This window comes from Streptomyces sp. NRRL S-37 (assembly GCF_000721605.1).
Lineage (GTDB): Bacteria > Actinomycetota > Actinomycetes > Streptomycetales > Streptomycetaceae > Streptomyces.
In genome coordinates, this window is record NZ_JOIZ01000031.1 from 1 (window position 1) to 55769 (window position 55769).

Genomic DNA, 55769 nt, shown 5'->3' on the forward strand with positions numbered 1-55769 from the left:
CGAACGCGGGCTACCAGAACGCCCAACACCGTTCGGGGCGTTCGGCCGAGCATGAGACCTGGCGACAGGACTCACTCCCGCTCAGTCTTTAGGAACGGTCCTCACGGCCACGGCCTGCCGCATCCCTTTCCACCCGGGCCCCGGACCCTGCCGGAGTGGCGGGCCCGGGCGCTCATGGATGGGATCCCGGAGGGTGCCCGGTACGACCGGGCGGCTCAGGGGAGTTCGTGCCGCGTGCCGTCGGCGACCGCGTGGAGCTTGTCGGGGTTGGCCACGTTGTGAATGGTCGAGATGCGGCCTTCCGGATCGAAGTCGAAGGTCAGCGTGGCGACCACGCGGTCCGGACCGCGGAAGACCACGCCCGGTCCGCCGTTGATCCAGGTGATCTCCGCCCGCATCTGCTGGGGTTCGATGCCCTGGTAGGTCGCGGTGCCGAGCGCGGCGAACCAGCGGGCCACGGTCTCCGGGCCGATGACCGGCTTGAGGGCCTGGCGGACCTTGCCGCCGCCGTCGGTCCACAGCGTCACGTCCGGGGAGACCAGCTCCATGAGGGTGTTGATGTCGCCGCCCGCCGCCGCCGCGAAGAAGCGCTCGGTGACGTCGCGCTGGCGGGCACGGTCCGCGGTGAAACGGGGCCGGCGGGCCCTCACGTGCTCGCGGGCGCGGTGCGCGGCCTGCCGGACCGCCGCCTCCGAGCGTTCCACCGCCTCCGCGATCTCCACATAGCTGAAGGCGAAGACCTCCTTCAGCACGAAGACCGCGCGCTCCAGGGGACTCAGCGTCTCCAGCACGACCAGCAGGGCCATGGAGACCGAGTCCGCCGTCGCGACGCCGTCGGCGGTGTCCGGGCCGGTGAGGATCGGCTCGGGGAGCCACGGCCCGACGTAGGTCTCGCGCTGGTGACGGGTCGAACGAAGCCGCTCCATCGCCAGGTTGGAGACGATCCGGGTCAGGTAGGCCTTGGGGTCGGCGACCTGGGAACGGTCGGCCGCCGACCACTTGAACCAGGCGTCCTGGACGGCGTCCTCGGCGTCGGCGGCGGTGCCGAGGATGCGGTAGGCGACGGAGAAGAGCAGGGTGCGGTACTGCTGGAAGGTGAGCTGGTCGGGGTCGGTCTGCTGGGGCTGTGTCACTTGGCGCTCCGGATCCGGGTGTAGCGGCCGCCGCGCGGCCAGAACGCGCCCGAGGCGGGCATCTTCTTCATACGGGCGAAGGTCGGCCACGGCGCGGCGGTGACCGTCTCCTTGTACTTCGCGGCCCGCTTGCCGGTCAGCACGATCCGGCGCGGGCTGTCGTCGGGGTGGGTGAACTGTACGACGGCGTCGTTCCGGCCCAGGCTGACGGGGGTGTGGTAGTAGCCGAAGCGGAAGGGCTTGGGCTCCTTGCCGGCCAGCACCCGCAGGATGGAGAGGGCCGCGTGCACGCCGGTGGGCATACCGCCCTGGCAGGTCCCGTGCATCACGCCGTAGCCCTGACGGATCGCCGCCGCGTCGCCCACGGCGTAGACGTCCGGGTGGGAGACCGAACGCAGCGCGCTGTCGGTGACCACGCGGCCGCGCTCGTCGACGGCCAGGCCCGCGGCGGCGGCCAGCGGCGGGACACGGGTGCCGCTGGTCCACAGCACCACGTCCGCCGGGATGCCGGAGCCGTCCGCGAGCTCGACGCTGTCCGGCAGCACCTTGGCCACCTCGACGCCGCTGCGCACCCGTACGCCGAGCCGGGCCAGCGCCGCGTCCAGGTGGGCCTTGGCCTTCGGGTGCATGCCCGCGCCCGGCTCCCGCCGGCCCAGCAGCACCACCTGGAGCTCCGGGTGCCGCTCGGCGATCTCCGCGGCGGCCTCGACACCGGTGAGGCCGCTGCCGCCGACCACGACGGTCCCGCCGTCGAGCCCGGCCAGCCGGCCGGCGAGGACGGCGGCGTCCTCCGGGCTGTCGAGGGTGTGGGCGTGGTCGTCCACGCCGGGGACGGCGGCGGTGTCCGCGACGCCGCCCAAGGCGTAGACCAGGGTGTCGTAGCGCAGGACCCGCTCGTCGTCGATCCGTACGGTCTTCTTCTCGGCGTCCACGGCGGTGACCCAGCCACGGACGAAGGCCGCGCCGGTGCCGTCCAGCAGCTCCGGGATGTTCATCTCGGCCGTCTCCTGACCGGTGGCGGTCATGTGCAGCCGGAGCCGCTCGGTGAAGGTGTCGTAGGCGTTGACCAGCGTCACTCGCGGGTTCCCGCGCTTCCTGGTGCGGGCCGCGAGCTGGATCGCGGCGGAGAGTCCGGCATAGCCGGCACCCAGGACCAGGACCTCGTGCTGCTGCGCTGTCGTCGCGTTCATCGCTCTGCCGCCTCTTTCGTTCCGGTCGTTCCCGCTGTACGGACGACCACCAGACGCAAGCAGGCCTTCCGATCGTGACGTCACTTCGGCGTGACCCGCGTCACACCGAAGCGGAGAGAGAAGGCGCACGGCATCGGCACTCCGACCACCGCGACACACCGCACCCGATCATGATCGACTGATTCCGCACGGGAACCGACGGAGCAACAGGAGCCGCGGGTCGGCGGCGGGGCCTGGCGCTTCCACGCCGCCCGCGGGCACGAGCGCCATCGCGTCGGCGCCTGAGCGGCGCCCGCGCCCTGCTCCCGAAGGGCATCTGGAACGTGACAGTGAGGAACGTGATGCCGGACATCGTTCAATGCCTCGTGGACTGGCACGCCGCACAAGAGCACGGACTCCGCTCTCGCGGGATCAGCTCCACGGTGAGGCAGCCGGCTCCCGGAGCAGCGCCCGGCGGGCGCCCGAAGGCAACAGCCGTGAGCCTCACCCTGGAGTCGGACGAGCGCCTGGGGAAGCTGTCCGTATGGGAATCGGGAAGCGCTTCACTGCTCTTCGTCGATTCCCGGACCGAGTACACCTGGCAGGACCAACAGGTGATCGTCTCGGAGGACGACCTGCCCCGGATCCTGGCTCCGCTCATCGAGCTCGTCGAAGGTTCTGCCAACTAGAGCTGACGCGTGCTCAAGCAGCGCGGCACAGGGGGTGTCCGTCGGGAAGGCGGGCTGCTCATGGCGCATGGCCAGGGCGACCGGTGCCCCGCCTGCGCGCGGATCCCGGAGCCCGCGTGGTGACGGCGCCCGCACCCGGCACAGCCCGCCGCCGGAGGGTTCCGGGGCGGGCGGGGACGCGGGGCGGGCCACAGGGTGGCCGGTTCCCGGCCGGAGATGGCGGGTTCGGTGTCCTGGAGGTCTGCGTCGGGCGCTGTCAGCCGCCACCGGAGCGGGTGCGCCGACCGCCCTGCCGTCTCACGATCGTGAGGTGGACGGAAACGCCGTCCGGGTACGCGACTCAGGACGTGCGCCGCGTACCCGGAGAGAAAACCCGGGTACTTCGCGCGCTCCAGATGCTCGCCGAGCCGACCGGCCGGCGCGGCGGGGGCGTCCGGCGGGCTCAGGGCGCGGCTGCGGCAGGACCGACGTGCGGAGCGGGGCCTTGTCCCGGACGGCCGACGGCGTCAGGCGGCCGGGCGCTTCTCAAGCCACCTTGATGACGACCTTGCCCGAGGCGTGACCGTTCTCGACGGTGGCGAGGGCAGCCGGGGCGTCGGAGAGCGATGCTGGATCCCGTCCGTTCGGGTGGGGTGCTCCTGGATGGTGGAGGGAGCGGCTACCGCTGCGCCGGGGGCTCCATGGTCATCAGCCGGGCGACGACCGCGGTGAGCCAGAGAAGTCCGAGTCCGGCTCCGGCGGTGAAGGCCAGGACAGCACTGGCCGAGGCGGCGAACCCCGCGAGGACTCCCACCGGCACGATGCGGCAGGCCACGGCCCACCCGCGTCGGTTCCGGGCGGCGAAGTGGCGGGCCAGGACGAAGAACGCGGCGCACAGCGCCAGGTAGCCCACCATTCCGCTGAACATGTGGACGGCGCCGTGCGTGCTCAGGGAGGTGGTGCCGGTCTCGGGGGTGCCGGCGGGGAACCCGGCGCCCGGGTCGGCGGTGAAGACGCCGGCGAACAGGAACGAGACGCCGAACACGCCGACCAGTCGCGGCACCCAGGTGCCGCCGGGTGCGTCGCGCAGTGCCCGGCGCATCCCGACCGCGCCGGCGACGACCAGGGCGCCCGTGAGCATGAAGGCGGTGATCTGGATCCATCCGAGGTCACCGAGGCTCAGCTGGCTGAAGGCGTTACGGGTGAAGTCGAAGCCGTCCCGGGTGAGGCCCTGTAACAGGCTCGCGCCCAGGAACAGCGGGCCCGCCGCGGTGGCGACGGCCAGCAGGGTCCGCGTCGCCGGCCGGGCCGGGGCGGACACGGTGGTGGGGGGACTGATCGTCTGGGTCATGTGATGTGTCCTCGATGGAGAAAGCCAATTATGGAACTGGACGGTGTAGTACCGCCTGGAACTGGACGGTACAGTACCCAAATAGGAACTGGACTGTCCAGTACTTGATTTGGGAGGTGGCATGGAAGCAAGTGAGCTCGGCCGGTCGGCACTCAAACGTCAGGCGATCATGGAGGCCGCGACCAGCGCGTTCATGAGCAAGGGCTACTCCGGCACCAGCATGGACGACATCGCGAAGCTGGCCGCGGTGTCCAAACAGACCGTCTACAAGCACTTCTCCGACAAGGAGAAGCTCTTCGCCGAGATCGTCCTGGCCACCACCGACCGGATCGACGGCATGATCGACCTGGTGGCCCACATCCCGGCCGACGCCGACACCCTGGAAAAGAACCTGACCCATCTCGCCCGCCAGTTCCTGGCCGCGCTCACCCAGCCCGAGGTCCTCCGGCTGCGACGCCTGGTCATCGCGAACGCGGACGCCTTCCCCGAACTGGGCGCCAGCTGGTACGAGCAGGGTTTCGAACGGGTCCTGGCCACCCTGGCGGCCACCTTCCGGCACCTTGCCGACCACGGACTGCTCCGGTGCGAGGAACCGCTCCTGGCCGCCAACCACTTCTCCGGCCTGCTGCTGTGGACCCCCGTGAACAAGGCCATGTTCCATGGCAGCTCCCAGCACACCGAGGCCGAACTCGACCACTACGCCACCGTCGGCGTCCGTACCTTCCTCGCCGCCTACCGTCGGCCACCGCGGACGCGCCGCACCCGAAACACCCTCGAAGGAGACGTATGACCTGACCCGAGCGCACCGCCGTGCGCGACGGCGTACACATCCCCTGCCGTGACCGGGGCGGAGGGGAACACCCGTCGTCCCGCCGCACGAACTCGCCGAGCCGCGGCACGGGCTGATCGTGGCGACCACCGACGACGGACGCGCTTCGGCCCGCGGCCGCGTCGTCCAGATCACCCTGGTCGGACTCACCTTTCCGGTTGCCTCTCCGGGTGACCGCGGGGGGAAGCGGCTCAGAAAGAGGTACGCCAGGATGCTCGCGACGGACAGGTGAGGGGCAAAGGCAGCCCTTTCCCTGGTCGATCGGGCCCGTTGCAAGCCGAAGTGCCGTCAGCCCAGGCTCGGCGGAGTCCAGTCGGCGTGCCGCAGGACGGCCCGGACGGTCACGCCGGACGGGGCCAGCCGGAGGCCCGTGTTGCGCAGGGCCACGGCCAGAGGGTGCGTCAGTTGCTGGCCCATCCGGCCGGCCTGTCGGGCGGCCCGGGACTGACTGCGCGGGCGGCGTTCGGCGTCGTAGGCGACGTCCGCGCGGTGCGGCTGGACGCGGTCGGCGTCCCGGGCGATGTCGAAGCGGCATAGTTCGGGGGTCTCGCAGTCGACGACGTCCGGGGTGTCGTGGAGTGTGCAGTGCCGGGCCTTCCGCCTTCCGGCCGGGCATGCTCCGGTACCCCGGCTCCGGCACCTTGCAGTACAGTGCGCACGCGTGATCGAGGGGGGCATGGAACAGGCATCGGGAAGACCTGTTGCGTCCATCGCGGTGCGGGGGCGGAACGGGAGCGTGTGGCTGGAGGGCAGGGCGGTCCGGTTGTCGCAGGACGGACTGCAACGCCGGATACCGCTCACCGCTGTCGAGGAGGTCAGGCTCGGCGCGGAAGGGTCAGTCGAGGTCGTCCTGACCGCGAGCCCCGGCGTGTCCCCAACGGTCTACCGACTGGACGGCGGTGCGCGTAGGGCGGCGGACCAGTTCGCGCGCACGGTCAACGAGGCGCTGCCGCGGCGGGTGCCCGGGACGCCCGTACGGGACGGGGAGCAGCTCGTCGAGGTGCTCGGGACGGCCTCGCCTTCGGCGAGACTCCCGGCGCCCGCCGGCAGATGGAGGAGCCGCCTCGTCATCACGGTGTCGGCGCTGCTCTACCTCGCCGGTCTGGCAGTCTTCGTGGCCGCGGGCGACACCGGGCGGGCAATGTTGTGGGGCATCGGTGTCCTGCCTCTCGGCTCCGGAGGGTTCCTGCTGTTCCTGGGCATGACCTGGTGGTACGACCGGATCGTGCTGAACCGCCGCGGCGTCTCGGTCATGGCGACACACGCCCGCGGGTTCGAGAGCAGAAGCCACTTCGCCTACGTCGATCTGCAGGGTGTGAAGCGGGAGATCTTTCCGAGCCTGCCGTCGCGCCACTACGGCGGCGACTACACCCGGCTCGCGATCGTCTTCGACCCGCTGCGCCCCACCCGGGCCGCGCCCGTGGCACCGGGCCGGCACTTCGCCGCCCAGATCTCCGGCCCCCTGGCCATCGGGCTCCCCCTTCTCGCCCTCGGCCTGTTCATGGTCCCGTACCAGATGGTCGACTTCCTCTACCAGGGAATCCACGACGCGCGCTGACACAGGCTCCGAGGGGAGGGACTGAGCCGCCTGCCCCACGGCGCAGAAGGGGCGAGCCTGTTCATGCGGTTTCGGCCTGGGAGGCTCGACGAGACGTCCGCGTCGGAAGCGTTCTCCGGCACGGACGAGGACGACGAAGCGGGATGCGTCGACAGCCCGCCACCGCTGCTGGGCGGACTCGACCGGCTGAAGGGCGGCGGCCAGGCCGTCGGCGCCCTTGGCAACCTTCGTACGCAGGCGGCCGGACAGAGCCCCGGACAGGCCCGCCGCAGCCGGCTGCCGCACGACGGTAACACTTGTTACCATGCGGGTATGGCGAAGACACAACTGGGCGCGCGTGTGGACGAGGATGTCGCGGAGCTCGCGCGGAAGCGCGCCGCCGACCTGGGGCTGAGTATCGGGGACTACCTCGCCCGGCTGGTGGAGGACGACACCAGCGGCCTGCGCGCCCGCGCGGTGGACGCCGCCACCCGCTTCCTGGCCGAGCACCAGGCGCTCTTCGACGAGGCCGAGGACGCCCAGCGGACGGAAACGGCTCGGGGAGCGCACGCCGCCTGATGGACCCGCACATCGACGTCCCCTGGATCCTGCAGGTCGCCGAGGCCGCCGGGGTGAACGACCCGGCCCCCGACGACTACGGCCTCCCCGTCTCGGCAGTCGCCCGCCACCGGGCCGAACTGTTCGAACAGCCCGTCTACGACGGCCCCTACGCCAAGGCCGCCGCCCTGGTGCACACACTGGGCCGCTGCCGCTGGCTGGAGCGCTCCAACCTGGCCGTCGCCGCCGCCACCGGCGTGATGTACCTCGAGGCCGCCGGGATCACCGTCAAACCCGCCCGCGAGGACGCCCTCGCCCTCAAGGACCTCCTTCTGGACCCGGCCTGCACCGCAGGGAGGATCGCCGCCCTGCTGCGCGGCTGGCCCACCGCCACCTGAAGGGGTCCGGCATCCCGGACATGCCCGACCGCGTGCGCGGTGGCCCGGTACCCCGGCGGTGAGCGGCGCCTGCCGGCCGGCGCCGCTCACCGCCCGCCGCCGGTCCGGCGGCCCGGCCTCACCTCAGATGGCGGGTGAAGAACCGGGCCGCGGCCTCTCCCGCGGACCGCGGGACGCCGGTGTGTCCGCCCATGTGGGCGTGCAGGGACTTCTCCCTGGAGCCGAAGGCGTCGAACAGGTCCAGGGCCGTCTGCCGGTCGTTCCCCTCGTCGTCCCACTGCAGCAGGACGTGCAGGGGAACCGTGACCCGGCGGGCCTCCTCGAACATGACGCGGGGCACGAAACTCCCGGCGAAGAGAGTGGCGGCCGCGATGCGCGGCTCGGTCACCGCCAGCCGGATGCCGATGGAGATCAGTCCCCCCGAGTACCCGACCGGGCCGCCGATCCCGGGCAGCGCCAGGAGGGCGTCCAGGGCGGCCCGCCATTCCGGGACCGCCTCGTCGACGAGCGGGAGGACGAGGGCGTCGACGGTCCCGTCGCCGACCGGCTCGCCGGCCTCCAGCGCCCGGCGCAGGTCGGCGCGGGCCTGCTCGACGGCGGGCAGGCGGGGCCGGCCGCCGCTTCCGGGAAGCTCGATGGTGGCCGTGGCGAAGCCCTCCGCCGCGGAGTGCCGGGCCCGGTCCACCAGCCGGGGGTACATCGTGCGCAGTCCGAGGGGAGGGTGGCCGAGCAGGATCAGCGGCACCGGTGCGGACGCGGAGGCGGCCCCGGGCGTCCAGAGGATGCCGGGGATCTCACCGAGGGTGAACTCGCGTTCGACGATGTCGTCGTCGAGGCGCTGTTCGGAGGTGAAGCGCATGGTCGTGCCTTTCGGGAGTGCACAGGAACGGCGCTCCCGGACGACCTATCGCCCGACCGCGACCCCCAGGGGGAGCACCCATGTCGATACTGCGTTCACGGGTACCACCTCCTCGGTCTCTCGCGCGGCCGCCGGAAATGTAGCAGCGGCCGCCTCGTCCGCCCAACAGGTTTTTTACGGGGTCCCCTCTCGTGAACCTCGTGAACGAGGCCGGGTGCGGCAACGGGCTCAGCGCCAGTCGTCGATCACGTAGGCGTCCGGGTGGCTGTAGCCGGGTTCGTTGGGCTTGTGCATGGTCACGCCCTGCAGCCAGGTGCGGAAACCGCGGTCGGCCATGCGCCGGTAGGCGTCCTGGCGGGCCAGGTTCGTTCCGGCGTCCAGGTGACCCAGCCCCTTCTCGGCGGCCAGCTGCTCGCACGCGTCCAGCAGTCGTTCGAACCGGTCCGCGGCGTCCGGACCGGGGCGTACGGCGCCGAATTTGACGAAGCACACGTCCTCACCGGCCTCCGACCCCGCTCCGCAGTGGCAGACGGCCAGACCGTCGAGGGCGGAGCCGGCGCCCTCGAGGAGGACGGTGTCGCCGAGCCCCTGCGCCTGCACGGCCGTGATCTCGCGCTCCAGGCTCAGGCCCTCGTGCACGGCCTCCGTCAGTGCGCGGCCGAGGCCCAGCGCGTCGGACCGCTCGGCGGCGGTCAGCCCGCCGTACAGCACTCGGCCGGGGACCGCGGCGCCGACGGCGACCTGTTTCCTCATGATGGCGGTGAGGAACCGGGGCCAGAAACCGTACCGGCGGTACAGCTCGAGGTGCTTGGGGCTGTGCGCGAAGGTGAACAGGCCGAGGTGGCGGTTCTCCCAGGTGCCGAAGCAGTCCATGACCGGTTCCATGAGGCGCCTGCCGATGCCCCGGTCCCACAGGTCCGGACGTACGGTCAGCGGGCCGAAGTACCCGACGCTGCCCCAGTCGGCGGCGAAGTTCGATCCGACGACCTCGCCCTCGACGGTCGCCGCGAAGGCCGCCTGCGGATCCGCCGCCCAGCGGGTGCGGACGTAGTCGGCGGTCCCGAAGAACGTCTCCGGCTCAGGGATCCCGAGGAAGGTCCCGAAGGCGACCCTGAAGATCTCGTCGGCCTGCTCCAGGTCCGGCTCGACCAGCGGGCGGACCGACACCGGGGCGGCGACACTCGTTCGCTTCGCTGCGGACATGACCGCTCTCCTTTCCGCCCCGGTTCCATCGCACCACGAACGTGCGGCGCGGGCGAAGCGGCAGGTCCGGCGGCACCTCGAGGGCCGAACGGCCGCGTTCCCCGACGACCGGGCGGCCGCTTCCCTTGAAGGCGCGGCTAGAGAAGAGGGCAGGTGAGGGGCAGGACGCGTTCGGTCAGGCGGCCGGTGAGGTGGGTGTCGGTGAGGGTGGGGTCGGTGAGCCAGTCCGCTGCCGTCAGGCGGTCGATCAGGTGCCGCAGCTCGTCGGGGTCGACCGGGACCCGGGTGATGAGGGTGTCCAGGGCGATGCCCTCGCCGCCGGGGCCGAGGCGGCCCGAGGCGTCGGCCTGGGTGGCCAGCGTCAGGGCGAGCAGCCGAAGGACGGCGGGGGCCTTGGTCTTGCGGAGCTTCTTGTCCGTCACGACCCGCTGGGCCCAGCCGGAGAGCTTGGGCCGCATCTTCCTGCCGAACGCGAACGGGCCCGTCCCGTCCTCGGGGGGCACCAGGGAGGGGACGGTGATCGGGGTGGGGTTCTCCGGCCGGGAGGCGAGCAGGTCGTCGACGGTGCCGGGGAGGGAGAGCCAGCCGCAGCCGGTCAACTGCTCGACGAGGTCCCGCGGATCGGTCAGGTTCAGCGCGTTGAGGTCCTGGCCGACGAGGTTGCCGGTGCCGGCGTGCGCGGTGCGCAGGGTCAGCATCAGCGTCAGCAGCCGTGCCTCCGGTCCGGGCAGCGGGGCGTGGCCGGCCACGTGCGCGAGGACGGAGCGCGCGTTCTCCCACTGCGTCGGCGCGGTCAGCAGCCGCGTCACGGCCGGCCCGTCGCCGTCCATGACGCCGCCGGTGCGCTGCTGGTGCTGGCGGCGGATGGTGGCGGCGGCCTGCTCGGCGCGCCGGGCCTCCTCCCGCAGGTCGTCGTCGCCGGTGACGCCGGCCCAGGTGGTGAAGGCGCGGGCCTTGCGTTCCTGGAGGTCGGCGAGGACCGCCAGGTCGGGCTGCTCGCGCCGCTGGTAGGCGCGGAAGAGGTCGCCGAGTTCGATGAGTTCGTCCCGCAGGACGTCGGGCCGCAGGTCGTGCGGGACGATCCGCTGGGCGATCCTCCCCTGCCGCGGGCGGCGTCGTGCGGGTACGGAGCGGGGGGTCGGGGCCGCCGTCCCGGCGGGGGGCTGGTGGTCGGAGAACTGGGGCGCGCCCACGCCCGTGGCCGCGGAGGGCTGGTGGTCGGAGAACTGCGGCGCTCCCACGCCCGCGGTCGCGGGGGCCGGGCGTTCGGTGGTCCGCGGGGCGGGTGTGCGGGAGGTGGCCACGGTCTTCGCCCCGGGGGTGGCGGCCGCGCACCGCGAGCAGCACTCCATCGCCTGCCACCAGCGCCCCTCCCGGTCGGCGAGGACGGCGATGACGACCGGGCCGCCGCATCGCCAGGGCTCGGTACGCGCGGGGCGGCCGGCGGTGTCGGGCAGGTGGGCGCGGCAGCTCTCGGCCCGGCACGCGCAGTACGCCTCGGCCCTGGGGGCGGGGACGGCGCGCAGATGGGCCTTGAGATGGTCGACCGCGGCCGCGCGGCCGGCCGCCGTGGACGGCAGGCGCTGTTCGGCGCAGGCGGGGCGGCTGCACGTGACGCGTACGGCCGTACTGCCCCGGCCGACGGCGTCCAGACGCACCGTCCACCAGCGCCCCGGCACCCGCTCGCCCAGCTCACCCACCACGGCCTGCGTCATCCCGCTCTCCCTCCCGATGTGTCCCCGGTATCCGCCGCCCGCCCTCCCGGGGCCCTGCGCGGTGCACGGCGAGCCCACCGTACGCGGCACGGGGGCCGGGACCGGCGGACTCGCCCTGCCCGTCGGCTCGCGACGACAGGGCGGCGTCACCCGGTCAACGCCCTGGGAGCGGAGGTGGTTTCTCTCCGAGGGGTGACAGTTCGGGTCGGCACGGCCGTCGGCCACGCCGAGGGCCGGCCGGTACACACTCACCAGGGCCCCGGCCGGTCCGTACCGGGTCCGGCCGATCCCGGCGCCCCTGCGCCCGGGCCGTTCGACGAGCTCGGCACGTACCGGCTCGAGAGGGACGCGGACAGACGCACCGTTGACGGTGGGCACGGGGAGGCGCACACCGCGGCGGCCTCCCCGTGCCCACTGACGTGCTCGTCCGCGTCCGGAGGCATCGAGTCCTCATGTACGTGAGGTCAATGAGCAACGGTTTCAGGAACGGTACTCATTGACCTCACGTACATGAGTCCCGGCCTCGGAGCTGTTCAGGTCGCGCGACGCAGAGGGACGACGACGTCCTCGCCGGTGCTCTTCGCGCTGAGCCTGTAATAGCTGATGTGCGCGAGCCGCTCGGATTCCTCGAGCCACCCGGCCTCCACGACCTGGCGCCGGGTGCGGGAGAAGACGGTCGGGGACATGCCGACGAGCTCGGCGAGTCTGGCACCGGTTTCGACGACGGCACCGGCGCGGTCGGTGGGGTGCATCGCGTAGAGCATGATGACCAGGCGTTGGTTGGCGGTCATGCCCGCTGTGCGGTGGAGGACGTCCAGGAGCTTGTGCTTGTCGTCGTTGTTCACTGGGCCTCCCACAGCGAAGGAGTCGTTTTGTTGAAACCAGGGATGTCCGGCGGGTTGCATGTCTTGATCGCTTCCCGTTGCTCGATGCCGGTCCCGTGGAAGGCGATGTACGGGCTGATCCGGTAGAGCCTGTAATTGCCGATGCGTCCGCGCTCGATCAGGATGCGCTGTTTGAGCAGCTTCCGGTTGATCCTGCCGACGGCGTCGGCGGTCATCCCCACCTTCTTGGCGATGTCCGCGCCGGTCGCTCTCAGTGGTGCCATGCCTTGAGGGGAGACCCCGATCCACCACAGCACCATGTACTTCTGGCTCGGGGTGAATTCCTTGCTCTCGGTGATCGCTTCGACTCTGGCCTTGTCCACCTGGATGTGCTCGCCCGAGAAGGCGTAGGGCGCGTAGGGGATCGCCTCGCCGGTATCGGCGTCGACCAGTCTGCGTACCGCCCCCAACAGACCCTCCCGTGGTCGGACATTGCCTCGACGTCGATGAGCGACGGCCTCCAGGCCGACCAGATGAACTTAACGTACATGAACGTGGAGTTCATGTAGTCCGCTCCCAAGGTGTGTCGCTCCACCAGGAATCGACCCGTGATCGAAGTCTCCGCAGGAAAAACAGCGCCTGCTCATGAACCTCACGTCAATCTGGTCAGTTCCTGGGATCGCGGTACCCGGGTCCCAGGAACTGGGTGCACGATCCTCAGAACTGGCTGCCAGATCGTCGGGTCTGTATGCGGAAGAGCATCTCTGCAGGTCAGAGCGCTCTCTCGTGGCGCGCCCTCTCTTACAGCAGTACAGGCTGTTCCTACGGCGGCTCCCGTCCGCACACCGTGCTCCCGCGAGTGGTCGCGCGAGGCACTGCTCAGCGCCTCTCCAGGAAGCGTTGACAGCGGAGCCCACTTCCAATCCGTCGACGGAAAACCCGGTCCCCTCCCCTGTCCTCAGCCGACGAAAGCACGCCACGACGCGGCCGCGGCCGACGAATCACCCGCCACGTATGCCTCCATCAGCCCGTGCCGGCATCAGCCACGCATTCGTTGAAATCCTCGACGAGCCGCGGTCGCCCGAGCACCCGCGGGCCCCGTCGGTGCACCGGAGGCCCCCAGGGGCCGACGGCGTACCGACCCGTAGGCGCGGAGAGCCGGCCTCGGGCCGCGACGTGGACCCGTCTGCGAGAACGCGGCCGGAACGAGGCCAGCCGGGGCTACAGCACGTCGGCGACAGGCAGCTGGGCCAGGGCTTCGGCAAGCTGGAGCACGGTGACCGAACCGGTCTCGGGCAGGCCGGCCTCCAGCCAGGCCCGGCGGGCGGACTCCTTGTCACCCTCGGCCGCCGCCAGCACGTTCTCCTTCGCGCTGTGCTCGTGCACGGGGTCGGTGTCCGGGCCGTGGTCGGCCAGGTGGACGACGGTGCGGACCTGCAGTTTGGCGTTGGAGGCCATCTGCTCGTTGAGGCGGTACACGCGCAGCCGGTGCCCGACCAGCGTCCGAGCACGCTCGATCATCGCCCGGCCCGCGTCCGTGTCCCCACGGTCGGTGCGCAGACGTTCCAGCTCGCCGGAGGTGTTGCGGACGACCAGGAGCCCGCGGGTACTCGTCGCCTCGATGCGCACGGAGAGCAGGGTCGCCGTGAACTGCTTCGCGGCGTCCAGGCGCTGAAGGTCCTGCCCGACCGTGTCGGCGAGGGTGTAGAGGTGGACGGCCCTGGCCCGGACCCGCTCGGTCCAGGCGGCCTCCTCCCCCGGCGGACAGGGGCCGACGGCGCGAGCGGCGGCGAGGGTCAGTTCGAGGTCACGAGGGTTCACCGCCTCATTCTCCTCATGCGCCCGTGGCACCGTCGTGGCCCTTGGAGACAGAGCAGCGTGGCTGGGACCGGAACGGGGTTGCTGGAGACACACGCGCGCCTGATCGTCCGGGTGCGGGCACCGTCGTGGCTGACTTTCGGTGGTGCGGGTCCAAGAGGGGCGGGGAGTGCTGGAGGTCCGGGTCAAGACGACTGCATGACTTCCAGGATCGGTCTCCCAGGATGGGCTCAAGCAGAGCAAGCAGACACGGCCCGCACTTATAGAGAAGAGAACGGATCACGTTTCCGCAGGTCAGAGGGGGTGACAGAGCCTCAGAACATGACTCCCACGTCATGTTGAGGCTTCGGAAGTTGCGCGTGGAGTCACGTTGCCCCGTATTCATTGCGACTTATCTGCGCAATTCCGCGATGGCCTCCGGAACCGTCGCGAACATGACTCCTGAGTCATGTTCGCGACGCGTAACGCGCAGATAGGTCGCGTCGTTGCTATCTATCTGCGCAATTACTACTGTGCTCCGCGTCTAGGTTTCGATCTTGAGGAGCATGGAGCGCCATGTCCGCACAGCCCCATGGAGACCCCCGCCGGGTTCCCGGCACATCCCCGCCCCGCGCGCCGAGCCCCAGCAGCCCGTACGCGGGCGCGCTCGGTCCGAGGAAGAACCTCGTCGAGCTGCCCGTCGGGCACACGGCAGAGCTCAGACCCCCGGTCACCGCGGGCGACTTCGTCGGCAAGTACTTCGCCCAGGACAGCCTGGAGTTCCTGCGCTGGGCCGCCAGGTACTTCAGGGACGACAACGTGACCCTGTGCGTGCTGCTCTACCTGATGGGAAGCCAGGAAGTAGGAGGAGCCGTCGAGCTCAAGCAGGCCGAGATCGCCGCCGAGCTGGACATGGACCCGGCCCAGGTGTCACGGGCCCAGTCCAAGCTGAAGAGACTGGGGCTGGCCTACTCTCCGAAAAAGGGGTCGATCCAGCTCCAGCCGGCGGTGACCCTGCGCGGCGGCTACCGGCTGATCGAGAAGCCCGTGCGCGGATCGGTGGCCAAGAGCGTCAAGGTCCAGGTGGAACAGCTGAGCCTGCTCAACGAGCTCGTACTCGACCCCGGCGTTCCGGAGGAGTTCAGAGACATGGCCCTTCCAGGTGCGAAACTACCCGAACCATCGTCGAGGACGCGCAAGCGCAAACGTACGGAGAAGAAGCCGGAGGCGTGAGGATGAGGACTGCAGCGTCTGCGAACCCGGAGCCGCCGGAGCTGACATACGGCACCTTCAACGGCTTCGCCTACATGCCCGCGATGCCGGGGATCGCCTACCGAGTGCTCTTCCGGCTCCTGGGAACCCAGGAGCCGGGAGGACGCTGCCTGGTCACCGAAGAGGAGCTGGCCGAAGCCCTGGACGTACACCGCTCCATGGTGGGACGGGGCCTGCAGGCCCTGATCCTCGCCAAGCTGGTGTTCCGCCAGGCCAAGGGCATCTACCTCCTCAACCCGATGATCAGTGGCGCGCGCAGCGTCACCGAGCACCTGGAGGCCATCGGCACACTCGACCCCGCGGACCGTCTCGACGTCGACGACTACCAGGAGCGTTACGAGGCCTCCGTCGCCCGGGCCGAGCAGGAGAAGAAGGAGAAGCGCCTGAGCCGCAGGAGTGCGCCCGGCTCCTTGACGCCGGCGAAGGCAGCCCCCGAGGGAACGGCGGAGGTACTGAGCCTCTCGACAGCCCGCGACCGCTCACGGCGGAGGCCATCCCGCCCGTGACACGACCGGCACACCAGTGAGGCCCCCGCCGAAGCGGGGGCCTCACTGTGTCCAGGTTTCGGAAAGCAGTCTACCGTCTCGCGCGTACTAGCAGGTCGATCACGCCCGTCAGGCCCTCCTCGCCGCTGCCTTCGGACAGACGGCGGCGCATCAACGCGAAGTAGGGGGAGAGCAGCTCCGTGCTGACGCCCTGCTGCTCGGCGGTGCTCAGAAAGGTCGGTGTGCCGGCCACCTGCATCGCGAGGTTGGAGACGACCCCCTTGGCGTAGTCGCCGCTGCGCAACTGATCAGCGGTCTGGTGAACGGACGGGGCCATCGCGGTGAGCCAGTCGGCGAGCAGCGGCGCGAACGACGCGGGGTCGATGTCCTCCTTGCGGATCAGGGCGAAGGCGTGCGCGGCCCCGGCGAACATCCCGTACATGGCGCTGAGCAGGGCCACGTCGTGGAGCGCCGCGAAGCCCGCGTCCTCACCGACGTAGGTGGTGCCGGCCGGGACACGCAGGGTCTCCGCGTACCGCTCGAACACCTCCCGCGAACCGCTGTAGAAGACGTAGCCGCCGGCCTCGGAGACGCCGATCATCGGAGGGACGGCCATGATCCCGCCGTCCAGGTAGCGGGCGCCGCGCTCGCGGGCCCACTCGGCGCGGGCACGGGCCTCGGCCGGGGTGCTGGTGGTCAGGTTGACCAGGTCCCGGCCGGCCAGGTCGGTGCCGTCCAGCGCCTCCCCGATCGAGGCGTCGTCCAGCAGACAGACGACGACCAGCGTGTTCGCCGCGACGGCGGCAGCGGCACCGTCCGCGACCCTCGCCCCCTCGGCGGCGAGCGGTGCGGAACGGGCCGGAGTGCGGTTCCAGACGGTGACCGGGTGGCCGGCGGCGAGCCAGGTACGGGCCAGCGCGGTGCCCATCGCGCCGAGGCCCAGCAGCGTGACGGATGTCTTCTCAACAGGGGTCTGTGCCATGCCGACTAGGCTGGAAGCAGACCCGGAGGTGATCAAGTACGCACTTCGGAGTGGGTGGTTACCCCGGGGTGAGCGAGCACGTCAGAGGGGTGGGCATGACGACACTGAACCGTCCGGGCACACGGGACGGACACGTCTGCGGGATCGACACCGCGATGGAGGTGATCGGCGGCAAGTGGAAGGTGCTGATCCTCTGGGCGCTCCACGAGCACCCCCACCGCCGCTTCGGCGAACTGCGCCGGCTGCTCCCGGGGATCACCGAGAAGGTGCTCGCCTCCCACCTGCGGGAGATGGAAGCGGACGGTGTCGTGCACCGCGTCTCCTACGACGAGGTGCCGCCCCGCGTCGAATACTCGCTGACCGAGGACGGCAAGCACCTCAACGACGCACTCCAGCCACTGGCCGCCTGGGGACGCGAGCGGACGACCGCCCAAGGGCTGGACGATCAGCGGGATGTCCAGGGGTGCCGAGTGCCCCTGAGTCAGAAGGGCGGGCTGTCGGAGTAGCCGCCCGTCCCGTCGGCCGCCCACCAGGATTCACGTTCCGCCTTGAGCCGGGCGTGACGCTCGCGGGCCGCGATGTCGTCCGCGTTCTCCAGGCCGCCGGTGTCGTGACCCCACGCCTTCATCGCGGCCAGGACACGGTCCCGGTGGTGGCGGTCGGTGCTGGTGGCCAGCAGACGACGGGCGTGGCCGGCCAGCTCGGCCCGGTGCGTGGCGAGCGCGGGGTGCTCCGCCAGGGGGACCGCAGCGACGAAAGCGGCTTCGCGTACCTGCGCGTCGTCGTGGTCGAGAAGAGGACGCACAGCGGAGAAGAGCGCCGGGCGCAGCTCCCGGAACGCGCGCATCGCCCTGTCCTCGGCGAGGAACCCCTCGCCGCAGTGGCGTTCGCTGATGGCGACGCACTCGTCGTCGGCGTCGTAGGCGGTGTCACCGAGCCACTCGAGCAGTCTCACGACGGCCGGGCGGTGCGGTGGCGTGCCGGCATCGGTGCCGGAGTCGCCTGACGCGACGACCGGATGGTGGAGGACGGCCGCGACGTAACACGCCACGGGCACGGTGGCTTCGTAGATGGTGTTCTGGTGGGTCACTTCCCTGAGCGCGTCGTCGACGGCGACCGTCCTGACGACCGGGTCGGGGTCGATGAAGCGTGCCAGTGCCGTCGGCAGGGACCCGCCCGTCCCGCACACGGTGGCGAGCGACGCCCAGTCCGTACCCTCCAGGATCGCTCGATGGTGGGGCAGCTCGTGGGGACGAGGACTCTCGGTCCGACTGCGGCGGTTGGTCACAGGCGGAGGCTATAGCGTCGCCGGACCGGCGTTGCTCGTGGCCTCATGTGCGGAGCAGGGCTCGCTTCCGTCCGACGGCCGTGGCCCGCACATCTTGGCCCGGCGGCCGGACAGAACTTGAGGTGGTCGAGCCTCTACGCCCCCTGCCCGGGCGCGTCCGCCGTGGTACCGGCCACCGAGGACTGGGCCTTCGACGGGCACATCACCCGGGGCGGCTCGTTCCGCCACGACCGGGACCTGGCCCGCTGCGCCCGCCGGCACGGTGCCTGCGAACCGGATCTCGAAGCGATCGGCGTGGGCTTCCGCCCGGCGGCACCGGCCGCGTGGAACCGGACATCGTGTCGGCGTCGCATGACGGACGGCGCCCCTCGAGACCGCGGATCCTCGGCCGTACCGATCTGTGCGCATTCCGGGGGACACCGACACGTGCTCCTGACGGGCAGGGAAGAGGCCACGGAGGATGTTCAGCGCTCATGCGATGTGCGGCGGGGCAGGCGGGTGATTACGACGTAATCACCCGCGCCGGGGGAGCGGCGTCAGCGCCGGGGGAGGGCGTGTGGCAAGCGCCTGGCGCCGTATCAGGCACCGTTCGCCCTGTTGGGAGCGTGACCGGGCGGCACCGTGTTGGCCAGTGAGCGCGCGATCTGATCGTAACCGCGCTTCCGACGCCGCGCCGGACTGCGCAACCTCGAATCCGGCGTCGCCGTCGGCCACAACCGGCGGATCTGGTCGGCCTGAGCGTTCGTGGTCCTGCCGTGCTCGCTCGGGCAGCCCTGGCGGGATCCGGTTCCGGTGCGCTCAGCTGCGAACAGACAGCTGCCGAGCAAAGCGGCGGACGGCGTCGGTGAAGGCATCCGGATCGTCGAGGTTCGCGAGATGTCCTGCCCGCGGGATCAGCTCGACGCGGGCGTTCGGATGCGCGCGGGCGAAGTCCATCTCGCCGGACCGGAAGAGAGTGTCCCTCTCGCCGTTCAGGATGAGCACGGGAGCGGCCACATGGCGCATCGCTTCCGCGTCGAAGCGGCCCAGCACCTCGCCCCAGGCGGCCGGCAGGGTGTGGAAGGCATAGCCGGAGCGGATGGTCGCCTCCACCACCTCGGGCGGATAGAGCCGGCGCAGCAACCGGTCGTTCCACCGGGTCAGCCGGTCCGCCGGTATACGAGGGACGAGCCCGGCGACCCACCGATACGGCGTTGCCCACGGGCCACGGGTCGAGGCGCTGGCCCCGGCAAGGACCAGCCCTCGCAGTCGCCCGGGGTGGTGCCGCGCGAACTCCAGCGAGGCGTATCCGCCGAGTGAGTGCCCGACGACCAGAGCCGGCCCGCGGTCGAGCGAGTCCACCGCGGAGGCGATGATCTCCGTCGCTGCGTTCAGGCTCCAGGGTTGAGCCGAGCGGGCGCCGTGGCCTGGTAGGTCAACGGCGGCTACCGGGAAGTCCTCTTGGAGTGCGGCCAGCTGTGGACTCCACTGTCCCGCGCTGAACCGCGTTCCGTGTACGAGGATGATGGGCGGTGCACCCGCTGCCGTCATGAGTCCCCCCAGATCAGCGCTCTCCTCGGACCGACTCTACCGGCGAGCCGTCCCGGCGCTGAGACGCGGAGATGCTGGTCGGCGGGGCTGCTCACTCCTGGAAGAGATCCGCGTGTCCCGGCAGGCCGGTGGACGACCGCGCATCCGGCCCGGCCACGTCGGCGGCGATGAGGCGTACTCGCCCCTCGGTTGTCGGCGCGCACCTACCGCTGTCGGTGATTACGCCGTAATCGCCGGTGGGTCCGTGTCTGGTTGGCGCGCTGGGTGATTACGCCGTAATCGCCGGTGGGTCCGTGTCTGGTCGGTGTGCTGGGTGATTACGCCGTAATCACCCAGGCGTCCATGTGCACACATCAACTTGGTCTAACTAACGTGTCGATGTGTTGATTGATCATGAACGTTAGTATGGTGTCTCGCATGAGTTCGCCAGCCACCTCCAGCGACCGCGAGAAGGTCGTCTCCAAACTGCCGGGATGGCTCCGGCAGAACCTCAAAGTCAGAGCCGCTCAGCGCGGCATCGAGATCCAGGCCGCCGTGGAAGAAGGCATCAGCGCCTGGTGTGATCTGGCCTCCGCCACCGCGGCGGTTGACACAGCCGGCGCCGACTCCTTCGCCACCTTCCTGCCCCCCGGCCAGTGGGAAGGGTTCCGGCGGATCGCCGCCGATCGACGCGTCTCACTCATCCAGGGCCTCGCCCAGTCCGTCCAGTTGTGGCTCGAGACCCACCCGGCCCCGGACATCGAGCGGCCCTCCATCACCCGTCGGATCGTCGTCTGCAACCAGAAAGGCGGAGTCGGCAAGACCGCGATCACCGCAGGTCTGGGCGAGGCCTTGGCAGAGGACCCCGACACCCTGCAGCCCGTCCGCGTCGCCAAAGCCCTCACCAAAGCACTGCGCGCCAGCGAAGTTCACCCCGACGAAGCCGAGCCGGACGACGATCCACTCGACATCGAGAACCTCCCCGGCCCCGGAATGCGCGTGCTCCTCGTCGACTTCGACCCGCAGTGCCACCTCACCAACCAGCTCGGTGCCGCACCCCTGCCCATGAACGGCGACAGCCTCACCAACCACATGGCAGGTGACCCCAAGGGCGACCTGGGCGACCTCATCGTCTCCATCGACGACGACACCTTCAACGGCCGACTCCACCTGCTGCCCGCCTGCAATGACGCGTTCCTGCTCGACGTGCGCCTCTCCGCCGTGCGCGCCCGGGAAGCCGCACTCGAGCGAGCCCTCGCCCCGCTCGAAGCTGATTACGACGTAATCATCGTCGACTGCCCGCCCAGCCTCGGGTTGAGCATGGACGCCGCCGCCTACTACGGCCGCCGCCGCGACGGAGAAACCCCCGGACAGTCCGGCGCCCTGATCGTCGTCCAGGCAGAAGACAGCTCAGCCGACGCGTACGAACTGCTCACCACGCAGATCGACGACCTCCGCGGCGACCTTCAGGTCGACATCGACTACCTCGGCATCGTCGTCAATCTGTACGACTCCCGCCGCGGTTACATCGCCACCTCGTCCCTCCAGGGATGGGTGGACATAAAGGATCCACGGGTCGTCGGCCTCATCGGAGACCTCAAGGAACAGAAAGAAGCCGTCCGGGTGAAGGCACCCCTGTTGTCCTACGCACCCAAATCACAGCAGGCAGTCGGCATGCGTGCGCTCGCCAGGGAGGTCTTGTGAGCAAGGCCGACCAGCTCGGTGCCGGCCGATTCGGTGGGGGAGTACGTCCCGTCAGCGCACGCCGCCAGGCTGTCGCTGCCGCGACCGGCGTGCCCACCGAAGGCGTCGCCCCACCGGCGGAACTCCCCGTCGAACGCATCAGCCCCAATCCGGACAACCCCCGCTCCACCCTCGGAGACCTCACCGACCTTGCCGGCAGCCTGAGGACCCACGGCCAGAAACAGGCGATCACGGTCATGAACCGCGACGCCTACGTCAAAGCCAACCCGGACCGTGAAGCCGACCTCGAACCGGACACCACCCACGTCGTCATCGACGGCAGCAGCCGCCTCGCCGCCGCACGCGAAGCCGGCCTCACCACCGTCAAGGTGATGGTCAGCGACGACCAGGGCACCACCTCGGAGGAACTCCTCGAGTCCGCCCTCGTCGCCAACATCCACCGGCAGGACCTCGAAGAACTCGACGAAGCCCGCGCTCTCCAACGGCTCCTGGCCATCCACGGAAGCCAGAGAGCCCTCGCCAAGCGCCTCCACCGCTCCCAGGGCTGGGTGTCACAGCGTCTCGCCCTGCTCAACCTCGTCCCCGAGCTGCAGGCACGCATCGGCGAGGAACCCATCGACCTGCTGCGAGCTGTCGGCAACAAACCGGCAGACCAACAGAAGGCGGCTCTGCAGGAGCTGAAGGCCGAAAGAGCACGAAAGGAAGAGGAGGTACGCACCTTCGCGGAGCACAGAACGCAGTTGGTACCCGGCACGCCCGCAAGCTCGGAAGGCAGCCCCTCCGGTGATTACGGCGTAATCACCGACACCGTGGGCGGTGGCGAACCACACGACCACAAAGCAGCCGAACCGTCCCCGGCACCGGAGGAACCCGTCACCACGGGGAAACCCGCGGCCTCCGTACCGACGGCCACGGAGCACGAGTCGCCCGCCAGGGAAACGGAGAAGGACACACCATCCGTTCCCGTGCAGGCCGCTGCTCCCGCGACGACGGCCAGTGCGGGAGAGCAGCCGAAGCGGTTCCCCTACCAGGACGGCGTGTACGCGGCGCAGCACCTGATCCACAAGATGCCGCCCGAGGAGTTCGACAAGATGCTGGACCTGCTCATCAGGCACAGAGAGAGCCACACCGCCCACACCAGCTGAACCCTGTCACGGCCCCTGGCCGACCTGACCGAGCAGCTACCGCACCATGGGGCCGGCCCCTCCTCCGAGGGACCGGCCCCAGCCGTCTCCCACCCCGGTCGTACGCGCTCGGAGGACAGCCGCGCCTGCACCTTCCACCGTCTACCGCCTGGACGACTGGGCCACCGTCCGCACCCGCACCGGTCCGCACGGCGGCGGCGGTGAGCGGAGCCGGAGCGATACGGGCCCTGCCGGACGCCCGGGCCCCTCGCACCAGGGGCGGCGGGCACCGCGCATGGAAGACTCGGCGGTCGATTCGCCGAGCCAGAAGGGTCATGCGCCGTGTCGGATGCCGTACCGCCGCCGGTTCACCTGGACAGGGTGCTGGAAGGACTCGCGGAGAATCCCGCGTTGCCGCCCGAGTACGTCCGTCGCCTCTTCGCCCATCGCGAGAGCCGTCGCGGTGTCGCCGGACGCCCGGATCTGACCGACGGCATGATCGCCGAGATCATCGCCCTGGACGACCACTGGCTTACGCATGCGCTCGCACTCAACCGCAGCCTGCCGGAAACCTTCCGGATGACGCTCGCCGAGCACCCGGATCCGGCGGTACGGAAGGCCGTGGTGGTCGGCGCCGACGGCGGCGCACCGCGCGAGCTGTTCGAGCGGCTGCTCGGCGACGGCGAGCCGCGGGTGCGGGAGCAACTGGCGCAGAGCGACCGGATGCCGGAGGACCTGCGCGCCCGGCTGGCCGCCGACCCGGAACCGGAGGTACGGGCGACGCTCGCCCACTGGTGGACGCAGGCCCCGGAACCGATACGCCGGACCCTGCTGACGGATCCCGAGGACGTGGTGCGGGCACGAGCCTGCGCGACCTACTACGCGCGGCTTCCTCACCCCGTACCGCCCGCCGACCTGCTCCCGGCGCTGCTGGCCGACCCGGTCACACGCGCCGGGGCGGTGCGCCACTGCACCCTCGACACCGACACGGCCCGCCGACTGGCCGACGACCCGGCCCCTGAAGTGCGGGAGGAACTCGCCGGGCACCCCGACCTCCCGCCGTCGCTGCGCGACGTCCTCGCCGAAGACCTCAACCCGCAGGTCAGACTCCGCGTCTTCGCACGCCCGGACACCCCTGAGCCGACCCGCGCCGCGATCCACGCACGGCTCCTGTCCGACGTGCCCCCGAGGAACTGGCTCACCGATCCCCACGCCGGCCTGGACGACGACGCGCTCGAACTGCAGATCTTGAGTGAGATGGCGCATGTGCAGCTACGGACACTGCGCCTGCCGTGGGTGACCGCCGATCCCCTGCCGTACGTGGACTCGCCCTACGCCTGCTTCCGCGCCTCGGCGGCGATGTCCGACGCCCTCCCCGCACCGGTCGTGGCCCGGCTGCTCGACGACGAGGACAGCGGCGTCCGTACGGCCATGGCCCTGCACGCCCGGGACCTGGTCGACGCGGCCACCGCCGAACGCATCGACCGCACCTACCGCCCGGTGAAGAGGACCCGCTGGCGTCCGGCGGACGACTTCCCCCTCCCGGCGGACGTCCTCCGGCGCCTGGCCACCGATCCCGACCCGAGGATGCGGCAACTGGCTCCACGCGACCCCGGCCTGCCGGTGGAACTCGTCCGCCGCCTGGCCGCCGACCCCGACCCCACCGTGCGCCACACGATCGCGACCCGTCCCCGGCTTCCGGTCCGCGAGCTGACGCGGTTGCTGGCCGACCCGTCGGAACGGGTCGCGACCGCCGCGGCCGGCCACCCCGGCCTGCCGCCCGACCACATGCAGCAGCTCCTCACCCTGGCAGGGTTGTGAAAGTCCTCCTGGTATCTCAGTGGCCCCCAGCGTCAACGTCTCGATGTCATATGAACGGAGTGAGCGCTCGGAGCGTTGCACCTGTATGGCTGCGCCCCCGAGCGGAGGACTCCCGGGGCGCAGCGAAGGGGCGGGTCTGGGGGCTAGTACTGCAACGGTGTTTGCCGTGACTGTTGGCCAGCTTGTTCGTTGGTGTGGTCATGGGTGGGGACCTTGCTGATGTCAGGCTGTGGGCGGGTGAACTGAGCGCTCTGCATGAGCGGTTCGTGCACCGGTTCAACCGGGAGGAGCCACGGCAATCCGCTTTGGCGTACATGCGGGGGCTGATCGCGCCGCTGGAGCGGAAGAACGGCTGGACGCTTGCGGAAGAGGCCGGGCATGCGGGTCCCGATCGCATTCAGCGGCTGCTGAACCGGATCGAGTGGGACGCCGACGAGGTCCTGGAGGACGTGCGCGACTACATCGTGGAGCACCTCGGAGACCTGGATGCCGTCCTGATCGTCGATGACACCGGGTTCCTGAAGAAGGGCATCCGCTCGGCCGGCGTCCAGCGGCAGTACTCCGGCACCACCGGACGCACCGAGAACAGCCAGATCGGCGTGTTCCTCGCCTACGCCACCAGCCGCGGACGCACCCTGATCGACCGCAGGTTGTATCTGCCCACGTCCTGGACGGACGACCGGGACCGCTGCCGTCGGGCGGGCATCGACGACACGGTCGGCTTCACCACGAAGGTGGCCATGGCCAAAGCGATGGTCCGCCGCCACCGGCCGGATCGTCGGCACTGGGTGCTGGCCCGCCGCAGTGTGAGCAGGCCCGAGGAGATCTCCTACTCCATCGCCTACTGCCCCGCCGGCACCACCCTGGATCAGCTGATCCGCATCGCGGGCAGCCGCTGGGCGGTCGAGGAATGCTTCCAGACCGCCAAGCAGGAGTGCGGCCTGGACGACTACCAGGTCCGCCGCTATCCCGGCTGGCACCGCCACATGACCCTGGCCATGGCCGCCCACGCCTGCCTGACCGTCCTGCGCGCCCGCCAGCTGGACGCGGACAAAGCAGAAACGGATCCTCCCAGCTCATCCACCTCAGCCTCGCCGAGATCAGACGCCTGATCACCCGACTCACCGACCGCCGGCCCACCCCGGTCGACCACATCCCGCACTGGTCGACCTGGCGACGACGACGCCGGCACCAAGCCCGCGTCAGTCACTACAAGCGACGCGGACACAGTCCCTGAACTGGTCAGCAATCAGCACAAGCACCGTTGCAGTACTAGTTCGAGTAGTCGATGCCGGAGACGGAGTTCTCGCCGTCGGCCTCTCCTGTGCGCTCGGCTGTCGCCGTCGCCGTGCCACGGCCCCGCCCGCCGGGCCACCGGATGCCGGTGATGCCACCGCGGCTGGCTTCCCCGGTCCGGACGGCTCTATCTGTGGGTCCGGCAGAGGACGGACGCTGGAACAGGGCCCAGACCAGGGCGGCGATGCCGACGGCGGCCTGGACCGTGGCCCCGGCCAGCTGTCCCGCCCCGGGGCTGTCCAGAAGCCAGATCAGCGGTGTGGACAGGACGCCGGCCACCGCCAGCACGATGACCGTGATCTTCCACCCCTGCGATACAGCGGCTCCCCCTCGCTCCGATACATCCGCCGCCGGACGGCTGACGGCCTGTCACTTCGCATTGTCCCGGACCGTTCTCACCTGACCCAGGAAACGCACTTCTTCGGCATCGCGGTTCCCGGCGCGGCCGTCACCTGTCATGTCGCCGAGCGCACCCCCGCCGCGCGTCACCGAACATGACGCCCCTCGTTCGCGGCTGGTGACAGCTTTCTTACCGACACCCCGAAGCCGGTACTGTGCTCACGGTGCGGACGACCTCACCCGCGTGGCGACGATCCTCGTCATGAAGGAGGCCGGCCTCGGCCTGGACACCATCAGGAGCCTGTCCGCGACCGTCGACCGCGCCACCCGGCACGAGATCCTGCGTCCCGCGGCCGAAGAGCCTCCGGTCGAGGATCGCGGCGGCCCAGGTCTCGTTGGAGCTCATCGAGGGCGGCCTGGACTGTGCGTACGAAGACGTCACCCGGTGTCCGGGCTACCGGCGGCTCGTCGCCGAGCGGGTCGGCCCCGAAGCCCGGCCGGAGGGCCGGTGACCGACGCCGTCGCGGCGGGCGGCCCAGACGGTGCGTTCGGTGCGTACCGTCAGGTCGTCGCGGCGCGCGATGCCGTGCGGACTGCCGGGGTCGAGGAGCCGGTCGAGCGCGGTGAGGTCCTCGGGGGAGAGCATGTCCGCGGTGGCGCTGCGGATGCGCCGCAGGACGCCGGTGGCGTAGCGGCCGATCGCTTCGCCGCGCGAGCCTTCGAGGTGCACGGTGATGGTGCGTTCGCCCTCGACGGTGAATCCGGCGGCGGTCAGCATCGGGCCCCAGTCGGCGCCGCGGTGGGGCATGTGTGCGGCCTGGCGGCGGTCGGCCGCGGCGTGGACGCGCTCTTCCAGACCGGGCCGGTCGTCGGGGGCGTTCTCGGGCAGGAAGCGGGGGTGGCCGGCCAGTTCGACGACGGCGAACAGGCCGCCGGGCGCGAGCACGCCGTGGACGTCGCGCAGTGTGCGGTCGGGTCGGGCCATGTGGTGCATCGAGGCCGACGCCCAGATCAGGTCCGGTGAGCCGAGATCGGGCCAGGCTGCTTCGTCGAGGTCGGCCCGTACCGTGCGCACGCGCTCCTGGACGCCGCGGGCGCGTGCCTTGGTGCGCAGACGTCGCAGATGTTCGGCGGAGGCGTCGACGGCGGTGACGTGCGCGCCGGGGAAGCGGTCGAGGAGGGCGAAGGTGCCCGCGCCCGTGCCGCAGCCCAGGTCCACGATGTGGTGGGGGGTGGTCCGCAGCGGCAGCCATGCGGTGATGGAGGCGGTGTGCTCGGCGAGGACCTCGGCGTCCAGGTCGAGGATCTCCGCCTGGCCGTCCGTCGCGTCCTCGTGGTGGTGACCGTGCGGAGCGCCGTGGTGGGGGGTGTGGGTGTGGTTCATGCTCTTCACGCTAGGGCGGGTATGCGTCCACAGCACGGAGCATCCCGGTTTGCGCAAGATGATGGCCGAGGGTGCTGCCCGGCGCGCAAGAGGTCACTGCCGGGGGAGGCCGTCGCGCGGCCTCACCGTCACTCGGGAGCGCCCTGGGCGTCGTCGCTGTCGCTCTGGTGGCCGCGGCGGGCGTCGCGGTCGAAGATGCCCAGGATCTCGCAGGGGCCGCCGTCGGCGCCGATCGCGTGCGGCATCATCGTGGGGAACTCGGCGGCCTGGTTGGTCTCGAGACGGAAGCGGCGGTGGCCGAGCATGAGGATCGCCGTGCCGGAGAGCACGACGAGCCATTCGCGCCCCGGGTGGGCGCGCATGCGCGCCGGGTTCTCGGGGGGCGGTTCGGTCATGCGCTGGCGTACCACGCTCATCCCGGGGTCGGCCTTGACGGGCCAGCGCATGCGGCCGTGGGTGCCGTCGATGACCGGGCTGGTGACGACGTCGTCGGTGGCGGTCTCCACGAGCTGATCGAGCGTGGTGTCCAGGGCGCGGGCGAGGGTGACCAACTGGTCCAGTGCGAGGCGGCGCCGGCCGTTCTCGATACGGCTCAGTGAGGACTGGCTGAGGTGGGCGCGGGAGGCCAGCTCCTCCAGGGACCAGCCCTGCGCCACTCGCAGGGCGCGGATGCGTTTGCGTACGAGGCTGTCCAGATCCCCGTCTTCTTGCGTCATGCGCAACATCGTATGCCTCGACGGCAAGAACGGCTTAGCGTCGTGTGCGGATGGTCCGCGGTGTCCGGGGCGGTGTCCCCGTCGCGGCCCTCACCGCGCCCGGGGGCGGGAACCCCCGCCCTCTGACATCCGGCGCGGTACCGGCCGCCGTACGCCCCCGACGCGGGCGGTGGCCCGGACCCCGTCCACCCCCCTTCACCCGGCGACCGGGCCTGCCCCGGCGCCGACCCGGTATGCCCTTCCGAGAGGAACCGATGAGTACGAACCAGCCCGTACCGGCCGCGCAGGCCGGTGGCCGGGGTGCCCCCGACGCGCGCCGGCTGCGCATGATCCTGATCACCGTCTCCCTCGCCCTGATGGCGGTCATCGCCTCGGTGACCGGGCTGAACGTCGCGCAGACCCACATGGCCGTGGAATTCGGCGCGTCCCAGGGCACGGTCCTGTGGATCATCAACAGCTACACCCTCGCCCTGGCCGCGCTGCTGCTGCCGCTCGGTGCCCTGGGCGACCGCCTGGGCCGCAAGCCCGTGCTCGTCGCCGGTCTGGGGATCTTCGGCGTCGCCACCGTGGTCGCCGGCCTGGCCCCGACGGCCGGAGTGATGCTCGCCGCCCGCGTGGCGAGCGGCATCGGCGCCGCCATGATCATGCCGATCACGCTCTCCGTCATCACCTCGACCTTCCCCGAGGAGCAGCGCGGCAAGGCGATCGGCGTGTGGACCGGGATCGCCGGAGGCGGCGGGATCCTGGGCATGTTCCTCTCCGCGCTCCTCGTCGACGTCGCCGACTGGCGCCGGCTGTTCGTCCTGCCGGCGGTCCTGGTCCTGGTGGCCCTGGTCATGACCTCGAAGACGGTTCCCGACTCCCGCGAGACCCCGGCCCACCGGTTCGACACCGTCGGCGCCCTGCTCTCCGTGATCGCCGTGACCGGCCTCATCTTCGTCCTGCAGGAAGGCCCCGAACGCGGCTGGACCGCGCCCGCGACGCTGACCGGCCTGACGGCCGGCCTGGTCGCCGCGGTCGGGTTCGTGGCCTGGGAGCTGCACCGCCGCGACGCCTCCCTGCTGGACGTGCGGCTGTTCCGGGAGCGCGGACTGTCGGGCGGCTCGATCACGCTGCTGGTGGTCTTCGGCGTCCAGGCGGGCATCGGCGTGGTCCTCTTCCCGTTCTTCCAGGCCGTACTCGGCTGGTCGGGGCTGCTGTCCACGGTCGCGATGATGCCCATGGCCGTCGCGATGATGGCGGCCTCCGGCCTGGCCCCCCGGCTGGCCGCGGGGATCGGTGCCCGCTCGACCATGATGGCGGGCATCGCACTGGCCGGAGCCGGCATGGCACTCATGGCGCTCCTCGTCTCCGTCGGCGGCGGCTACCCGTCCGTCCTGCCCGGCCTGCTCGCCATGGGCGTCGGCATGGGCCTGTCGATGACCCCGTCCACGGAGGCCGTCACCGCCTCCCTGCCGCGTGAGAAGCAGGGCGTCGCCTCCGCTCTCAACGACGTCACCCGCGAGTTCGGCACCGCGCTCGGCGTCGCCCTGCTCGGCGCGCTCGTGTCCGCCGGCTACCGCGACGCCGTCGACGACCGGCTGCACGGGATCCCCCGGGGTGCCGCGGGCACCGCCCGGGAAGGCGTCGCCAACGCCGTCGAGGCGGCGGGCGGCGCCGGACCGTACGCACCGGATCTGCTCCACGCGGCGCGGCAGTCCTTCGTCGACGGCTGGCAGCAGGCCATGTGGGCGGGGGCCCTCCTCATGGGCGCCCTGTTCGTCCACATCGCCCTGCGCGGCCCCGGGAACACGCCCCCTGCGGTCGCGGACGAGGCGGACCCCGCGTTCGCCGACCGCTCACCGGACAGGATGTTCGACGAGTGTTGACTAAGCGACATGTGTTGAATAACTTGAGGGCATGAGGCACATCGAAGTGTGGGCGGACGTGGTCTGCGCCTGGGCGTACATCGGCAAGCGGCGGCTGGCACGGGCGCTCGAAGGACGGGACGGCGAGCCCGTCGAGGTGGTGTGGCGGCCGTTCCGGATCGACCCGATGGCACCGGCGCGGGCGCAGCCGCTGGAGGAGGTGCTGCGGGACCCCGTGGTCGACGCGGCGCTGCAGGGGTGCGCGCCCGGGATGAGCGCGGCCGAGAACCGGGTCAGGGTCTCGGAGATCGCGGCCGCCGAGGGACTGGGCCCGCGGTGGGGAGCGGCATGGCGGGCCTCGAGCCATGACGCGCACCGGCTGGTCGCCCTGGCGTACGAGCGGGGTGGGGCCGCCCTTCAGGACGCCGTGCTGGAGGGGGTCCTGAAGGCCCACTTCGTGGAGCGGCGGGACATCAGCCGGACGGAGACGCTCCAGGAGGTCGCCTCCGCCGCCGGGTTCCCGGAGGGCGCCCGGCTGCTGGACGGGGGCGGGGCCGAGGAGTACGTACGGGAGGCCCTGCTGCGGGGCAAGGCGATCGGGGTGACGACCTCACCGACCCTGGTGATCGGCGGGGAGGCGCTGGCCGGGGCGCACGCGCCCGAAGTGATCGCGCGGTTCGTGGCGCGGGCCGTGGCCGAGCCGCGACGCGAGCTGCCGGCCGAGGTCGAGCGGCTGCGGCTGGCCGAGGCGCTGCTCGACAAGGGCGATCCGCTGGGCTGTCTGACGCTGCTGGGCGCGCTGCTGGCGGAGCACCCCGAGGAGCGGAGCGTACGGATGCTCGCCGCACGTGCCCACTACCACTCGGCGCAGTTGTCGCGGGCGCGGAGTGGACTGGAGAGGCTGGTGGCGGAGAACCCGGACGACGCGTACGCCCGGTTGCTGCTGGGCCGGACCCTGGAGCGGCGGGGGGAGGGGGAGGAGGCGGCGGCGCACCTGCGGATCGCCGCCGCGATGAACCCCGAGTACGGGAAGGCCGGATGAGCGGCGCACGTCCCCGGCGTCGTGGGTGAGCGCGCGTGTTTCATGTCAGGGGGGACGGGCGGGCCGCGGGGTGTGCGCAGGTTCTGGTGCGGCCGGCTCCTCCCCGCCTGTGCGACATGTGTCGTTTAATAGGCATGTGTTGCATTGATGTCGCGTGCTGTGGAACCGTGGCCCCATGCCGAACCCCTCGAACACCCGGGGCGCCTCACGCGACCCCCGCGCCCGGCGGACCAGGGCGCTGCTGCGCTCCGCGGTCCTGGACCTCTCGATGGAGAAGGACCTGGACGGCATCACCATGGGCGACATCGCCGAGCGCGCGGAGGTGAACCGGGCCACGGTCTACCTGCACTACAAGGACCGTGAGGACCTGCTTCTCGACGCCACCGAGTCGACGATGGACGGTGTGGTCGAGGCGGCCCGCGCCTGCCGGCTGGTGTCGGACACGCATGCGCTGCCCGACACCACCCCGATGCACCTGGTCAGCCTCTTCACGCAGGTCGACAAGCACCGCGCCGTCTACCGCCGGATGCTCGGCGAGGACGGCAGCCCGCGTTTCGCCGCCCGCCTCGAACAGCTCCTGGCGCAGGCGTGGTTCGAACAGCTGCTGACCGGGACCTCGCCGGACGCGTCCGACGAGACGGCACTGCGGGTGCGTGCGTACTTCCTCGGCGGGGCCCTGCTGGCGGTCATCGGCCGGTGGGTCCGCGGCGAGTTCGACGGCGAGGGCGGGAACGGCATGAGCGTGACCGAGGTCGCCGATCTGACCTGGGCGCTGGTACGAGGCGGGGGATGACCTCGACATCCACCACCCGGAGCCGGACCCCACCTGGAACGTCGATGTCGACGACCACAGCGGGACGACTCGCCGACCGCCCCGCTCGGCGGCTCTCCCTCTGGAGCAGGCGGAGGCTCGCGGTGGCAGGGCGCGGTCGAACGGCGGAACGGCACGGGCGCCGGCTCACTCGTCGATCGACGTACCGAAGCGTGCGTCGGTTCCGAGAGCGCTGAGTGAGCCCCCGCCGTACGACCACGATCCGGTGCTCACCGTCCCGGCCGTGGAGGCGGCGAGCCACCAGACCACCCCGTCGCCGGTGTTCTCGCCGGGTGCCGCGGCCAGCAGTTCGGAGCGGCCGTCGGCGTCCGTGTCGGCGAGCCGGACCTGTCCGCCCCAGCGGTCCCCCTTCTCCGCCGTGCCGGGCACGCCCGCCGAGCTCTGGTCGAAGGACTTCGCGCCCACCGCGGTCAGCCCGGCGGCCGAGCCGCGCAGGATCCGCACCCCGCCCGCGTCCGCCACGGTGCCGACGTCCTCACCGGGCACGCCCACGGCCAGGTCGGCGTAACCGTCGCCGTCGATGTCGGCGAGGGAGACGTCGGCGCCGAAGCCGTCGCCCAGTTCGGCGGTGCCCGGTACGCCGGCGGTGTACTGGGCCCACACCTGCGCGGGAGTGCCGAGTTCGTCCACGTTCTCCATGCCGTCCGCGGAGCCCAGGTAGACGGCGACGGTTCCGCCCGTGAGGGGTTCGTACTCGTCCTCGGGCCGGTCGGGCCTGCCGTAGACCAGGTCGTCGTATCCGTCGTCGTTGATGTCGCCGGACGCCGTGGCGGAGCCGCCGGCCAGGTCGCGGGTGTAGGCCGGCCCGTCCGCCGCGCCCATGTACAGGAAGGAGCGCGGCCGGGGGTCCTCCTCCAGGCTGGCGCCGGACACGAGCAGGTCCGCGTATCCGTCGCCGTCGTAGTTCCCGGTGGTCAGGGAGACGGGCTGGATCGAGTAACGGCCGGGAACACCGGCGGTGTCGAACCGGCCCGCTCCTTCCAGAGAGCCGGCATTGTGGGTGAACAGGGAGGCGCCCGTGCGGTCGGCCACGGCGAGGACGTCGCCCGGTGTGGTTCCGGAGAGCCGGGCGGCGGCGACGGCCAGGCCGAACCGGGCGCCTGCCGCGGGTACTTCCGAGCCCAGGCCGACACTGCGGGCGGGGGTCAGTCCGGCCGGGGACCCGTAGAGGACCGTCACCCGGCCCGCGTCACTCACGGAACCCTCGTCCTCACCCGGCGCGGCGACGATCGCGTCGTCGTAGCCGTCGGCGTCGAGGTCCCCCGTGGCCACGGCGGTGCCGAAGCCGTCACCGGACTCGGCGGAGCCCGGGACCCCCGCGGTCGCCTGGCCGAAGACGGCGGTGCGGACCCGGGGGACGCTGGTGGCGGTGCCGATGCCGCTCGCGGCGCCGTACTGGACGGTGACGTAGCCCGCCCCCTTCCTGCCGCCGTCGGTGCCGCCCGGAGCGCCGGTCAGGACGTCGTCGTAACCGTCGCCGTCGAAGTCGCTGTTGCGGTCGTCGGCGTAGGTGCCTCCGGGTGTGCCCGCGAAGGCCGCGGGCGCGGCGGTGAGGGCCGCACCGCTCAGCAGCAGCAACGATGCGGCGGCGACGGCCGTGGAACGTCTGTGGGTCATGATCTGGCTCCTGTGTGCGGGGCGACGGTGGGTCGCGGTCACAGGTTGGATCCACGGGGCGGAGGGAAAGTTGTGGCCGTCGGCCGGTCTTCCGCTGACGCGGTGTGCCGTGACGTCACTTCCGCTCGCCGCACTGGTCGACGGCGGCGGAGAAGACGTCCACGAGGTCGGCGGGCATGGAGTAGCCCTTGACCTTTCCGAAGCCGGGACCCTGCGCCTGGATCGGCGGCCGCATCCCGGCCGGCCACCAGCCCTCGCGGATGCCGCGCTCCAGGACGCGCTTGAGGGCGCCGCTGTGGCCGCGGAGGCTGCCGCCGTCGGTGCGGAGTTCGTCGTCGCCGACGAAACCACCGCGGCCGGCGGCCAGTTGGACGATGTGGCCGGCCCGTGCGGGCAGGGTCCGGTAGTACCGTACGGCGCGTTCGACGGTCCACGTGGCGTCGACGTCGACGTGGGCGGCGTGCTCCTCGAGGAGTGCGAGGAGCCGGTCCCGGAAGTCGTCGGTGGGGTCGTCGACCGTGACGGTGATACGCAAGATCTCTCCCGTGGCAATAGACGTGATCTGACGAGGACGGTAGCAGTCCCCTCCGGTCCAGCCCTCGTCTTTCCTCGTCTATTGCCACGGGGGTGACGGCCGCCGCTCCGCCGGACGTCCGGGGAGGCTCATCCTTGTCACCCCACATAGCCCTCTATAATTTCCCTTATACGAGGCTGTTCTGAGGGAGGGGCACATGGCCGACTCCGGCGCCGTGGAAGTGGTCGACGCCGAACTGGTCGACGAGGACGAGACCCGGGCACTCCCCGCCCTCGCGGACACGCCGGCGCACCGCCCCCTCATCGGCCGGCACACGCTCCTCCGCCCGGACGCCCCGGTCCCGACGGCGGCCGGTCAACCGGCTTACACCGCAGCCGACTTCCGGATCTCGCGGGAGACGGCCGATCTGATCGACGGGGCGCCGCCCGCCAACACCTCCCGCACCTACGGCTCGGCCCTCGCGCAGTTCCGCACCTGGTGTGCCGAGAACGGCCGGGTGCCGATGCCGTGCACCACGGCGACGTTCGTGGAGTACGTCGGACACCTGGTGCGACGGGACCTGGCGCCCGCGTCCGTCCAGGTCCACATGTCGGCGATCCGCTCCGCCCACCCGGACGGGCAGCAGCCCGGGACGAAGGAGGCCCGGCGGCTCCTCCGCGGGCACGCCCGGGACCGGGCCCGGCGCCGCGCCCCCAGGAAGGCACCGCCGATCCGTACCGCGGCCCTGTCCGCCATGGTGGCCACCTGCACCGCGGCCGACGGGCGCGAGCGGCCGAAGGCCCTGCGGGACGCCGCGCTGCTCACCCTCGGATGGGGGATGCTGTCCCGCCGCAGCGAACTGGCCAACCTCCTGGTCGAGCACCTGATCGTGGAGGACGACGGCGTGACCGTACGCGTGGCGTTCTCCAAGACCGACCAGGCCGCCCACGGCGAGGACACGTTCGTACCGGCCGACCCGGAGGTCCCGTCCCTCTGCCCCGTCGTCCGTGTACGCGCCTGGCTGGAGGAGTTGCGCCGCCACGGCATCACGTCCGGCCCGCTGTTCCGGCACATCACCCGCGGCGGCACCATCCGCCCCCGCTCCGGGCCGCGCGGCGACTTCCTCAGCCCCGACGCGATCGGCAGCATCGTCAAGACCCGCGCCCGGCTCGCCGGTATCCAGGCCCCCGGCGGCCGTACGGTGACCGCGCACGGCCTGCGCCGGGGCCCGGCCCAGGAGATCGCCGAAGCGGGCGGGGACCCGACCGCCCAGGGCCGGTGGAAACCCGGCTCCCCCACGGTCCTCAAGCACTACATCGAACCCGCCCGGGGCAGGACGAACAACCCCCTGCACGCCGTTCGCGCCAAGTCCCGTGCTGAGACTGCCATCTGACCGGGCATCACTGTGCGACATCCCGAGAGTTCCCCTGAGCCCCGCTGATCCTCCGGGCCCGTGGCCAGGGGGTTCTCCGTCCTTCGTGTGCTCCGCCGGCTTGTGACGTAACTTCGGGATTTTTGAAGCGTTCTCATCTCGTCCGACCGATCCGTAATCGAACCGCCTGCGGGTGAGCGAAGCGTGTGGGCTGGACCTGGACGACATCAAGTGGGACCTGGGCCGCTTCGGCAAGCTCCACATCCGCCACGGCAAGGGCGCCCGTGGCTCCGGACCGCGCGAGCGGATGGTTCCCGGGTGTGAGTAGTTGCGGTACAGGAAGTAGCGCCGGGATCGATCATGGTCGACTCCCACAGGGGCCTCCCCTGGGGGAGCTTCGGGGAAAGACCGTTGATTGGATCCGGAGTGCGGCTACGGTCCGGCCGTGCCGGTGGAATTTCTGACTGACGAGCAAGCCGCTGCATACGGGGCCTTCGGGGAGACTCCCACGCGTCCCGAGCCGGAGCGGTTTTTCTTCCTCGATGACGACGATCGCGACCTGATCGCACTGCGACGGTCCGACGGGCATCCTCTCGGCGTGGCGGTGCAGATCCGGTGTGTCAACTGCACCAGTGCCTCCGATCATGGAGCGAGATGATCTCCGCCTGCAAGGAAGAGTGTGTTGCAAGACCTGCATCGCCGGCTGATCGAGGGCCGGGCCGATGTGCCGCGCGTCGGCTCGGTTGTCGAGCTGGGATCCATCAGGACCTGGCCAGGGGACGCGCGGCTTCAGCAGTGGGTGGAGTCACGCCGGAGAACGCGCCGTCGTGGATGCGCAGCGTCACCTGGTCGCGGTGAAGGACGTCGAGCACATCGAGGATGTGTCCGGTGCCTCGTACGAGGCGGAACATCTCGGAGACGTGCACGGTGTCGCCCGGCCGGGCGTAGGTGAGCAGTTCGAAGTCACGTACCTGGCCGTCGAGTTCTGCGGATCGCAGGCGGTCCCCCGCGCCGGATCGCCGCGCTCTGCTCCGGTCTCCCGTCTCCGGTCCTCACATGTCCGGTGCCTGGTCGGTTTCCCGGTAGGAGCGGGCGAGGTGTTGCTGCAGGCGGACGTGCCGGAACTGGTAGACGGCGCCGGCCTGGCGGAGCACCCCCCGGCGGTAGGCGTCGTCCAGGAAGGCGGCGGTGTCCCACGGCAGCTTGCGGGTCAGCGGGAGCCAGAACCGGGTCACGGTGAGCCACTGTCCCCAGGCCGTGAACGCCATCGCGTAGGCCGCCGATCCTCCCAGGCCGCCGACCGCCCCCAGAACCAGGGCCTCTTCCATCGGCCACATCATCTTCCACGGCAGGATCGGCTGGAGCAGACGGACGACGACAGCACCACACAGGGCGAGTCCGACGGTGACCACGGTGGCGAGCACCAGGGACTGCCGGATCGCGGTGCCGCGGTTCACGGACAGCAGCCGCATCGGTGTGGCCGCTGCGGCGATGTCCACGGGCACCTCGAAGGCCGCGACGAGTCCGAAGGCCAGCCCGGCCGTCAGGCCGAAGATCACGGCGAAGACCAGCATGTCCCGGATCGCGGCGTCGATCACGTCGGCGTACGGCAAGGTTCCGGCCAGCACTCGCGCCAGCGCGGTCGTCCAGGTGTGCCCGACACCCAGCATCGCGCCGCCCAGGAACCCCACCCCGAAGCGGGTGAGCATCTCCCGGACCGGCCGGTGGTCGACCCGGGGATCCACGGCAGCAAGCCTGAGGCGCACCTGGGTCGGTACCGCCACGGCTCGGCGCAGCGCGGCCAGGACACAGTGCGCGACGCCGAAGGTGAATGCGGAGTAGAGCCCGAACACCGCGACGGTGAACGCCGCTGACTCGTCCACGGAGGGGAGGTACCCGGCGAGGACGGCGATGAGCAGCACGAGCCAGTTCGCCACGAACATGCACAGTCCGCCGAGCAGTGCGGTGTACAGGATGCGCGTCGGTGTCCGCACGGATGCGCCCAGCCGCCACCAGGCGAGGTCGTGCCCCTCGTGTCCTGCGGTGGTCAGGCTGTGCGCGAGGTAGCCGAGCCAGCGTTCCGCCCGGTCGGGATCGCGGTTGGGCTGCCTGGGGGCGGGGACGCTCCGTTCGGGAGTGCGACGGCGGTAGACCGTGGGCACGAAGTTCGCCAGCAGGTGCTCCTCGATGTGACGCCCGGTGGGAAAGCGCGCGGTGTCGAGCAGTTCGGCAGGGTCGTTTCCCGGTACGTCGCTGTAGATCGTCCGCGCGAGGGTGACCATCAGCGGGGTTCCCAGGACCTGTCGGAGCTGGGCGCCCGCCGTTGTGCCGGGCGACCGCAGTGCTTCCAGGACGGCCCCCCACACGCCTGCGGCGCCGGGGCTGCCGAGGGAGGCACTGAGCCGGTCGGTCCGGGGGAGGTAGGCGTCCAGGTCCTCGACGCTCAAGTCGGCGAGTTCGATGCAGGCGGCCAGCACCAGCGGGGCGTTCGAGTCGGTGACCGCCTGGGCGTACTCGTCCCCGCGGCTGGTCAGGACCAGAGGATGGGAGGTTTCGTTGAGGGCTTCCAGCGCCGGACCGCGCAGGGATTCGGCGAGTTCGTCGAAACCGTCCAGGACGGGCAGGATCAGGTCGGAGTCGACGAGTTCGGCGGCCAGGGTGGCTCCCTGGGGCGTGGTCCGGGCCAGATGAGGGTGGTCCCGCAGGAGATGGTCGACCAGCAGGTCTCGCGGTGTGACGGTGAGGGGGTCCCAGGATCCGATGCCGAGAATGACCGGCACACGGAGCGGGGGCTGCGGGGCAGCGAGGAGGTCGAGGGCGAACTTGATGGCCAGGGCGGACTTCCCGGAGCCGGCGCGGCCGAGGACGACCAGCCGCTGCGACTCGATGGTCCGGTAGGTGTCGGCAAGAGTGCGCAGATCGCCGCTCAGGTCCAGATCCCGGACGGGCGCTTCCGGGGGGAGGCGCTGGACGTTCTCCGGACGGTCCATCAGGACGGCGGGTGCCGGCTCGTATCTCACGGGCAGGGGAAAGGGGTCGTGGAGGCGGCGGTGCTTCTCCTCGCGTTGCCAGCGGCGAGCGACCTCACGGGCCAGTGACTCGGCGGCGGCGCCGACCACGCCACCCGGCGACGGCGTCGCGGGGGCGGGGACCTGGAGGGGTTCGGCCCGTGCAGGTGCGGGCGCCTCCGCCGGTGGGGTCTGCTGGACGGCGGGTGCCGACTCGCCGGCGGATGGTGGCCGGCCGACGGGGACCGGCTGTGTCCTGTCCAGGAGTGCGGTGAGACGTTGCCACTCCTCCGGTTCGACATCGAGTGCCTCCACCAACAGGCGCAACGTGCTCAACCGGTGGTCGGTGAGCTTGCCTGTCTCCAGCCGGCGGATCGTGCTCACGCTCACCGTGGTCCGCTTCGCCAGCTGCTCCTGCGTGAGGCAGGCGCGTACGCGCAACTGACGTATGCGAGTGCCTAACTCATTGGTCACCCCGGACTCTCACCTTCCATGGACGCGGGTACGACGACCACAGCGTATCCAGGCGACCGGTCACGGGTGACCGGTCACAGCTGGCCTCTCCCTGACCTGCACATGCGCTGTTCTCCGGGCGCGGTGGGTCGCATCGTGGTCGTGCCGGCCCTCGCCGGTCACCTCACACAAGGGAGACACCGGATTGAACCCTCCATCAGCCCGTCGCCGTCGCGTCACCGGCGTTCTGCTCACGGCACTTTCGCCGGCCGCCTTCCTGGGATCGGGATCGGCCGCCTGGGCGGATGACACACCCGCCGTACCCGGCTTCACGGACGGCTTCGGCCTCACACAGGTCGCCGGCGCAACCGAAGTGCGCTCCCCCACCGACTTCACGATCACCGTCACCACACCGGAGGTGTCAGGCCCGCACAAGATCCGGGTGTTCCTGCCCAGCGGGTACGCCGACGATCCGGACCGGCACTGGCCGGTGACGTACTTCCTCCACGGGGGCGGCGGCAACGTGGACGACGCCGCCGCGGCCCCGGCCCTGCACTCCGACAAGATGATCACCGTCGTACCCGACGGCGGGCTCAAGAGCTGGTACGCCGACTGGTACATGCAGAACACCGCCATGGGCGCGGCCGACTGGGAGACCTTCCACCTCGACCAGGTCGTCCCCTTCATCGACGCCAACCTGCGTACCGTCCCCGACCGCGGACACCGGGCCGTCACCGGACTGTCCATGGGCGGATCGGGCGCACTGCACTACGCCCAGGCCAGACCCGACCTCTTCGGCCACACCGCCTCCCTCTCCGGCGGAATCGACTTCTCCATGGCCACGGTCCGGGCCACCGTGCTCGCCACCGAACTCAACCTGCCCGGCGCCTGGTGCGCACTCAGCACGTCGGGCAGCCAGGGCTGCCCGACGTACGGGCCGTACGTCGACAGCGACGCCATCTTCGGATCGCCGTACGCGGTCTTCGGTGCGGACCACCTCTGGAACGCCTACGACCCCGCGGCCCCCGCCAACCTGTCCAGGCTCAAGGACACCCAGGTCACCCTCTACACCGGGAACCAGGGCCTGATCGACGGCCAGACAGCGATGGCTGCCCGCACGGTCGAGAACCGTCTGGACCAGCTCGACATCCCCAGCCGTCTCGTCGACTACGGCAACGGCGCTTCGCTGTCCCCCAAGTGCGACGGCGGCCACAACTACGGGTGTTGGGCGGCGGTCTACGCGGACTACGTCCCACGGCTGGAAGCCGCCTTCGAAGCCGCGTCGAAGAACTGACGCACCACGCCCTGACCGACCGTGAACCCATCCGAGAACGGACACCGAATGATCACCCGAAGCGGTACGAAACTGGCCTCCGTCATCGGCGCCGTGTGCGCGACGGTACTGACGCTGTCCACCCCGGCGGCGCACGCCGCCACCACCGACACCGACCACTCCGCCACCCTCGCCGCCCTCAAGGCGTTCCAGGCGGCGGCAGGTCCCGGCGCCGCCGTCCACGCCGGCAACGCCGACGAGTCGTGGACCCTGTCGGCGGGCACGGGAACCGTCAACGCGAACCGGCCCATCAAGGCCGACGAGCACATCCGGATCGGCAGCCAGACCAAGACCTTCACCGCGGTGGTGGTGCTGCAGCTGGCCGAGGAAGGCCGTGTCTCCCTCGACTTGCCGATCGACGACTACCTGCCCGGTGTCGTCACCGGCAACGGCTACGACGGCACCCGCATCACCGTGCGCCACCTGCTCCAGCACACCGGCGGCCTCGGCGCCTACACGCCCTCCCCCGGGCTGAAGACGCCCCCGTCGAACCCGGACGGCACCTTCAGCCTGTCGACGATCGTGCGATACGCGCTGGACGCCTCGCCCCCCGTCTCCGCCCCCGGTGAAGGCTTCACCTACTCCAACACCGACTACTACATCCTCGGGATGCTCATCGAGAAGCTGACGGGACAGCCGGTGCACCAGGCGGTGACCGAACGCGTCATCGAACCGATCGGCCTGCCCCGCACCACGTTCCCCGCCCCCGGCGACCGCACCCTGCCGGCACCCGCCGTCAGCGGCTACCACGGCATCCGGGTGGGCCCCCTCTACGCCTGGATACCGGCGGTCTCGTACGACCCGTCGCTGTTCAGCAGCGCGGGGGCCATGATCTCCACGCTGGAGGATCTGACCGCCTTCTACCAGGCGCTGGCCAACGGCAAGGTGCTCTCCGCGAAGAGCCTCGCCGAGATGCGCACCGCACGGCAGGTGAACCCCGGCAGGGGCTACGGCCTGGGCCTCCAGACGTACGAGCCTTCCTGCGGCGGAACCGCGCGGGGCCATTCCGGCGGCGTCCCGGGCTACCAGACCTTCACCCTGACCATGGACGACGGCCGCTACGTCTCCATCGTCACCAACCTGCTGATGCAGGTCGGCCAACCGGACGCGCAGCTGGTGAAGCTGCTGGACACCGCGCTCTGCGAGGACGCACCGCAGCGCGACTGACGCCGGCGCGACACGCGGCGTCCTGTGCGGTGTTCCTCCTTCACCGCGCGCCGTGGCGCCACCTCCTGACGTGGCCGGTGTGAGCGTCGTCGTCCCGCGTCCCCAGGACTCGGCCGACGCAACAGGGGAGCACACACCGGCCACCCGCCCGACACACCCGGCCCACCAGGGCCGCCCAGAAACGTACGGAGCTGACATGGCACACCGTTACCGGTGCGGCGAATGCGGGTTCTCCACCCGGTGGAGCACCGAATCCGAGGCTGGTGACCTCGCGGCCGCCCACTACGCAGACCGCCACCCCGGTATCCCACTCGGCGGCATCGTGCAGATCAACCAGAAGAACCCCAAGGCCCTCGGCTGCCTGCCCATGATCGGGATCACGTTCCTTCTGCTCCTGATCGTCGTCTCATGCCAGCGGTAGGCCGCCACCTGCCGAACGCGTCGGCGACCGAACACTCCTGGGCGGTACGGGCGCCCAGTGACCACTCCTCGCTCACCGATTCGGTCCGCAACCACCCATTGGCCGCCGGCGTCTCCACGGGGCGGCATTCTGAAACGATCAGTGGGCCTTGAATGGTGCGGCCGACCTGGCGGCCCGCTCGATCTTCGCGCGGTGGGCCGCACGGGCTTCCTCGTCGATCGGCTGCTCGTGTTCGGGGCGCATCCCGGTCCGGCCGTCGAGGCCCTCGCGCAGGATGTCGGCGTGCCCGGCGTGCCGGACGGTCTCGCCGAGGACGTGGACCAGGACGGCGAACAGGTTCGTGTCGGTGTAAGGCTTCGGCCACCACGGCACGTGGCCGGGGGCATCGAGGGGAAGTGCGTCGATCGTCGCGTCCGAGTGCTCCCACGTACGCCGGTAGAACCCGACGATCTGATCGCGGGTCTCGTCCTCACTCGCCCACAGATCGCTGCCGTCGGAGTGGTCCTGCCACCGGGGCAGCGGTTCCGGGGAAGGGCGGTCGAAGACCTCGCCGAAGTACCTGGCCTCGACGTTGGCCACGTGTTTGACCAGGCCGAGGAGATTGGTCCCGGTGGCTGTCAGGGGCCGGCGCGCGTCATATTCGGACAAGCCGTCGAGTTTCCAGAGCAGCGCCTCGCGGTCCCGCCGCAGTCTGCCGTGCAGGTTGTCCTTCGCGAATTCGTCGATCATGCGGCACGAGCCTGCCACGGGCTGCTCATGGCCTCAAGATCCCGTACGTGGCCCGCGACGACCGGCAGAGCCGAGGCCCGGCGATGGCCGCCGTTGTCCACCGTCGGCCGTCGCCAGGGGTGAGAAGGCCGGTGAGTTCGGCCACGGCCCCCGGGAAGGGCTTGAAGCAACGCCGGAAGCTCTCCGGCTTCTCGTGCCGGGACTTCGCCGTCGGCACCGGCAAGGACGAACGGCCTCCGCATCCGGTCCTCGATGCCCTGGTGCTCCGGACGACGCGGTACACCGACGCCGCTGTCGCCCGGGCGGCGAGGGCTGCCCCCGGGACGCCCTCGCTCCGCGCGGGGTGGGGGCGGTTTTCCCGGTGGGTGGGCCGCCTGCCCGTGCTTGATTACTCGGCAGGTGCCTGCCGGCCGTGGTCCCTGACCGACTTCTCGATGGTGCGCGCGCACGCGGTGAACATCTCGACCTGGTCAGGGGTCAGATCGCGTACGGAGATCTGCTCCAGGGTGCGCCACATGTCGGCGATGGGCTCCCGCAGGGCGCGGCCGGCGTCGGTGAGGCTGACCACCATGACCCGCCGGTCGTGGGCGGCGGGCTCCCGGGTGAGCAGTCCGGCCTCCTGCATGCGGCGCAGTGACTTGGAGACGGTGGAGTGGTCGAGGCCGACGAGCTCCAGGAGTTCCGCCTGGGTCCGGCCGTCGCGGTCGAAGAGCTGCATCAGCAGCAGCTCCTGTCCCGGGTGCAGGTTCAGGGCGCGCAGCATGGCGGCGGCGTGGCCGCGGTGTGCGCGGGCGAGCTGGAAGACGGCGTAGCTCAGCCGCCCGTCGCGCGCCGCGCCCGGTGGCTCCGGTGAGGTGGTGTCGGACATCATCGCTTCCTGGTCGTACGGGTGGGGGTGTGATCGGTCAGTCGACGGTGAGGACGATCTTGCCGCGGTTGTGGCCGCCGTCGCTGGCCTGCTGCGCCTTGGCGGCTTCCGCCAGCGGGTAGGTGGCGCTGATCGTGGTCACCAGTGTGCCGTCGGCGGCCTGCCGGGCCAGTTCGGCCAGCCGGGCGGCGGAGCGGCGCTGCGGGCCCTCGGCGAAGACGACGCCGAGTTCACGGGCGCGGAAGTCGGCGGTGGTGACGATCCGGTCGGTGCCGCCGCGCAGGGTGATGGAGTCCTCCAGTGCGCCCTTGCCTGCGGCGTCGAAGACGGCGTCCACTCCGTCGGGGGCGAGCGCGCGGACCCGCTGGACCAGGTTGTCGCCGTAGACCAGCGCGGTCGCGCCGAGCGAGGTGACGTACTCCTGGTTGGCCGGTCCGGCGGTGCCGATGACGCGGGCGCCGCGTGCGACGGCGAGCTGGACGGCGATGGTGCCGAGCGCGCCGGACGCTCCGTGGATCAGCAGCGTCTCACCCGGGGTGACGCCGAGCAGGTCCAGCACGCGTTCGGCACCGTCACTCGCCACGGGCAGGGCGGCGGCGTGTGTCCAGTCCAGGCCGGCCGGCTTGGGGGCGAGGACGGCCGCGGACGCCAGGGCGTACTGGGCGTAGGAGCCGGTGTCGGACCAGCCCAGGACCTCGTCCCCCACCTTCAGGTGGTCGACGTCCTCGCCGACGGCGTCGACCACACCGGCGATCTCCCCGCCGGGCACGGCGGGCAGCGTGGTGGGGAAGATGGCCTCCATGACGCCGGAGCGGATCTTGCCGTCCACCGGGTTGACGCCGACCGCCCGTATCCGCACGCGGACCTGGCCGGGGCCGGGCTGGGGGAGGTCGATCTCCGCCTCGTGCAGGACCTCGGTGCCGCCGAACGTGTCGAAAACAATGGCCTTCATGACGCTGGGTCTCCTCGCGTGGATGCCGCGCCGACCACTTTCTGTGGCCAGCCACATAAAAGTAGCACCGATTATGTGGCTAGCCAAGTAATTGCTTCGAGCGGGGTCCGGGAGGCGACCCGCCCGCCGACGCGGCCGGGGCCGCACCCGGCGTACCCGCCGTGCACCACAGGCTCCTTGCCTGCTGCCGGCCGCTCCACGGCGACTAAGGCACCCCGGCGGTCCCGGCCCGGCGTGAGGCCCGACGCGAGGACGAGAACCGGGTCGGCGCGCTCGCGCCGACGAAGCCCGCGAGGCACCAGGGGGCCAGGTGTGCCGGGTCGGGGCGCGGAAGGTGCGCGTCGCGCCCGAGCGGCACGCTGATGTCCGCTTCGTCGGCCGGCCGGGCCATGTCCCCGGAGCCTCCCGGGGCATGCGCACCAGGACGTCCCCCCTCGGTGAGGACCGGTGAAGACTTCAAGGGCACGCCGTCGAGGAAGGTGCCGGACGCGGGCACGCCGTCGGTGATGTCGGCACCGTGGAGGACCGGCCTTCCGGCGCTCCCGGCCGTCCATCGTGCGCCCTCGTCACTTCTCCCGGGTGGCGGTCACGGCCCGCGGGAGCTCCGGGGAGCCGCCGCGCGCGAGGCCGGCGTCCGGCAGGCCGGCCGACGCTGTCGGCTCGTGCGGGGGCCAGGGTCAGGGGGAGCGGCGGTGCGGCCGGGGCCGAGGGGTGCGGCCGCCGCGGGGTGTGCAGCTCCTCGGCGGAACGGCGGCGGAGGTCCGGCCGCGGGAGCGCGGCCAGGCCCGCACGGTTTCCAGGCCGTGGAGCGGGCCGGCCCCGGTGCCGTCGGCGGGCGCCGGGAGGTCGCCGTGCCGTGGCGCCGGTTGGCGACGGTGGCGCGTGTGACTCCCGCGACGCGGGAGATATCCGCGGCTGTCACCCGGGCTGACGGCTGGGGCATGAGCTGTTCTCACCTCTCGCCGGGAACAGGGGGCACGGCACAGCACCCGCCACACCTGTTAGCAAGTTTGACGCTGCTTTCACTTGCGTGCTTACCTATAGATGCTTCCGGTCGGCCCGTGGCCGACGGGAACTGCCGCGGCCTGCCCCGGACCGGCCGCCAGAGGAAGCCTCACGAGTGGAGGGACCTGCTTGACCGAGATGGATGATCCCGAACTGACCGTCTACCACCGCCACTTGGCGCAGTTGCCGGAGCGCGACAGTGAGGAGAGCTTCCGGGCCCTGCTGGTCCAGGCCCGCCACATCACCGGCGCCTCCTACGAGACCACCCTCTACGACCACCAGCAGACGTTCCGCCTCCTGTGGCACCACCTGGAACGCGGCGGCCACCTCAGCCGCGCCCACCGCGACGCCCGCGCCCGCCTCGCCTCCGGCCGCACCGCCCCCGGGGAACGCGCCGCCCTGGAGCTGTTCCTCACCGTCTACGCCCAGGTCCACCCGCCGAACACCGCCGGCGCCTGACCCGTACGACCACGCCCGGCGGACATCCCCCGGGCCCGCGGCCCCCCGCCCACGCCGATCACCGCCCACGCGCAACCGAAAGGCCACCGTGACGATCACCGAGCACGCGGCGCTGGTCCGCCGCTTCGCCGAGGACTTCACCGCCCTGCAGGAGGCCGTCCTCGCACGGATGAACGGGATCTGCCCCGAGGAGACTGTTGCGGCCCTGGAGCACGCCTCGCTCGCCGGTCCCATCGCCCTCGCCCTCGCCCTCGCCCACGCCGACGTCCTCGCCCGCGGGGACGTCCGGCGCGCGGAGCTCTCGGGCCGGCCCGCCGAGCGGCTGCGGCGGCTGCGCGAGCACGCGCGCAAGGTGCGCCGGGCCCGGTCGCGGGCGGACGCCGTGTGCAAGGAGCAGCGTGCCCGCCGCACGGCCGGCCTCTCCCGGCCGGTGGAGACGCTGGAGCTGCGCGTGGTGCGCGCCGCGTACCCGCAGGCCTACGCCACGGCGCTGCGGGAGGAACTCCGCGACAGGGGAGTGCCGGAGGGCACGCCGCGGGTGCCGGAGAGCGACCTCGCCCAGTGGGCGTGGGACCGGCAGTCGGCGGGCGGCGAACCGCCGGCACCGGTGCGCGCACTGCTGGACCACTCCGACGACGCCTTCGTCCAGGCCCTCCTGCGCGACGCGCGGGAGGAGGAGAATCCCCACCTGCCGCACGACGTGGTGGTCGGACGGTGGAACCGGCACGCCCGTTCCGCGCTGGCCTGGGGCCGCTACGCCATCGCCCGGGCCGAACGGGACGCCCTCGCCCGCCCCCTCACCGCACGGCACGCACAGCTCGACGCCCTGGACGACGCCTACCAGGACACCGCGGTCCTGGCCGCCCGCGCCCGCGAGGCCAGGCTCCGGGCCGCGGACCTCCACGACCGGATGCGGGCCTGCGCGGCCGCGGGGCCCGTCGCGGAGCTCGTCGCGCGGTGCCGTGCCGCGGCTCTCGTACGCTTCGCCGCCACCGAGCCCGAGGCGTGGCACGGGGTGCGCGAGCTGACCGCCGGGCACCGGGCCGGCTGCGCCGAGCGGGCCGGCGGCTGCCCGCACTGCCACCACGCCCTCGCCGCCGCCCTCACCGGCACGGGCGAGGACGGCGACGGCGAAGACCCGGCGGTGACGGACCCGGCCGACAGGGACCGTTACGCCTTGCTCGACGACCTCCCCGACACCGCCGTCGTGGCCGTCGCCGACGCCGCGGTCGGTGACGAGTCCGCGCTGTGCGGCCATGGCTGGGCCGCCGAGGACGGGACGGCCGGACACGGCGACTCGATGGCCTCGAGCAGCGGCGAAGCCGAGGTCATCGGCATCTGCGCGGCCGCCCTCAGCCTCCTCGAACGCCACGGGGAAGCGCCCGTGGTCGTCCTGTGCGACAGCGTCCAGGCGGTGAAGGTGACGAACGCGGCCCTGGAGCGCGCGGACCCGGCGGCGGCCCACCGCACCCTTCTCTTCCCGGAGGGCAGGGACCTCATGGACCGTCTGCTGCGCCACCGCGACCGCGTCCGGGTCCGCTGGCTCAAGGGGCACGTCGGACACGACCTCAACGAGACCGCCGACGCCCTCGCCGGCCTCTCCCTCCGCCGCGCCACCGGCCGCGTCTCCCCCCTCGCGGCCCGCAAGGAGGAGACCCGGATCCTGCGCTCACTCGGCCCCGGGAACCGCCCGTCCTCGGCCGCCGCCTGATGCTCCGGGAACATGGACGGAGCATCTCTGAGGACGGGTGACACGGAGCACGGTGGCGTCGGCGGAAGTGGTCGGGCCGCCTCCGTCCGGCGGCGCGGCTCTTCGGAGTCAGGCCTTTGTGTTCCCGGTCACCGTGGGGATCGCGGCGGGGCAAGAGCTCATGCCCCCGACTGCACCACTCTTGACGATGATGCCGGGTTTCGTCTCGTTGGACATGCTGCTGTAGGTGTTGTTCGTGACCGCGTTCCGGGCGCCGCAGACGAAGCTCCCGTCCGAGGCCTGCACCCAGTACGAGACCATGGCGTTCGTTCCTGACTGGCGGAACTGGTTGTGGTCGATGCGGTTGTCACTGCTGCTGCGCCGCAGGCGCACCGGATCACCGGTGATGCCCTGGAAGGTGCTGTTCTTCACGGTGTTGTGGTGGCTTCGTTCGGCCATGTAGACGCCGTGCATGCAGCCGGGGCATTCGTTGGCGACGTTCTTCAGGTAGAGGAAGGAGACGTTGTCCACGACGTTGTACGACGAGCCTGCGTTCATGTGGATCCCGGCGTACCCGTCTCCGGCGCCGGCGTAGGCGTTGCCGATGAAACTGAACTGAGTTCCGGTGAAGGTGTTCCGGTCGTTCTTCAACAGCACGCCGCCGGTCCGGTAGTACTGGATGATCAACCGCTTCATATGGATGCGCGGCCCGTCGGCTGCGACCTTGAGGAAGTAGCCGAGGTGCCTTGCCCCGTTGGTGCCCTTGATCACCGGCGCGGTGCTGCCGCCCACCCGCGTGAAGGTGATCGACTTCTGCTTGTACGCCTTGCCCAGCGAGAAGCTCGACCGGGGGCGGTAGGTGCCCCCGAAGATCCGCACCGAGGTCAGGTTCGCGTTGTTCCTGACGCGCTTCAACGCCTCCTCGATGGTGCGTACCGGCCGGCTCTTCGTGCCGGAGGCCGAATCGCTTCCCGTGGTGCTCACGTAGACGCTGGTGGGCGCCGCGTCGGCGGGAGTGGCGACGATGAGGCTTGCCGTGCTGACGGCGGCCATGAGGCCGGCGACCGCGAACTTCCGCATGCTGTCTGCTCCTTCGCGTGGATCAGTATCGGACTACGGGGCATGGCCGCCCGAGACGGGCGGGCCGATCCTGCGGGCGGCGGACTGCCCGGCAAGGAGAACGGCAGATTCCCCACCCGTTCCACAGGCTGAAGGACGGAATGCGGACACGTCGGATGTACTCCTCTGCCCCGTTCCGGGTGTTCGGCATTCCAGATGCTCTCGATGCGGCCTGCTCACCCGACGCGGCCTCAGGTCCAGCCTCCTGCATGGAAAGAGGTGTTCATCGACGCAGAGGGCCGCGCCGTGGCGGCTGCCTGGCCGGGCAGGCACCACACAGACTGCTGGCCATCGGCAGGTGAGGCAACGAGAGCCGGCTGTCCCGGACAGCCGCCGACCGTCCGGGCTGGTCCGGGCCCTGTCCGGATTGCGTCCCGGACAGGGGTGCCGCCACCGCTTCATCATGCCGGTGCCGCTATCGGGCCGCCGGGAGCGTCCGCTTCTCGGGCCGGGGGAAGGGCCGTAAGCAGGTGCGGGTGAAGGCGCGGCGGTCCGGGAAGCCGGTGTGCGCGTAAGCGATCGGCGGGAGTCGGGCACATGGGCCGCCGGTGGCGGGGACCCCGCCGGCCCGCCTCGCCCGGCCGCGCGGGACCGGGGCGTACGGGTGGTGGGCCGTGCGGCCCCCTCTTCCTTCTTCAGCACAGGGGGCCGCACGTGGTGCGGCGTCGAGTGGCGCCTTGCGAACATCCATGATGAGGGATCGCGTGCAATTGCAGAGCAGAAGTGCTGTTTTTCTCCTCAAAGGGATGAACCCCCGCGTCATGAGGCCCGCGAGGCGGGTGGCGGGGCGTAGCGGGAGGTGGCGGATCATCTTATTGTTCCGTAATCCCATGATCACATAGCGTCGGACGGCTGTGTGCGGCCATCCTGGCGGTCCCCTCCTGATGGCGCTTCAGCACCGCCCGACGGAGGGCTCGTTGGTGCCGTTCGCTCACAGAAACAGAGTGCGATGTCGAGTAAGAAGGTGGTGGCCGCTGTCGTCCTGGCGGCGGCCCTCACATGGAGCACGGTGATGACCGTGCTCGGGCACGCGGCCGCCGCGGCGGTCCTGCTGCCCTCCCTGGGCCTGCTCACGCAGCAGGTCGTCCAGGCGCTCACGCCGTCCTCCGCCGGCGTCCCGGCCGGGCGGCGGCAAGGCGGTCAGGAGGTACCGCGGTGATGCCGTCGTCCGATGCCGCCCAGCCCCCGCCCCACAGCGTCAGACGGGGCCGCCCGCCGGCCCCCATCTCCCCGGAAGTGGGCCCGCTGCACCGCGCCTGGCTCGAACCCGTCCGCAATGTGCACCGCACCAGCGGCCTGACCCTGGACGACCTCGTCGACCGGTCCGGCTACTCCAAGACCCGGATCAGCGAACTCCTGCGCGGAAACGGCTACTACCCCGCCTGGGAGATCACCTTCAGCGTGATCCGCGCCCTGGACATCCCCACGGAACCCATGCGCCGGCTGTGGACCGCCGCCGCCCGCGAAGCCCGCAAGGGCCCCGAGTGGATCCGCCAGTGCATCGAACAGGTCGCCCACGAGGCCGAAGGACCCCCGCTGCCCTACCAGGCGTTCACCGAGACCATGCGCCACCCCTATCTGGAATACGCCCGCGCCTTCCTCCTGACCGACCGGCGGGCCCAGGGCGTCGTCGCGGAGGCCAACGACATCCTGTGGCTCTCCTGGAACGAGGCCACCGCCAGCGCCAACCTCAACCGCTACGCCTGGCTCCTGCTGCGCTCCCGGGTCATGCTCCGCGCCCCCCGCCACGAAGGCCACCCCGACCTGCGCGCCGCCGTCTTCTCCACCCGCGAGATCCGCACCCGCCAGGACCCCGGACACATGATCGCCCTGTCCGAACTGGTCGACCTCTTCGACGCCATCAGCCGCCTGCCCGACGACCAGATGGACGTCGCCGTCCTGCACTACCTGTGCGGCATACCCGACCAGCGCATCCCCCACGTCCTCGGCCTGAGCCCCGCCATCGCCCACGCCGTCGACCACCACGCCCGCGCCACCGTCGAGGCCCTCCTCGGCGCCCCCGACACCCGGGAGTGACCCCGCCCGCCATGTCTGCCATCGACCAGCTCCTCGCCCGAGCCCGCCTGCACCACCACCCCGACGTCCCCGACGACACCGTCCCCCACGACGACGGCACCCGCCCCGCCGCCCCCCCGCCGGCCGCGGTTCCGTCCGCCGGCCCCGACCGCCCCGACCCGGCCGCGGCCCGGCAGCTCCACACACTGTGCGAAACCGCCGTCACCGCCCTCACCCCCGACGTCCTGGCCTTCCTCACCGACCAGGTCCCCGACCACCACAGCGCCTGGCTCCTGGGCTGCGCCCTCCACCTCGCGGGCATCGAGGACGGCGCCCGCTTCTGGTGGCAGTACGCCGCCGGCGACGGCCACCCCCCGGCCTGCTACACCCTCTCCCTGCACCACCGCGTCCGCGGCGAACAGCACGCCGCCGCCTTCTACGCCCAGCAGACCGGCCTCGACCTCACCCCCGGGACCGGGGCGTCGGAACCCCTCCCCGTCGCCGGCGCATGCCCGCCCACGGACATCCGCTTCGACGCCGGACTCCCCACCGTGCTCCGCGTCCTCAGCGAACTCGCGGCCCCGGGCCGCCGCCGGCGGCCCCACCGCATCGACGCCCTGACCAACTACGTCGCCGACGCCGTCACCCCCCACTACGACCGCCACCCGACCATCGAACTGCCCGTCCCCGAACCCCGGTTCGCCGACAGGGTCGGCTTCCTCCTCACCGCCGCCCCACCGTGGAAGACCCGCACCCGCACCCCCCGCGCCACCGCGCCCGCCCTGCCCGTCCGCACGGACCACGACCGGAACGAGGACCCCCGGGCCCGGCCGTCCCGCGCACACCGGGGAGCCGCCACGCCCTGACCCGGACACCGGCCGCGGACGACCGCGGGCTCCAGGCACGTACGCACGCCGATCCTCTACCGACAGTAGAGGATCGCGGTACGGTAGAGGCATGGCAGCAGACGAGACGAGCATCAAGGTGAGCGTGGCGGCCCGTGACCGCCTGGCCGTGCTGGCGGCCGAGCACGGCACGACCATCCGCTCCCTGGTCGAGGACCTCGCGCAGGGCACCCCGACACAGGCCGAGTACGCCGAGCGCGCCGAGCTGGCCCGGGCCGAGCTCGCCTCCGCCCTCGGCACCGCACCGGGCCCCGAGGCCGAGGCGAGGGCACGGGCACTGCTGGAGCGCCTGGGCGGGACGCGGCACACCCCGCAGGCAGCCGCGTAGTGGGGGCGATCCCGGTCGTCCTGGACCACACGACCGCCGCGGCACTGTACGACCCGAAGGACCCGTCCAACGAGGCGGTCGCGGCGTTCTACGTCCAGGCCTCCGGCGGGCTGGGAACCCTGTACGCACCCGTGCTGTCGCTGACGGCCGGCGACGCCGAGCGGCCCGGACTCCTCGGCTACATCAAGGGACTGCGGTTCATCCGCATCGAGGCCTTCGACACCGACGCCGCGGTCACGGCCACCGAACTGCTGCGCTTCGGGCACTCCTGGGCCGCCGTCCACGCCATCCACGCCGCCCGCCCCTCCCCCGCCCACCCCACCGGCCGCTTCCTGCTCACCCTGACGCCGAAGGCGTACGCGGGGACCGGCGTCCAGGCCGTCCACCCCGATCAGTAGACGCCCGGCCCGCATCCTCGGGAGGGCCTCCACGGCCGTCGACGACCTGCCGATCCGGCCGGGCGGGGCCCCGTCATGTGCGCCCTCCGGGGGCAGGCGGTCGGTGGACCCCGGGGCGGTCCGGGGGTGTGTCCTCGCCCGTCGTCCGGTCGTACGTGGGTGAGCTTGGCCGGGTCGGTGACGACGTAGACCTGGTCGCCGTCCGGGGTGAGGTCCATGACCATGACGGCGTACGGGGAGGAGTCACCCGTGAACAGCACCCGGCCCACCAACAGATCCCCGACGCCGTCGGACCGATGCGCGCCCGCGACCTGTGCAAGCGCCTCGATCTCGCCGTGGCACCGAAGAACATCGATAGCACCCGGCACAAGCTCGAGCGCCTGGTCGGTCTCGGCGTCCTCGCCGGGACCGAACCCGGCTTGTTCGCCCAGCGCCGTCCGTAGCTGCCCTCCGCCGAGTCGCCGGCCCACCACGGCTGCCCGCCCCGGGCTCGATGCGTGATCGCCAATAGCCTGTCGTGCGAAGCCACCGCAGCGTTGTGACGAGCTCTTCGCCGAAGTCCTCGCAAAGCGCGAGCAACTCGCGTCCCGCGGACGAGTCGAGCAGCCCGTCGGAATCGGGAAAGGTCAGGAGGGCGCCGTGGCAGGCGGACTCGACAACGAGGTTGCGTGAGGCGAAATAGCCCTCGCCGCTCGTGCGGTCCGCCAGGTTGGCGAGGTACTGGTGGTGTGCTTCCTCCGAGGGATGGGAGTGGAACGAGTCCTCGACCAGACTGTCCAGGTAGCTCCCCAGGCCGGACGACACCTCGACTACTCGTTCGGCCTCGTCCAGGCCTGGCTTGTCGAGCAGCTCGCCGAAGGCCCGCAAGCCCCCGAAGATTTCCAATTGGAAGAGCTGGACCGTGTCCGGGTCGACTTCGGACTCGAAGACCGGGGCCGTGCACAGCTCGGCGAATGCCTGACCGTAGGCATGGTTCGACTGTTCCCCAGGAGGTTCCGTCGCCAGACGGAACAGCGACTCGAGCACATGCGGGTCGACGCCCCAGTCTGCATCCATTTCGAACGCGAGTACCGGTGCACGCCACCGCCACAGCGCCAGAGCGGCGGCCTGACGCCGGCGAACGGGCTTCAGGTCAGCCAACCGCTCGTTCTGTGTCACGTCGGTGCGTCAGCCCTTCTGATCGCCGTGCCCCGGCCTCTTCACTTCGGGACACTGTAGAAGCTGCCGAAGGGACCGCGTGATCTTCCGAGCAGTGGCCAACTCAAGCCCGCATCCGCAGCGGGTGCACCGGCTCAGAACGTCCTCTCGGGACATTGAAGGCCGCGGCGGACTGCGTCGACGGGGAGTGATGACCCCTGGGAGGCGTCCCTCCTCCGGCAAGCGCAGAAGGGCCCGGGCGGGAGGTTCTTCCGGCCGGGGCTGCTTCCCGGCCGACGGGTCCGTCGGCCGCTGCGTCCCACCAGGAGCGGGGCCGGACGGGCCGGGCGGGAATCCGGGGGTCGCCGTCATGGCTTCAGGAGCGGCCCAGGACGATGTGATCCGGTCGTGAGGTGAGTGGCTCGGGGAGGAGTCGGGCGCCCGTGGCGGCCGGCCGCCGGACGGTGTGTCAGAGTGCGGCGAGCCGGTCCACCAGCAGTTCCACCCTCCGTTCGGCGTCCTCCGGGGGCAGTCGTCCCGCCCGGGTGAGGGTGGCCAGGCCGTGCAGGGATGCCCAGAAGACCTCGGTGAACAGCCCCGGGTGGACGCCGTCCCCGGCGACCTCGGTGAGGCTTTCCAGCAGGGCGGCGAAGCCGTCCTTCAGCGGCTTTGGGGTGTCCTCCTGCGCGAACGCCAGGCCGCCGTCGAGCCGGAACATGGCGTCGTAGACCGCCGGGTTGCGTGCGGCGAAGTCGAGGTAGGCGCGGGCGAGGGCGGTGACCCGGGCGCGCGGGCCGTCGGCGGCGGAGGTCGCGGCCCGCAGTGCCGCGGCCATCTCGGCGGCGCCCTCGAGGGCGACGGCGCCGATGATCTCGCGCTTGCCGCGGAAGTGGCTGTAGAGGACGGGCTGGCTGTACTCGATGCGCTCGGCGAGCCGGCGGGTGGTGACCGCGTCCCAGCCCTGCCGCTCGGCGAGTTCGCGGGCGGTCGCCACGATGAGGCGTTCGCGGACTGCCCGTTCGCGTTCCTTGCGTTCCTGTACCGACATGACCCGATCCTAGCACTGCTAGACAATCGAGCGGCAGCAGGTCTAGCGTTGCTTCGTCAGCTAGCATCGCTAGATTCCAGGAGGGGTAGTCATGCTCACCGCACTCGAGGTCTTCACCACCGTGGTCGTCGGCCTGATGGTGGGGGTGGAGTTCTCCGTCGCCTTCGTCGTCAACCCGATCCTCAACGCACTCCCCGGCGACAGCGGCCAGCTCGGCCGCGCCCACGGGGGCCGGATGCTCGGCGCCGTGATGCCGTTCTGGTACGTCGGTTCGCTCGTCCTCGTCGCGGTCTGGGCCGTCGCCGGATGGGACCACCACGGCACCGGCCTCGTCGTCACCGCCGCCGCGCTGCTGATCGTCAGCGTGATCATGTCGGTCCTGCTGCTCGTCCCGATCAACAACCGGGGCAGGACGTGGACTCCCGAGAACCGGCCCGAGGACTGGAAGGAGCAGATGAACCGCTGGGACCGCTACCACTACGCCCGCGTCGCCGTCATCATCGCCGCCTTCGCCCTGCTGGCCACCGCCCTCACCTGAGCCCGCGGGTCAAGACCGTGCAGGAGGCGTCGTCGTGCGGTCCCCGCGACACCCACCGCTCCGGGGGGAAGCCCCCGGACGATGCGAAGCGGACCGCCCTCACACGACCGAAACCGCACCCCTGGATACCGAATACGTCATGTGACGCATTGACCCCACATCGCCACCACGGTTGCATGATCGTGGTCCTCCGGTGGGGAGCCGGAAGAAGGACCGCGTCCTTACTGGGGGGAAACCATGAGGGGAAACGAGAACCGGAGCACCACCAGACGTGTGCGGGCCGCCCTGAGCACGGCGGTCGCGGTCTGCGCGGTCACGGCGGTGCTGCCGACGGCCGCCGCGGCCGGGCCCACGGCCGTGACGGGCGCCGCGAGCGACGGCGGGGCCGGGGTCGAGCGGATCAGTGTCGCGACCGACGGCACCCAGGGCGACGGCGACTCCGCCGGTGCCACGATCACGTCGGACGGGCGGCTCGTCGCCTTCGCGTCGGCGGCGAACAACCTCACCTCCGACAACCCGGTGACCTGGAAGAGGGTGTTCGTCCGCGACCGGCGGACGGGTCAAACCACGCTGATGAGCACCAACACGCCCCCGATCGAGCGCCCGGTGATCAGTGGCGACGGGCAGTACGTCGCCCTGTGGGGGCTGTTGTTCAGGGACACGAAGACCTTCCTGTCCCAGGTGAGCTCGGGACGCACGATCGGCATCAACTGCCCGGGCCTCAGCTGCAGCCAGCCGTCGCTGAGCGCGGACGGCCGCTACATCGCCCAGGTCGCCACCTCCGGCCGGCCTCCGTCCCGGCAGCGCATCGAGGTACGGGACTGGCACGCCGACACCACGCAGACCGTCGCCGAGTTCGAGCACGTCACCCCGTCCCGGCCGTCCCTCAGCGGCGACGGCCGCCACGTCGCCTACCAGGACGGCCGGGCGAAGGACGTCCTCGTGTGGGACCGGACCGACGGCACCACCTCCGGCCCGATCGAGGGCCCCTCCCAGGAGGCGGAACTCGT

At 71.3% G+C, this 55769-nt stretch carries 55 protein-coding genes and 5 pseudogenes (1 of these 60 running past the window's edge); 34 read left to right on the forward strand and 26 right to left on the reverse strand.

Annotated features, from left to right (window positions below; all coding sequences use genetic code 11):
* Positions 1-215: 215 nt before the first annotated feature.
* Together IH50_RS0133215 and IH50_RS0133220 are read right to left on the reverse strand one after the other, a co-directional pair.
* Positions 216-1133 (reverse strand): RNA polymerase sigma-70 factor, encoded by a 918-nt coding sequence (locus tag IH50_RS0133215; RefSeq protein ID WP_030870920.1) that lies wholly within the window; start codon positions 1131-1133, stop codon positions 216-218.
* Positions 1130-2323 carry an NAD(P)/FAD-dependent oxidoreductase gene (locus tag IH50_RS0133220; protein WP_030870923.1) on the reverse strand — a complete coding sequence of 398 codons (1194 nt, stop codon included), beginning with the start codon at positions 2321-2323 and terminating at the stop codon, positions 1130-1132. Before IH50_RS0133220 ends, IH50_RS0133215 begins: the two co-directional genes overlap by 4 nt.
* A 476-nt stretch (positions 2324-2799) precedes the next feature.
* Here IH50_RS0133220 and IH50_RS0133225 point away from each other — a divergent pair, with 476 nt between their 5' ends.
* Complete coding sequence (locus IH50_RS0133225) at positions 2800-2991, forward strand: hypothetical protein (RefSeq protein WP_030870927.1); 192 nt, start codon at positions 2800-2802, stop codon at positions 2989-2991.
* A 658-nt stretch (positions 2992-3649) separates the two neighbouring features.
* On the opposite strand, the gene IH50_RS0133230 is transcribed toward IH50_RS0133225, so the two are convergent.
* Entirely contained in the window at positions 3650-4321 is a 672-nt protein-coding gene (locus IH50_RS0133230) for a DUF998 domain-containing protein (RefSeq protein ID WP_030870930.1), read from the reverse strand.
* A 121-nt stretch (positions 4322-4442) separates the two neighbouring features.
* Between IH50_RS0133230 and IH50_RS0133235 the strand changes: the two genes are divergently transcribed.
* The gene (locus IH50_RS0133235; protein WP_051767545.1) at positions 4443-5111 is read left to right on the forward strand and encodes a TetR/AcrR family transcriptional regulator; all 669 of its coding nucleotides are present in this window, start codon (positions 4443-4445) and stop codon (positions 5109-5111) included.
* 327 nt (positions 5112-5438) lie between these two features.
* Here IH50_RS0133235 and IH50_RS40350 read toward each other — a convergent pair.
* A pseudogene (locus IH50_RS40350) lies at positions 5439-5624 on the reverse strand (FAD-dependent oxidoreductase); the annotation flags it as partial.
* A gap of 202 nt (positions 5625-5826) precedes the next feature.
* On the opposite strand from IH50_RS40350, the gene IH50_RS0133245 reads away from it, so the two are divergent.
* Positions 5827-6708 carry a hypothetical protein gene (locus tag IH50_RS0133245; RefSeq protein ID WP_158801360.1) on the forward strand — a complete coding sequence of 294 codons (882 nt, stop codon included), beginning with the start codon at positions 5827-5829 and terminating at the stop codon, positions 6706-6708.
* A gap of 78 nt (positions 6709-6786) precedes the next feature.
* On the opposite strand, the pseudogene IH50_RS43640 reads toward IH50_RS0133245, so the two are convergent.
* Positions 6787-6948, reverse strand: a pseudogene (locus tag IH50_RS43640) (IS256 family transposase); the annotation flags it as partial.
* 72 nt (positions 6949-7020) lie between these two features.
* Between IH50_RS43640 and IH50_RS43645 the strand changes: the two are divergent.
* The gene (locus IH50_RS43645; RefSeq protein WP_030870942.1) at positions 7021-7266 is read left to right on the forward strand and encodes a hypothetical protein; all 246 of its coding nucleotides are present in this window, start codon (positions 7021-7023) and stop codon (positions 7264-7266) included.
* On the forward strand, positions 7266-7643 hold the full coding sequence (locus IH50_RS0133255) for a hypothetical protein (protein WP_030870945.1): 378 nt from the start codon (positions 7266-7268) through the stop codon (positions 7641-7643). The genes IH50_RS43645 and IH50_RS0133255 overlap by 1 nt, the downstream gene beginning before the upstream one ends.
* A gap of 118 nt (positions 7644-7761) precedes the next feature.
* Here the strand turns inward: IH50_RS0133255 and IH50_RS0133260 are convergent, their stop codons facing one another.
* The 6 genes from IH50_RS0133260 to IH50_RS0133285 form a co-directional block, all read right to left on the reverse strand.
* Positions 7762-8502, reverse strand: a complete 741-nt coding sequence (locus IH50_RS0133260) for a hypothetical protein (protein ID WP_030870948.1) — start codon at positions 8500-8502, stop codon at positions 7762-7764.
* 228 nt (positions 8503-8730) lie between these two features.
* Entirely contained in the window at positions 8731-9705 is a 975-nt protein-coding gene (locus IH50_RS0133265; protein WP_051767546.1) for a GNAT family N-acetyltransferase, read from the reverse strand.
* A gap of 137 nt (positions 9706-9842) precedes the next feature.
* Positions 9843-11420 carry a hypothetical protein gene (locus tag IH50_RS0133270; RefSeq protein ID WP_030870951.1) on the reverse strand — a complete coding sequence of 526 codons (1578 nt, stop codon included), beginning with the start codon at positions 11418-11420 and terminating at the stop codon, positions 9843-9845.
* 533 nt (positions 11421-11953) lie between these two features.
* Positions 11954-12265, reverse strand: coding sequence for a replication initiation protein, RepL2 (locus tag IH50_RS0133275; RefSeq protein WP_030870954.1), 312 nt, complete (start codon positions 12263-12265; stop codon positions 11954-11956).
* Positions 12262-12714, reverse strand: a complete 453-nt coding sequence (locus IH50_RS0133280; RefSeq protein ID WP_030870956.1) for a MarR family transcriptional regulator — start codon at positions 12712-12714, stop codon at positions 12262-12264. Before IH50_RS0133280 ends, IH50_RS0133275 begins: the two co-directional genes overlap by 4 nt.
* A 751-nt stretch (positions 12715-13465) precedes the next feature.
* Entirely contained in the window at positions 13466-14065 is a 600-nt protein-coding gene (locus IH50_RS0133285; protein WP_051767547.1) for a hypothetical protein, read from the reverse strand.
* Between the two features lie 552 nt (positions 14066-14617).
* On the opposite strand from IH50_RS0133285, the gene IH50_RS0133290 reads away from it, so the two are divergent.
* Positions 14618-15274 carry a hypothetical protein gene (locus IH50_RS0133290; protein WP_030870962.1) on the forward strand — a complete coding sequence of 219 codons (657 nt, stop codon included), beginning with the start codon at positions 14618-14620 and terminating at the stop codon, positions 15272-15274.
* 2 nt (positions 15275-15276) lie between these two features.
* Entirely contained in the window at positions 15277-15819 is a 543-nt protein-coding gene (locus IH50_RS0133295; RefSeq protein ID WP_030870966.1) for a hypothetical protein, read from the forward strand.
* Positions 15820-15889: 70 nt separating this feature from the next.
* Here the strand turns inward: IH50_RS0133295 and IH50_RS0133300 are convergent, their stop codons facing one another.
* Entirely contained in the window at positions 15890-16780 is an 891-nt protein-coding gene (locus IH50_RS0133300) for an NAD(P)-dependent oxidoreductase (protein ID WP_030870968.1), read from the reverse strand.
* A 95-nt stretch (positions 16781-16875) separates the two neighbouring features.
* On the opposite strand from IH50_RS0133300, the gene IH50_RS0133305 reads away from it, so the two are divergent.
* The gene (locus tag IH50_RS0133305) at positions 16876-17286 is read left to right on the forward strand and encodes a winged helix-turn-helix transcriptional regulator (protein ID WP_051767548.1); all 411 of its coding nucleotides are present in this window, start codon (positions 16876-16878) and stop codon (positions 17284-17286) included.
* Here the strand turns inward: IH50_RS0133305 and IH50_RS0133310 are convergent.
* Positions 17262-18068 (reverse strand): hypothetical protein, encoded by an 807-nt coding sequence (locus IH50_RS0133310; protein ID WP_030870975.1) that lies wholly within the window; start codon positions 18066-18068, stop codon positions 17262-17264. The two genes, IH50_RS0133305 and IH50_RS0133310, sit on opposite strands and share 25 nt — an antisense overlap.
* Before the next feature lie 21 nt (positions 18069-18089).
* On the opposite strand from IH50_RS0133310, the pseudogene IH50_RS40355 reads away from it, so the two are divergent.
* A pseudogene (locus IH50_RS40355) lies at positions 18090-18389 on the forward strand (SUMF1/EgtB/PvdO family nonheme iron enzyme); the annotation flags it as partial.
* A gap of 477 nt (positions 18390-18866) precedes the next feature.
* On the opposite strand, the gene IH50_RS0133315 reads toward IH50_RS40355, so the two are convergent.
* On the reverse strand, positions 18867-19598 hold the full coding sequence (locus IH50_RS0133315) for an alpha/beta fold hydrolase (protein WP_030870978.1): 732 nt from the start codon (positions 19596-19598) through the stop codon (positions 18867-18869).
* Positions 19599-19692: 94 nt separating this feature from the next.
* Here IH50_RS0133315 and IH50_RS42200 point away from each other — a divergent pair.
* The 5 genes and pseudogenes from IH50_RS42200 to IH50_RS0133335 form a co-directional block, all read left to right on the forward strand.
* Positions 19693-19797, forward strand: a pseudogene (locus tag IH50_RS42200) (IS5/IS1182 family transposase); the annotation flags it as partial.
* Positions 19798-20015: 218 nt separating this feature from the next.
* Complete coding sequence (locus tag IH50_RS0133320; protein ID WP_030870980.1) at positions 20016-21281, forward strand: ParA family protein; 1266 nt, start codon at positions 20016-20018, stop codon at positions 21279-21281.
* Complete coding sequence (locus IH50_RS38170) at positions 21278-22426, forward strand: ParB/RepB/Spo0J family partition protein (protein WP_037873342.1); 1149 nt, start codon at positions 21278-21280, stop codon at positions 22424-22426. The genes IH50_RS0133320 and IH50_RS38170 overlap by 4 nt, the downstream gene beginning before the upstream one ends.
* A 321-nt stretch (positions 22427-22747) precedes the next feature.
* Positions 22748-24226 (forward strand): hypothetical protein, encoded by a 1479-nt coding sequence (locus IH50_RS0133330; protein WP_030870986.1) that lies wholly within the window; start codon positions 22748-22750, stop codon positions 24224-24226.
* Positions 24227-24426: 200 nt separating this feature from the next.
* On the forward strand, positions 24427-25338 hold the full coding sequence (locus IH50_RS0133335) for an IS701 family transposase (RefSeq protein ID WP_037873344.1): 912 nt from the start codon (positions 24427-24429) through the stop codon (positions 25336-25338).
* Between the two features lie 160 nt (positions 25339-25498).
* Here IH50_RS0133335 and IH50_RS0133340 read toward each other — a convergent pair whose 3' ends face one another.
* The 3 genes from IH50_RS0133340 to IH50_RS0133355 form a co-directional block, all read right to left on the reverse strand.
* Positions 25499-25801 carry a hypothetical protein gene (locus IH50_RS0133340; RefSeq protein WP_420709157.1) on the reverse strand — a complete coding sequence of 101 codons (303 nt, stop codon included), beginning with the start codon at positions 25799-25801 and terminating at the stop codon, positions 25499-25501.
* Between the two features lie 514 nt (positions 25802-26315).
* Entirely contained in the window at positions 26316-27245 is a 930-nt protein-coding gene (locus IH50_RS0133350) for a class I SAM-dependent methyltransferase (RefSeq protein ID WP_078914183.1), read from the reverse strand.
* 128 nt (positions 27246-27373) lie between these two features.
* Positions 27374-27961: a helix-turn-helix domain-containing protein gene (locus IH50_RS0133355; protein WP_037873347.1), complete on the reverse strand. Its 588-nt coding sequence runs from the start codon at positions 27959-27961 to the stop codon at positions 27374-27376.
* A 254-nt stretch (positions 27962-28215) separates the two neighbouring features.
* Between IH50_RS0133355 and IH50_RS0133360 the strand changes: the two genes are divergently transcribed.
* The 3 genes from IH50_RS0133360 (at position 28216) to IH50_RS0133370 (ending at position 31643) form a co-directional block, all read left to right on the forward strand.
* Positions 28216-29829 (forward strand): MFS transporter, encoded by a 1614-nt coding sequence (locus IH50_RS0133360; RefSeq protein WP_037873351.1) that lies wholly within the window; start codon positions 28216-28218, stop codon positions 29827-29829.
* A gap of 31 nt (positions 29830-29860) precedes the next feature.
* Positions 29861-30850: a DsbA family oxidoreductase gene (locus IH50_RS0133365; protein ID WP_030871005.1), complete on the forward strand. Its 990-nt coding sequence runs from the start codon at positions 29861-29863 to the stop codon at positions 30848-30850.
* A 175-nt stretch (positions 30851-31025) separates the two neighbouring features.
* Positions 31026-31643 (forward strand): TetR/AcrR family transcriptional regulator, encoded by a 618-nt coding sequence (locus IH50_RS0133370; RefSeq protein WP_030871008.1) that lies wholly within the window; start codon positions 31026-31028, stop codon positions 31641-31643.
* Positions 31644-31808: 165 nt separating this feature from the next.
* Here IH50_RS0133370 and IH50_RS0133375 read toward each other — a convergent pair whose 3' ends face one another.
* Together IH50_RS0133375 and IH50_RS0133380 are read right to left on the reverse strand one after the other, a co-directional pair.
* Complete coding sequence (locus tag IH50_RS0133375) at positions 31809-33299, reverse strand: FG-GAP repeat protein (RefSeq protein ID WP_030871011.1); 1491 nt, start codon at positions 33297-33299, stop codon at positions 31809-31811.
* Positions 33300-33414: 115 nt separating this feature from the next.
* Positions 33415-33834, reverse strand: coding sequence for a hypothetical protein (locus tag IH50_RS0133380; RefSeq protein ID WP_030871013.1), 420 nt, complete (start codon positions 33832-33834; stop codon positions 33415-33417).
* 196 nt (positions 33835-34030) lie between these two features.
* Between IH50_RS0133380 and IH50_RS0133385 the strand changes: the two genes are divergently transcribed.
* The 3 genes and pseudogenes from IH50_RS0133385 to IH50_RS40370 all read left to right on the forward strand — a co-directional run.
* Positions 34031-35206 (forward strand): site-specific integrase, encoded by a 1176-nt coding sequence (locus tag IH50_RS0133385; protein WP_037873353.1) that lies wholly within the window; start codon positions 34031-34033, stop codon positions 35204-35206.
* 172 nt (positions 35207-35378) lie between these two features.
* The gene (locus IH50_RS43215; RefSeq protein ID WP_267883284.1) at positions 35379-35513 is read left to right on the forward strand and encodes a hypothetical protein; all 135 of its coding nucleotides are present in this window, start codon (positions 35379-35381) and stop codon (positions 35511-35513) included.
* A gap of 117 nt (positions 35514-35630) precedes the next feature.
* Positions 35631-35798, forward strand: a pseudogene (locus IH50_RS40370) (DUF4158 domain-containing protein); the annotation flags it as partial.
* A gap of 148 nt (positions 35799-35946) precedes the next feature.
* Here the strand turns inward: IH50_RS40370 and IH50_RS41805 are convergent.
* Together IH50_RS41805 and IH50_RS0133400 are read right to left on the reverse strand one after the other, a co-directional pair.
* Entirely contained in the window at positions 35947-36183 is a 237-nt protein-coding gene (locus IH50_RS41805) for a recombinase family protein (RefSeq protein ID WP_324617160.1), read from the reverse strand.
* A 54-nt stretch (positions 36184-36237) separates the two neighbouring features.
* Complete coding sequence (locus IH50_RS0133400; protein ID WP_030871020.1) at positions 36238-38667, reverse strand: helix-turn-helix domain-containing protein; 2430 nt, start codon at positions 38665-38667, stop codon at positions 36238-36240.
* Positions 38668-38851: 184 nt separating this feature from the next.
* Here IH50_RS0133400 and IH50_RS0133405 point away from each other — a divergent pair, with 184 nt between their 5' ends.
* The 3 genes from IH50_RS0133405 to IH50_RS0133415 all read left to right on the forward strand — a co-directional run bounded on the left by IH50_RS0133405 (position 38852) and on the right by IH50_RS0133415 (position 41567).
* Complete coding sequence (locus IH50_RS0133405) at positions 38852-39940, forward strand: alpha/beta hydrolase (protein ID WP_078914184.1); 1089 nt, start codon at positions 38852-38854, stop codon at positions 39938-39940.
* Between the two features lie 48 nt (positions 39941-39988).
* A complete protein-coding gene (locus IH50_RS0133410; RefSeq protein ID WP_030871025.1) occupies positions 39989-41146 on the forward strand; it encodes a serine hydrolase domain-containing protein in 1158 nt (385 codons plus the stop codon).
* A 196-nt stretch (positions 41147-41342) separates the two neighbouring features.
* Positions 41343-41567, forward strand: coding sequence for a hypothetical protein (locus tag IH50_RS0133415; RefSeq protein ID WP_030871027.1), 225 nt, complete (start codon positions 41343-41345; stop codon positions 41565-41567).
* A 138-nt stretch (positions 41568-41705) separates the two neighbouring features.
* On the opposite strand, the gene IH50_RS0133420 is transcribed toward IH50_RS0133415, so the two are convergent.
* From IH50_RS0133420 to IH50_RS0133430, 3 genes are all read right to left on the reverse strand, one after another.
* Positions 41706-42296: a DinB family protein gene (locus IH50_RS0133420; protein WP_030871030.1), complete on the reverse strand. Its 591-nt coding sequence runs from the start codon at positions 42294-42296 to the stop codon at positions 41706-41708.
* Positions 42297-42684: 388 nt separating this feature from the next.
* A complete protein-coding gene (locus tag IH50_RS0133425) occupies positions 42685-43164 on the reverse strand; it encodes a MarR family winged helix-turn-helix transcriptional regulator (RefSeq protein ID WP_030871033.1) in 480 nt (159 codons plus the stop codon).
* A gap of 37 nt (positions 43165-43201) precedes the next feature.
* The gene (locus IH50_RS0133430) at positions 43202-44116 is read right to left on the reverse strand and encodes an NADP-dependent oxidoreductase (protein WP_030871035.1); all 915 of its coding nucleotides are present in this window, start codon (positions 44114-44116) and stop codon (positions 43202-43204) included.
* A 1134-nt stretch (positions 44117-45250) separates the two neighbouring features.
* Here IH50_RS0133430 and IH50_RS41305 point away from each other — a divergent pair.
* Positions 45251-45580: a hypothetical protein gene (locus IH50_RS41305; protein WP_158801366.1), complete on the forward strand. Its 330-nt coding sequence runs from the start codon at positions 45251-45253 to the stop codon at positions 45578-45580.
* Positions 45581-45668: 88 nt separating this feature from the next.
* Positions 45669-47291, forward strand: a complete 1623-nt coding sequence (locus tag IH50_RS38955) for an RNase H family protein (RefSeq protein WP_030871044.1) — start codon at positions 45669-45671, stop codon at positions 47289-47291.
* 108 nt (positions 47292-47399) lie between these two features.
* Here the strand turns inward: IH50_RS38955 and IH50_RS0133450 are convergent, their stop codons facing one another.
* On the reverse strand, positions 47400-48323 hold the full coding sequence (locus IH50_RS0133450; protein ID WP_158801368.1) for a right-handed parallel beta-helix repeat-containing protein: 924 nt from the start codon (positions 48321-48323) through the stop codon (positions 47400-47402).
* A 1015-nt stretch (positions 48324-49338) separates the two neighbouring features.
* Between IH50_RS0133450 and IH50_RS0133455 the strand changes: the two genes are divergently transcribed.
* From IH50_RS0133455 to IH50_RS41815, 7 genes are all read left to right on the forward strand, one after another.
* Positions 49339-49548, forward strand: coding sequence for a hypothetical protein (locus IH50_RS0133455; protein WP_030871051.1), 210 nt, complete (start codon positions 49339-49341; stop codon positions 49546-49548).
* Entirely contained in the window at positions 49548-50426 is an 879-nt protein-coding gene (locus IH50_RS0133460) for an RNA polymerase sigma factor (protein WP_037873355.1), read from the forward strand. The genes IH50_RS0133455 and IH50_RS0133460 overlap by 1 nt, the downstream gene beginning before the upstream one ends.
* 11 nt (positions 50427-50437) lie before the next feature.
* Positions 50438-51271, forward strand: a complete 834-nt coding sequence (locus IH50_RS0133465) for a hypothetical protein (RefSeq protein WP_158801370.1) — start codon at positions 50438-50440, stop codon at positions 51269-51271.
* A 91-nt stretch (positions 51272-51362) separates the two neighbouring features.
* Positions 51363-51638 carry a hypothetical protein gene (locus tag IH50_RS0133470; protein WP_030871063.1) on the forward strand — a complete coding sequence of 92 codons (276 nt, stop codon included), beginning with the start codon at positions 51363-51365 and terminating at the stop codon, positions 51636-51638.
* A complete protein-coding gene (locus tag IH50_RS0133475) occupies positions 51638-52036 on the forward strand; it encodes a hypothetical protein (protein ID WP_030871066.1) in 399 nt (132 codons plus the stop codon). The genes IH50_RS0133470 and IH50_RS0133475 overlap by 1 nt, the downstream gene beginning before the upstream one ends.
* A gap of 155 nt (positions 52037-52191) precedes the next feature.
* The gene (locus IH50_RS41810; RefSeq protein WP_158801372.1) at positions 52192-52479 is read left to right on the forward strand and encodes a hypothetical protein; all 288 of its coding nucleotides are present in this window, start codon (positions 52192-52194) and stop codon (positions 52477-52479) included.
* 307 nt (positions 52480-52786) lie between these two features.
* Positions 52787-53254: a hypothetical protein gene (locus IH50_RS41815; protein ID WP_158801374.1), complete on the forward strand. Its 468-nt coding sequence runs from the start codon at positions 52787-52789 to the stop codon at positions 53252-53254.
* A 388-nt stretch (positions 53255-53642) separates the two neighbouring features.
* Here the strand turns inward: IH50_RS41815 and IH50_RS0133490 are convergent, their stop codons facing one another.
* On the reverse strand, positions 53643-54221 hold the full coding sequence (locus tag IH50_RS0133490) for a TetR/AcrR family transcriptional regulator (RefSeq protein ID WP_030871072.1): 579 nt from the start codon (positions 54219-54221) through the stop codon (positions 53643-53645).
* A gap of 91 nt (positions 54222-54312) precedes the next feature.
* Here IH50_RS0133490 and IH50_RS0133495 point away from each other — a divergent pair, with 91 nt between their 5' ends.
* A complete protein-coding gene (locus IH50_RS0133495; RefSeq protein ID WP_030871074.1) occupies positions 54313-54759 on the forward strand; it encodes a DUF1772 domain-containing protein in 447 nt (148 codons plus the stop codon).
* Between the two features lie 237 nt (positions 54760-54996).
* Positions 54997-55769 carry the 5' portion of a hypothetical protein gene (locus IH50_RS0133500; protein WP_030871075.1) on the forward strand. 349 nt of this gene lie beyond the right edge of the window, so only the first 773 of its 1122 coding nucleotides appear in the window; its start codon is at positions 54997-54999; the stop codon falls past the right edge of the window.

Excerpts from the sequence above, each read along its gene's own strand:
- IH50_RS0133220 (WP_030870923.1), bottom strand. The coding sequence starts at position 2,323 with ATGAACGCGACGACAGCGCAGCAGCACGAGGTCCTGGTCCTGGGTGCC.
- IH50_RS0133230 (WP_030870930.1), bottom strand. The coding sequence starts at position 4,321 with ATGACCCAGACGATCAGTCCCCCCACCACCGTGTCCGCCCCGGCCCGG.
- IH50_RS0133235 (WP_051767545.1), top strand. The coding sequence starts at position 4,443 with ATGGAAGCAAGTGAGCTCGGCCGGTCGGCACTCAAACGTCAGGCGATC.
- IH50_RS0133245 (WP_158801360.1), top strand. The coding sequence starts at position 5,827 with ATGGAACAGGCATCGGGAAGACCTGTTGCGTCCATCGCGGTGCGGGGG.
- IH50_RS43645 (WP_030870942.1), top strand. The coding sequence starts at position 7,021 with ATGGCGAAGACACAACTGGGCGCGCGTGTGGACGAGGATGTCGCGGAG.
- IH50_RS0133255 (WP_030870945.1), top strand. The coding sequence starts at position 7,266 with ATGGACCCGCACATCGACGTCCCCTGGATCCTGCAGGTCGCCGAGGCC.
- IH50_RS0133260 (WP_030870948.1), bottom strand. The coding sequence starts at position 8,502 with ATGCGCTTCACCTCCGAACAGCGCCTCGACGACGACATCGTCGAACGC.
- IH50_RS0133265 (WP_051767546.1), bottom strand. The coding sequence starts at position 9,705 with ATGTCCGCAGCGAAGCGAACGAGTGTCGCCGCCCCGGTGTCGGTCCGC.
- IH50_RS0133270 (WP_030870951.1), bottom strand. The coding sequence starts at position 11,420 with ATGACGCAGGCCGTGGTGGGTGAGCTGGGCGAGCGGGTGCCGGGGCGC.
- IH50_RS0133290 (WP_030870962.1), top strand. The coding sequence starts at position 14,618 with ATGTCCGCACAGCCCCATGGAGACCCCCGCCGGGTTCCCGGCACATCC.
- IH50_RS0133295 (WP_030870966.1), top strand. The coding sequence starts at position 15,277 with ATGAGGACTGCAGCGTCTGCGAACCCGGAGCCGCCGGAGCTGACATAC.
- IH50_RS0133300 (WP_030870968.1), bottom strand. The coding sequence starts at position 16,780 with ATGGCACAGACCCCTGTTGAGAAGACATCCGTCACGCTGCTGGGCCTC.
- IH50_RS0133305 (WP_051767548.1), top strand. The coding sequence starts at position 16,876 with ATGACGACACTGAACCGTCCGGGCACACGGGACGGACACGTCTGCGGG.
- IH50_RS0133315 (WP_030870978.1), bottom strand. The coding sequence starts at position 19,598 with ATGACGGCAGCGGGTGCACCGCCCATCATCCTCGTACACGGAACGCGG.
- IH50_RS0133320 (WP_030870980.1), top strand. The coding sequence starts at position 20,016 with ATGAGTTCGCCAGCCACCTCCAGCGACCGCGAGAAGGTCGTCTCCAAA.
- IH50_RS0133335 (WP_037873344.1), top strand. The coding sequence starts at position 24,427 with ATGGGTGGGGACCTTGCTGATGTCAGGCTGTGGGCGGGTGAACTGAGC.
- IH50_RS0133350 (WP_078914183.1), bottom strand. The coding sequence starts at position 27,245 with ATGAACCACACCCACACCCCCCACCACGGCGCTCCGCACGGTCACCAC.
- IH50_RS0133355 (WP_037873347.1), bottom strand. The coding sequence starts at position 27,961 with ATGACGCAAGAAGACGGGGATCTGGACAGCCTCGTACGCAAACGCATC.
- IH50_RS0133360 (WP_037873351.1), top strand. The coding sequence starts at position 28,216 with ATGAGTACGAACCAGCCCGTACCGGCCGCGCAGGCCGGTGGCCGGGGT.
- IH50_RS0133365 (WP_030871005.1), top strand. The coding sequence starts at position 29,861 with ATGAGGCACATCGAAGTGTGGGCGGACGTGGTCTGCGCCTGGGCGTAC.
- IH50_RS0133370 (WP_030871008.1), top strand. The coding sequence starts at position 31,026 with ATGCCGAACCCCTCGAACACCCGGGGCGCCTCACGCGACCCCCGCGCC.
- IH50_RS0133375 (WP_030871011.1), bottom strand. The coding sequence starts at position 33,299 with ATGACCCACAGACGTTCCACGGCCGTCGCCGCCGCATCGTTGCTGCTG.
- IH50_RS0133385 (WP_037873353.1), top strand. The coding sequence starts at position 34,031 with ATGGCCGACTCCGGCGCCGTGGAAGTGGTCGACGCCGAACTGGTCGAC.
- IH50_RS0133410 (WP_030871025.1), top strand. The coding sequence starts at position 39,989 with ATGATCACCCGAAGCGGTACGAAACTGGCCTCCGTCATCGGCGCCGTG.
- IH50_RS0133415 (WP_030871027.1), top strand. The coding sequence starts at position 41,343 with ATGGCACACCGTTACCGGTGCGGCGAATGCGGGTTCTCCACCCGGTGG.
- IH50_RS0133420 (WP_030871030.1), bottom strand. The coding sequence starts at position 42,296 with ATGATCGACGAATTCGCGAAGGACAACCTGCACGGCAGACTGCGGCGG.
- IH50_RS0133425 (WP_030871033.1), bottom strand. The coding sequence starts at position 43,164 with ATGTCCGACACCACCTCACCGGAGCCACCGGGCGCGGCGCGCGACGGG.
- IH50_RS0133430 (WP_030871035.1), bottom strand. The coding sequence starts at position 44,116 with ATGAAGGCCATTGTTTTCGACACGTTCGGCGGCACCGAGGTCCTGCAC.
- IH50_RS0133450 (WP_158801368.1), bottom strand. The coding sequence starts at position 48,323 with ATGGCCGCCGTCAGCACGGCAAGCCTCATCGTCGCCACTCCCGCCGAC.
- IH50_RS0133455 (WP_030871051.1), top strand. The coding sequence starts at position 49,339 with ATGTCGAGTAAGAAGGTGGTGGCCGCTGTCGTCCTGGCGGCGGCCCTC.
- IH50_RS0133460 (WP_037873355.1), top strand. The coding sequence starts at position 49,548 with ATGCCGTCGTCCGATGCCGCCCAGCCCCCGCCCCACAGCGTCAGACGG.
- IH50_RS0133465 (WP_158801370.1), top strand. The coding sequence starts at position 50,438 with ATGTCTGCCATCGACCAGCTCCTCGCCCGAGCCCGCCTGCACCACCAC.
- IH50_RS0133470 (WP_030871063.1), top strand. The coding sequence starts at position 51,363 with ATGGCAGCAGACGAGACGAGCATCAAGGTGAGCGTGGCGGCCCGTGAC.
- IH50_RS0133490 (WP_030871072.1), bottom strand. The coding sequence starts at position 54,221 with ATGTCGGTACAGGAACGCAAGGAACGCGAACGGGCAGTCCGCGAACGC.
- IH50_RS0133495 (WP_030871074.1), top strand. The coding sequence starts at position 54,313 with ATGCTCACCGCACTCGAGGTCTTCACCACCGTGGTCGTCGGCCTGATG.